A 49,535-nucleotide genomic window follows, 5' to 3' on the forward strand; every position below is an offset into this window, starting at 1 on the left:
GCCCCGTTAAGCTGCTCAAAGCACGTGCGTGTCTGATTGCTCGCCGGAGGGGAAGCCGGCGGCCACGATTCGTGCACCGGAGGTATGAGCAACATGGCACCTGTAGAGAAGGCCGGAACAGTGAGCAGCACGACCTCGGGCTCGCAGTTCCTCACCGTCGCGGAAGTCGCATCCCTGATGCGGGTCTCGAAGATGACCGTCTACCGCCTGGTTCACAGTGGTGAGCTGCCCGCCGTTCGCGTCGGCCGCTCATTCCGTGTTCACGCCAAGGCGGTTCACGACTATCTGGAGACCTCGTACTTCGACGCCGGTTAGCCGGTCACCGATCGCCGATCCGGGTTGGTACCTCGATTTCGCCTGTTCGATTTCGCCTGGAGGTGCGCAGCCGGTAGGCTTGGGGATCGCGTGCTGTGATCCCCGGCGGCTCTCGGTCGGCCTGACCGGCGTTGGCGAGTTGGGTTCTGGCAACTGGGTTCGGTTCTGGCGAGCAATGGCCGGTAGCTCGGACCCCGAATTCGCCGAAAGCACAGAAGGTTAAGCGTCGAGCGTGAGGAAGTAGCCCCATGGGTTCAGTGATCAAGAAGCGCCGCAAGCGCATGTCGAAGAAGAAGCACCGCAAGCTGCTGCGCCGAACCCGCGTTCAGCGTCGTAAACTGGGTAAATAGGCTCATATTCGCCGTAAGGGACCCGCGCGAGAAGTGCGGGTCCCTTAGGTTATGCCCTACCCTCTAGTCATGACAGGGGAGATAACAACGTCGCCATCGGAGCCGCCGCGGTCCGTGCTGGTCACCGGTGCCTCGACGTTCCTCGGCGGATACCTCGTGGCCCGGCTCGCCGCCAACCCCGAGATCGAGACCGTGCTGGCCGTCGACTCACGGGTGCCGCGCAAGGATTTGTTGCGCAGGATGGGACGCGCCGAGTTCCTGCGCCTGGACATCCGCAGGCCGACCATCGCCAAGGCGATCGCCTCCTACAACGTCGACACCGTCGTGCATGCGGCCACCTCGATCATGGAGGCGGCACCGCATTCGACGGCGATCAAGGAGTTCAACCTGATCGGGTCGATGCAGGTGTGCGCGGCATGTCAGCGCAGCCCATCGGTCAAACGCGTGGTGCTGCGGTCCACGGCCATGGTCTACGGGGCGAGTTCGAAGGATCCGTCGCACTTCGACGAGGGCACCACGGCGGTCCGCGAGCCGAAGGTCGGTTACGGCCGCGACCTGCTCGACGTCGAGGGTTACGTCCGCGGCCTGGCCCGACGGCGTCAGGACATCGACATCACCATCGTCCGGCCGCAGGCCATCCTCGGTCCGCGGATCAATACCCGGATGGGGTCGTACCTGTCGTTGCCGGTCGTACCCACCGTCATCGGCATGGAACCGCGCCTGCAGTTCCTGCACGAGGAGGACGCACTCGCGGCGATGGAGCACGCGGTGCTGGCCAACAGGCCCGGCACCTACAACGTGGCGGGCGACGGCGTGGTCACCCTGACCCAGGCGATCCGGCGGCTCGGGCATATCCAGATGCCCGTGCCCAAAGGGCTGCTGGCGCCGATAACGGGCGTGTTCCAGGACTTGCGTTCGGCCAAGCTGCGCTCGAGTCAGACCGACTACCTCACGTACGGCAGGGTCCTGGACACCACCCGGATGCGGACGAAGTTCGGGTTCACGCCGCACTACACGACCGACCAGACGCTGGAGGATTTCATCCGCCGCGGCTCATCGAGTCCGGTCATCGGGGCCGACATCTGGCGCAGCGTCGAACACCGGGTTGTGTCGGCGGCACACAGGCTGGTCGAGGTGTGATTTTGGACGTATGACCCAGTCCGGTCATGCGCAACGCAGTTGCAACGTTTACAATACGATTCAAGCTCGGTTCGGGGGTGCGGTGAGCGGCCCTGACGCGCGAACAGACGACGTGAGGATGGTGAGTATGGTGCCGACTGGTGCTACCGACGCACGCACTGCGAAGGTCATTCAGCTCTATGCCACTCCCAACCCGGTCGGGGCCAATACGGTCGATGTGAGCCCCGGTACCGGCCGCAACCTCGCCGAACGCAGACATCCGAGTCAGCTGACCGGACATCCCAACACCGACAGGTTCGGAATGCCGCCTGCCAGCGTCACACCGATCACCGATGAGATCACGCTCGCCGACGGACTCGGCGCCGAGCACGGCAACGACGTCCGGTCGAGCCCGCTGTTCAGCTTCGGAGGCATCCGCGGGGCTATCGCCGACACCCTCACGTCCACCGCGGGCTTCATCCGTGAACGGATGACCGGCGACTACGACGTCGATGAGTTCGGTTTCGACCCGCACTTCACCGACACGGTGTTCTTCCCCGCCATCCGCCAGGTGTACGAGAAATGGTTCCGGGTCGAGGTCACGGGTATCGAGAACCTGCCCACGGAGGGTGCCGCACTCCTCGTCGCCAACCACGCCGGCGTTCTGCCCATTGATGCGCTGATGTGCTCGATCGCGGTCCGCGACAATCACCCGACCGGACGCTACCTGCGTGCGCTGGCCGCCGACCTGGTGTTCGAGATGCCTGGGATCAGCGAGATGGCCCGGCGGATCGGCGCGACGATGGCCTGCGCCAACGACGCCGACCTGCTGCTGCGCAACGGTGAGCTGACCGCGGTGTGGCCGGAGGGCTTCAAGGGCATCGGCAAGCCCTACAAGGATCGTTACCGCCTGCAGCGGTTCGGGCGTGGTGGCTTCGTCACCACCGCGATCAAGAACTCGGCACCCATCATCCCGATGTCGATCGTCGGCTCGGAGGAGATCTACCCGATGATCGCCGACCTCAAGCCCGTCGCTCGCACGCTCGGCCTGCCGTACTTCCCGATCACGCCGCTGTTCCCGTTGCTCGGGCCCCTCGGCGCGATACCGCTGCCGTCCAAGTGGCACATCCACTTCGGCCGCCCCATCGACACCAGCGGCTACGATGAGTCCGCCGCCGACGACCCGATGGTGGTCTTCGACCTCACCGACCATGTTCGCGAAGAGATCCAGCAGACCCTGTTCCGGATGCTCAGCCGGCGCGGCAGCGTCTACTTCGGCTGACGGAGAGTTTTTCCCAACCTGACTGCCGGTGTGGTGGTGACCCAATGTTGTCACCACCACACCGGCAGTTCGTTAGTGTCCAGAGCAGATTCCGCAACCGAAGGAGTTGAGAGTGCGCGCAGTGGTGTGTCATGAGGGTGAACTGACGGTGCAGGATCTGCCGACGCCGGTCCCCGGTCGCGGCGAGGTGCTGCTGCGAGTCACCCGTGCGGGGATCTGTGGCTCAGATCTGCACGCCCGGGTTCATTGCGATGCCACGGCCGACCTGGTGGCGGACGTGGGCTACCGCGGCTTCATGCGCAAGACCGATTCGGTGGTGCTCGGGCACGAGTTCGCGGGCGAGGTGATCTCGTACGGTCCCGACTGCCAGAAGCGCTGGGTGCCGGGTACCCCCGTCGTCGCGCTGCCGATCGTGTCGCACGGCGGGCAGAGTCATCTGACGGGATTCTCCGAGTCGTCGCCCGGCGCGTACGCCGACTTCGTGGTCGTCAACGAGGACCTGACCTTCGAGGTGCCCGACGGTGTGACGGCCGAGCAGGCCGCGCTCACCGAGCCGATGGCGGTGGCCTACCACGCCGTTCGGCGCGGCGACGTCGGCAAACGTGATGTGGCCGTCGTGATCGGCTGTGGTCCCATCGGTCTCGCGGTGATCGCGGTCCTGAAGGCGACCGGCATCAAATATGTTGTGGCCAGCGATCTTTCGGAGAAGCGACGCATTCTCGCGAAGCGGGTGGGCGCCGATGTCGTCGTCGATCCCCGGGTGGAGTCGCCCTACGACAAGGCCGCCGAACGCCGCGGCTACGTCACCAAGGCGCCCGACATGCTCGCCCTGGCCTTCGACGCCATGCACCGTTTGCGCCGCCTCCCGGTGCTGCCGTGGAAGCCGGTGTTCCACGCCGCCGAACGGCTCGGCGCCGTACCGTCGGGCCCGGTCGTTTTCGAATGTGTCGGTTCCCCGGGCATGATCGAGAACATCGTCTCCGGTGCTCCGTTCCGGTCGCGGATCGTCGTCGTCGGTGTCTGCATGGAACCGGATACCTTCCGGCCGGTGATGGCCGTCAACAAAGAACTGGAACTCCGCTTCACGTTCTATTACGACCCGGCCGAATTCAGCACTGCGTTGCAGATGATCGCCGACGGCCGCCTCGACGTCACCCCACTCATCACCGCCACCATCGGATTCGACAGCGTGGCAAAGGCTTTCGATGCACTCGGCTCAGCCGAACACCACGCCAAGATCCTCATCGACCCCACCAGCAACGCAGCGCTGTGAACGCTAGTAGCAGGACGCGTAGCTGTAGTAGTCGCTGCTGTCATTGGACTTTGACACGACCTGGCCGTTCACGTAGATCTTGCACGATACCGGGCCGCCGTTCTCGTCGACGACGCTGACCGCGACGAACCCACCGTATTCGCCTGACTCGGTGAAGTCGTAGTAGGCGCACTTGCTGCCCGACAGATTCTTGGTGAACTGCTCGGAATTGCCATACACGTTCTGCATGTCGATCGTCACGTCGTCGTTGCCGCACATCACGTAGCGGACCCGGTCGTACTGATCGGTGGACACTGCGCCGGCGGTGGGCGTGCTGACGGCTCCGGCGATACCGGCGACGGCGATGGCGGCGACGGCCGCACGGGTGAAGAACTTCTTCATGGTGACTCCTTCGTATGAATGCGAGCCGAACACTATCGGCGGGCTACGACAATCGGCATGGACATGGCTCTGAACTGCGTATATGCCCGCAATAGCCGGATTGTCGCAACCTGCCGCTACTGTTCTGCGCAGTCAATCCCGCACGGGTGATTGCTGATTTCAGGAGTTCTGCGAGATGTATGTCAGATTGGTGTCGGCCGTTGTGTCGGCAAGTGCAGTGGTGTTTTCGCTCGGCGCATGTTCCGCCGGTGACGAGGCGGCCACACCCACGACGGTGACCGCCACCGAAAAGGTGACCCGGGTGACCGAGACCGAGACGGTGACCGCGACTGAGTCGCCTACGGAAGCGCCGACGGAGTCACCCGAGGAGACGCAGGTGACACGGGAAAAGAAGTCCGTCAGTTCCGGGGGAAGCGGGTCGGCGGCCAGGATGCCCAATGTCGTGTGTATGAATCTGCAAGCGGCGCAGGACAAGATCCAGGAAGCCGGAGTGTTCTACTCGCGCAGTAAAGATGCGAGCGGCCAGGGGCGTATGCAGGTCCTCGACAGGAATTGGATCGTCGTCGCACAAACACCGGATCCCGGTACTCCGATCTCGGAGGGCGACGCGGTGCTGTCGGTGGTGAAGAACGACGAACCGAATTCTTGTTAGTCGTGTGAGGCTTTTCCCGCTCATCGCTTACCCTTGCGCTCACGTTGGCCGGCGAGCTTTGCGAAAGCGGTGAGCGGGAGGCGGCTCAGCGGTTGCGGAGGATGCGGGCGGCGACGGCTGCTCCGCCACCGGCTGCGCCGACGGCCAAAGCTGTTGTGGCGCCGTATTTCGCGGCCTTGCGGGCGGTGCGGAAGTCGTACATCTCCCAGCCGCGGATCTTGGCGACGTCGCGCAGATCCGAGTCCGGGTTGATGGCGACGGCCTTACCGACGAGCGAGAGCATCGGGACGTCGTTGTGTGAGTCGGAATAGGCCATGCACCGCTTGAGGTTCAGGCCCTCGCGAATGGCCAAGGAGCGCACCGCATGTGCCTTGCCGGGGCCGTGCAGGATGTCGCCGACGAGGCGGCCGGTGAACACGCCGTCGACACTCTCGGCGACCGTGCCGAGCGCCCCGGTCAGGCCGAGGCGGCCGGCGATGACCTGCGCGAGTTCCTGCGGAGTGGCGGTGACCAGCCATACCTGCTGGCCGGCGTCGAGGTGGCTTTGTGCCAAAGCCCTTGTGCCGGCCCAGATCTTGTCGGCGATGTACTCGTCGTAGATCTCCTCGCCCAGATCGATCAACTCGGAGGTCCGGCGGCCGGAGATGAACGAGAGCGCCTTCTCGCGGCCCTCTGCGACGTCGTCGGCGTTCTCCTTGCCGGTGATCTGGAACTTGGCCTGCGCCCACACCACATCGAGGATGTCGCTGTACCGAAAGTAGTTGTGCGCCACCAGGCCACGAGTGAAGTGCACGATCGAGGCGCCGTGCACGAGTGTGTTGTCGACGTCGAAGAATGCGGCCGCGGTGAGATCACGGGGGACCGGTGGCGCTTTCGGAACGTCGGCGTCGGTGGTGCGTTCGCCCTCACGGGCCCGCAGCGAGTCGACCGCCGCCTCGGCGCTGGCCTCACCGGCCAGACGCTGACGCAGCTCGGCGGCGGTCTGCCGGAAGCGGCCCGACGCCGCGATCGCACGTTCGGAGATCCACGTGGTGACCCGGCTCGCCTCATCGATCTCGTCGTCGTCCGGGTCGTCAGAGTCGTCCGGATCGTCTGCGGCACCGTCAGGATCGACGACGGCGGCCTGAGCCTCCCAGTCCTCGTCCGCAGCCTCTGCCGACACGTCGGCGTCGTGCACGATCTCGGCCGACACGTCGACGTCATCGGTCACGGCCTCGGGGCCCGTCTGCCCCGCGTCCTGCGTCTCGCCCACCGGACCACCTCCCGCACAGCTTGCATCTACCGAACCACCCTACTTGCCGGGGGCCCGGCGCAACGCGTGTCCGGCGTCGGGCGACACTGGAGCGACCCGCATCCCGGACGTCCACCTGCGGCGTCGGTGCCGGGGAACCGGATCGACCAGGGAGGTAACGAGATGGGTGTCACAGCACCGAGGATCGAATTGCTCGTCCGGGCCGGCTGCGCGGCCTGCGGACGGGCCCGCGACGATCTGGCCAGGATCTGCGGACCTCTGGACGTTCCCGTCATCGAGGTCGACGTCGACGCTGCGGCTGCCGCGGGCCGCGGCGACCTGCGCGCCGAATACGGTGACCGGCTCCCCGTCGTCCTGCTCGACGGTGAGGAGCACAGCTACTGGGAGATCGACGAGCCACGCCTGCGCGACGATCTGCGTTCGGCTACCGGTACGTAAAGAGGCCGGGGCGTGAGCTGGAACACGTCGGCACTACCCTGAGAAGCGCAGCTGATCAGGACCGGATACGAAGGGTGGGCGGGTGATGGGGCAGTCGACGACGATTCCCCGTCCGGCCGTGACCCGCCTGGCGACGTACCTGTACGTGTTGCGGTCGTTCAGCGCTCGCGGCACCGTCGTGGCCTCCAGCGTCGAACTCGCCACCGCCGCCGGGGTGAACCCGTCGATCCTGCGCAAGGACCTGTCCTATGTGGGTGCCGTGGGGGTGCGCGGTGTGGGCTACGATGTATCCCGGCTGACCGCACGCATCAAGCTGGCCCTGCATACCGACCGCACCAACACCGTCGCGCTCGCGGGCGCGGGCAGGCTCGGGCACGCCCTTATCTCGCACGCCGGATTCGGGCGGGGATTCACGGTGGCTGCCCTGTTCGACACGGACCCGGCGGTCATCGGCACCAGATTCGGCGACGACCTGGTGGTCGTCCCGCTCAGCGAGGTCGCGCTCACCTGCGACGGTCTGGAGACCGGTATCGATTTCGGGGTGATCGCCACCAACGACGAGGATGCGCAGGACGCCTGTGATGCGTTCACCTCCAGCGGGATCCGGCAGTTGCTCAACGTGACACCTGTGCACCTGTCCGTCGACTCCGACGTCGTGGTCAGACAGGTTGATTTAGCCTTGGAGTTGCAGGTACTCGGCTTCCAGGCCTTATGCGGTGCGCACCGCCGCCGCACGGAACCGTATTGTGCCTACTACAGAGAGTAATCAGGCTATCGGCGAAGAAGCGGTGACCGCGTGAGTGTTCTGTTGTTCGGAGTATCGCACCGAAGTGCTCCGGTCGAGGTGCTCGAGCGCATCTCCGTGTCCGAATACGACCGGCCCAAACTCGTCCACAAGCTCCTCGCACACCGGTCCATCTCCGAGGCGATGCTCGTCTCCACCTGCAACCGCATCGAAATCTACGCTGTCGTCGACGCCTTCCACCCGGCCCTCGAAGCCGTCGGCGAGGTACTGGGCGAGCACTCGGGCATGGGTGTCAACGAGCTCACCAAACACGCCTACGTGCGCTACTCCGAGGCCGCCGTCGAGCATCTGTTCACCGTCGCCGCCGGGCTCGACTCGATGGTCGTCGGCGAGCAGCAGATCCTCGGGCAGATCCGCAACGCCTACCTGAGCGCCGACGCCGAGAAGGCCGCCGGCCGCACCCTGCACGAGCTGGCCCAGCAGGCGCTGCGCGTCGGTAAGCGCGTCCATACCGAAACCGGCATCGACCGGGCCGGCGCCTCGGTGGTGTCGGTGGCGCTGCACCGCGCCAAGACCCTCATCGCCGGTGATCCCGATGCGGCGCGGCTGCGCTCGGCCGTTGTGATCGGTGCCGGCGCGATGGGTGGGCTGGCCACCGCACACCTGGCGCGTGAGGGCGTCGGGCACATGGTGGTGGTCAACCGGACGCTGGCCAATGCCGAACATCTGGCCGGGAACGTCGCTGCGAACCACGGCATCTCGGTGCGCGGAGCGGGCCTGGACGACCTGGCCTCGGTCATGGCCGACACCGATATCGTCGTCGTGGCCACCGGCAGCGTCGGGGCGGTGGTCGGTGTGGGTGAGGTGCACCAGGCGCTCGCCGCCCGGACCTCGACCACCCCGCTCGTCATCTGTGACCTGGGACTTCCCCGCAACGTCGACCCAGCCGCGGCCCGGCTGCCGGGCGTGCACATTGTCGACATCGCCGGACTGCGCGACGACGAGGCGACGCGGGCGGCCGAGAACGACGCGCTGGCCGCGCGGTCCATCGTCGCCGCCGAACTGACCGACTACCTGACGCTGCAGCGGCAGGCCGAGGTCACTCCCACCGTCGCCGCGCTGCGTCAGCGTGCCGCCGAGGTGGTGGAGGCCGAGATTCTGCGGCTGGAAACCCGGCTGCCCGGCCTCGACGACCCGCAGCGCGACGAGGTCGCCAAGACGGTGCGGCGTGTCGTCGACAAGTTGCTGCACGCACCGACCGTCCGGGTCAAGCAGCTCGCCGCCACCCCGAACGGCGACCACTACGCCGAGGCGTTGCGGGAGTTGTTCGAACTCAAGCCGGGTGCGACCGGACCGGTGTCGGCGCCGGAGACCGGGCTCGACGACCGGCGCCGGTCCCAGCACTGACCGCTGCGGCACGGACATCATCTACGGCACTGATCAGGGGCAATGCAGTGATTCGGATCGGGACTCGTGGCTCTCAGCTGGCCACCACCCAGGCACAGACGATCGCCGATGAGCTCACCGCCGCCGGGCATCCGGCGGAACTGGTGATCATCAAGACCGCCGGCGACCTGTCGGCGGCACCGGTCGCCGAGATCGGTGTCGGGGTGTTCACCACCGCCATCCGGTCGGCGCTGCGCAACCGGGAGGTGGACGTGGCCGTGCACTCGTACAAGGACCTGCCGACCGCATCCGATCCGGACCTGTTCATCGCCGCGATCCCGCCGCGTGCGGATCCGCGGGACGCGCTGGTCAGCAGGGACAACCTGGTGTTCGGGGAGCTGCCTGCGGGGTCGGTGATCGGCACCTCATCCCCACGCAGGGCAGCACAGCTTAGAGCATTGGGTCTCGGTTTGGAAATTCGCCCCCTAAGAGGCAACCTAGATTCTCGGTTGGGCAAAGTCACAGGCGGTGAACTCGACGCGGTCGTGGTCGCCAGGGCCGGACTCGTACGGATCGGACGCACCGAAGTGGTGTCCGAGGCGTTCGATCCGGTGGTCATGCTTCCCGCCCCCGCACAGGGGGCGCTGGCCGTCGAATGTCGCGGTGACGATGCGCAGCTGGTGAGAATACTCGCCGAGTTGGATGACCCATCCACACGGTCGGCCGTGGAGGCCGAGCGGGCGTTGCTAGCGGCTTTGGAGGCCGGGTGCACCGCTCCGGTCGGAGCCATTGCCGAGGTGGTGGAGTCGATCGACGAGGACGGGCGCATCTTCGCCGAACTCTCGCTGCGTGCGGGGGTGGCGGCCGAGGACGGATCGGATGTGATCCGCGCTTCGGTGGTGGGTCCGGTCGATCAGGCCGTCCGGCTGGGCAAGGATCTCGCCGCCGAACTGTTGGAGCTGGGAGCCGCGGAGCTCATCGGCACCGGTTCGCGGGACTGACCCACGTCGTGACGTAGACACGGCGGGTTCGCCCGACGTGCCGGCGCCGGCGGACACCGTCGACTCTCATGCTGGTGACAGCGCAAGTTACCGCAGCCCTGAACGGACAGGGCAGGAGAGTGCGAACGCATGAGCCGTGCAGCGAACAACGTCACACCGGGGAACAGGGCAGGACTGGGGCGACCGGGCCGGATACTTTTCGTGGGTTCGGGTCCCGGTGACCCCGACCTGCTGACAGTGCGGGCGCGCAACGTCGTCGTGCATGCGACGACCGCCTACATCGACCCCGATGTGCCGGCCGGGGTGGTCGAGCTGATCGGTTCGGCTTACCGCGACGACGTGCCGCAGCAGACTCGCAGCCGCGCGGGCCGTAAGTCGGCCGCCGCGAAGGCCGCCGAGGAAGCCGCCAAGGCCGAAGGCACGCAGATCCCCGCACCCGTCGAGGAAGTCCCGGCCGAACCTGCCGAGGAGGAGTCGGTGGTGCGTCCGGCGCTCGGCGACCCCACCGAGGTCGCCCGCACGCTCGTCGCCGCCGCCAAGGCGGGCGAGGACGTCGTGCGCGTTGTCGCCGGTGATCCGCTGACCACCGACTCGGTGCTCGCCGAGGTCAACGCCGTCGCCCGTACCTCGATTCAGTTCGAGGTACTGCCCGGACTGCCCGCCGCCTCCGTCGTGCCCAGTTACGCGGGCATGCCGCTCGGGTCCACCCACACAGCCGCCGACGTGCGCGGCGAGGTCGACTGGCCGGCGCTGGCAGCCGCCCCCGGACCGCTGGTGCTGCACGCGACGTCGGGACATCTGGCCGAGGCCGCCAGCGCGCTCACCGAACACGGCATGGCCGCCCAGACCCCCGTCGCTATCACCATCAACGGCACCACCTGTGCCCAGCGCACCATCGAGGGCACCCTCGCCACCATCAACGAACTGGGCGGCGCGCTGGCCGGGCCGCTGGTGCTGACCGTCGGCAAGGCCGTGAGCCAGCGTTCCAAGCTGTCGTGGTGGGAGTCGCGGTCGCTGTACGGCTGGACCGTGCTGGTGCCGCGTACCAAGGATCAGGCCGCCGACATGAGCGACCGGCTCGTCTCGCACGGCGCCGTCCCCAAGGAGGTGCCGACGATCGCCGTCGAACCGCCGCGTAGCCCCGCCCAGATGGAACGCGCCGTCAAAGGCCTCGTCGACGGCCGCTACCAGTGGGTCGTGTTCACCTCCACCAACGCGGTGCGTGCCGTGTGGGAGAAGTTCGCCGAGTTCGGTCTCGACGCTCGCGCCTTCTCCGGCGTCAAGATCGCCTGCGTGGGCGAGGCCACCGCCGACAAGGTCCGTGCCTTCGGCATCAACCCCGAACTCGTGCCGGAGGGGGAGCAGAGCTCGCTCGGGCTGCTCGACGTGTTCCCGCCCTACGACGACGTCTTCGACCCGGTCAACCGGGTACTGCTGCCGCGCGCCGACATCGCCACCGAAACCCTGTCCGAGGGACTGCGCGATCGTGGCTGGGAGATCGACGACGTCACCGCGTACCGCACGGTGCGGGCCGCTCCGCCGCCGGCCGAGACCCGCGAGATGATCAAGACCGGCGGTTTCGACGCGGTGTGCTTCACCTCGTCGTCGACGGTGCGCAATCTCGTCGGCATCGCGGGCAAGCCGCACGCGCGGACCATCGTCGCGTGCATCGGGCCCAAGACCGCCGAGACGGCCACCGAGTTCGGTCTGCGTGTCGACGTGCAGCCGGAGACGGCGTCGATACCGGATCTGGTGGACGCACTCGCCGAACACGCCGCCCGGTTGCGGGCCGAGGGTGCGTTGCCGCCGCCGCGCAAGAAGCCGCGGCGGTCGCGGAGCTGAGGGGCTGGGTTCGGTGTCACCTGTGATTCGTCCGCGTCGGTTGCGCACTTCTCCGGCGATGCGCCGACTGGTCGCCGAGACCACCTTGGCGCCGCGGCAGCTGGTGTTGCCGATGTTCGTGGCCGACGGCATCGACGCACCGCGGCCGATCTCATCGATGCCGGGCGTGGTGCAGCACACCACCGATTCGCTCAGGAAGGCCGCCGAGGAGGCTGTGACCGCGGGCGTCGGCGGGTTGATGCTGTTCGGGGTGCCCGATGCGGTGTCCAAGGATGCTGCCGGCTCCGGCGCCGATGACCCGGACGGTGTGCTCAACCGGGCATTGCGGCAGCTCGCCGCCGACCTGGGCGACAGCACGGTCCTGATGGCCGACACCTGCCTCGACGAGTTCACCGACCACGGCCACTGCGGCGTCCTCGACGACGCGGGCCGTGTCGACAACGACGCCACGCTCGACCGGTACGTGGCGATGTCGCTGGCGCAGGCCAGTGCCGGGGCACACCTGTTGGGCCCGAGCGGCATGATGGACGGCCAGGTGGCCGCCATCCGTGCCGCCCTGGACGCCGAGGGGTTCACCGACACCGGCATCCTCGCCTACGCCGCCAAATACGCCTCCGCGTTCTACGGACCGTTCCGCGAGGCCGTCGGGTCCTCATTGCAGGGCGACCGCCGCACCTACCAGCAGGATCCGGCGAACCGTCTCGAAGCCTTGCGTGAGGTGCGCCTCGACCTCGACGAGGGCGCCGACATCGTGATGGTGAAACCGGCCATGAGCTACCTCGATCTGGTCCGCGACGTCGCCGAGATGTCGGATGTGCCCGTGGCCGCCTACCAGATCAGCGGCGAGTACTCGATGATCACGGCCGCCGCCGAGCGCGGCTGGATCGACCGCGATGCCGCGATCCTGGAATCGCTGACCTCGATCCGCCGGGCCGGAGCGTCGATCATCCTCAGTTACTGGGCGGCCGAAGTCGCCACGTGGCTGGGCTGATCGCGGCGTAAGTTCTCGTTGAGCCCGGTGTCCTAGGCTAGGTGACATGTCCGTTCCGTTCCCCACGGCGCAACAGCCCGAGCGCCCCGGTGATCTCCCCGCGGGCCGCCCCAAGCTCGTCGAGTCGGTGTCGATCGCCGTCGAACTGTGGGTCGTCGTCATCGTCGGGCAGATCATCGCCTTCGTCGGCCAGTACCCGATGATTCGTGACTACTTCGCCGACGCGGTGGCCGATCTGCCGAAAGACACCCCGCAGGATCAGATCGACCTGCTGTCCGCATCATCGACGATCATCGGGGTGATGGTGGTGGTCGGCGTGGGGATCACCGCGGTCTGTATCGGCGTGGTGCTGTTGACCCGCAGCGGCTACAACGCCGCCCGTATCGCGCTCGGCGGTATCAGCATGTACGTCGCGGTCAGCATGGTGCTGGCGTTCTTCGGCGACATGGCGTCGGGCTGGGTGATGATCCCGACCGTGATCAGCGGTGTCGCCGCCCTCGGAGCGGCGGTGATGATGATGCGCGGTGAGACCTACACGTACTGCCGGGGGGAGGCCCCCTTACCCCCCGACAGGAAAAACCCCGACCACCCCCACCAAACGCCGATCCAGCCCCCGGGCGGCGGCCATCCGCCGTACCCGGGCCCGTCGTATGGTGAACAGCAGCCCAATCAGACCGAAGGACGCAACACCGGTGATCAAACCTGACCCCGCGACCCGACCGAAGTACGTCACTTGGGCATACCGTTGTTGGCTCGGAGGCGGTATCGGCCTGATCGCTCTCGGTGTCCTGGGGGCGATCGCCGGCTTCCTCGTCGACGGTTCGACGCTGGCACCGGTCGGCGTCGGGGTGCTGCTGATCGCGGTGGGTGTGGCGTACGTGCTGATGGGGAGCCGGGCGTTCGTCGGCGATGCGCGGTGGCGGTCGTCGCTGGCCGCGCTCACCCTCGTTGTCGTGGCGATGCTCATGTTCTTCAGCATCGGAGTGGGAGTGGGCTTCGCCTTCCCGCTGCTCGCAGCGATCGCGGGCCTGTTCGGTTCGCTGCTGGCCTACCGGCCCGAATCGGAGGCCTGGTACACGGGCGAGCCCAAGGACAAGCAGCGTCCGGCCAAGGGGCACAAATGAGCGACAGCCCGGCGGCCGACGAGCCCCTGAACGAGGAGAAGCCGGCCGCACCCGTCGATGAGGGTGAAGTGCTGTTCGCCGAACAGGGCGGCAGCTGGTGGGTCGTGGCGATCGGTCCGGTCATGGTCGGCGCCGTCCTCGCGATGGAGATCTCCGGGCCCGGCCAGGTGCACTGGCCGGTGATGTCGATGTTCGGGCTGATCCTGGTGTCGTTCTCGCTGGTCCAGGTGTATGCCGCCCGCCGTCACGTCAGCGTGTGCCTCACCGAGACCACACTGCGGCAGGGCACGCGCACGCTGCCGCTGAGCGAGATCAAGAAGATCTTCCCGCCCAATGAGAGCCCCGAGTCCAAGAAGTGGGAGAGCGCCAAGGCGCTCGGCGAATTACACGGCGTACCCCGCCGCCGCAAAGGTATCGGCGTCAAACTGGCCGACGGCACCCTCGCCCAGGCGTGGGCCCGCGACGTCGAGACCCTGCGCCGCGAACTCACCGAAGCCGTCCACGCCGTCCAGCTCGGCATTCCCCCGCGCGGCCGCAAAGACAACTGACGAACAAAAACCGCCCTCCACAGCGTGCCCGCCGCGTATTTCCGGCAACCGGCCCGTGGAGGGCGGTTTTTTTCGGCTATCCGTGGTCGAGCATGGGGGCGGTGAGGAGTTGTTCGGGGATGCCGAAGGCATCGACCAGAGCGCGCGCGTGGGGGCGTAGGTCGGTGCACAGGTCGTTGACGCCGCGGCGGACGGCTTTGGCGCGTTCGACGGAGACGTGGCGGTGCATCAGGAACCAGGCCAGGTCCGCTTCCAGTACCGAGTAGACGAACAGGTCGCACACCTTCCACAGCAGCTCGCGGACCGGCCCATCCTCGCATTCGGCGATGGTGGCGATCATCGACTCGAGCACGAGCCGTTCGGTGTGTGCGTGGCCCACCTTGAGCAGGTGATCCTGGGCGCTGTTGAACACGTCGAACGCGTCGTCGTCGGACTTGGATTTCTGTAGGCGTTGCGCGCACGTGCGCAGGAGGTGGTCCTCGCGTTTGCGCAGCAACCGGATCTGGGTGCCGCGATTGGTGAGCGACGAGTCGTCGGTGTCCTCGTCGGAGTCGTCGAGGATGGTCTGGATCACCTGACGGACCGCGGTCTTCTCGGCGACGACGTCGCGGGCCATCGTCGCGACGAACCGCACCCAGCCGCGAGCTGACAGCCCGCGGATGTCGTCGGCGTACGCGCCGAGCAGTTCCTTGCCGACGAGCTGGTACAGGACGGTGTTGTCGCCCTCGAAGGTGGTGAACACGTCGATGTCGCCGCGGATGATCGAGAGCTGGTTCTCGGCGAGGTAGCCGGCGCCGCCGCACGCCTCGCGCGCGGTGTTCACCGCGTTCGACGCATGCCAGGTGGAGTACGCCTTGAATCCGGCGACGTCGGCTTCGAGTCTGCGCGCCCCGTCGGGGTCGGCCGCGGCCAGGCGTGCGGTGATGTCGTTCTGCGCCATCGCGATGGCGTACGATTTCGCGATGAGCGGCAACAGTTTTCGCTGATGGCCCAGGTAGTCGAGGATGGTCACTTCACCCTGCTCGTCGGGTGCCTCGAACTGCCTGCGCAGCAGTCCGTATCGCGTCGCGAGGGTAAGTGCCTTGCGGCCGGCCGCCCCGGCGGTGGCGGCCACGCACACCCGGCCCCGGATGAGCGTGCCGAGCATCGTGAAGAAACGTTTGTTGGTGGACTCGATGGGCGAGGAGTAGGTGCCGTCCTCGGCGACGTCGCCGTACCGGTTGAGCAGATTCTCCGCCGGGATGCGCACCTGATCGAACATGATGCGGCCGTTGTCGACACCGGCCAGGCCGCCCTTGTAGCCGCAGTCCGATGTGGTGACTCCGGGCAGGTCGTTGCCGTCGTCGTCGCGGATCGGTACGACGAAGCAGTGCACGCCGCGCCCTTCGGGTTCCTCACCGGGTCCACCGGTGATGAGCTGCGCGAAAACCGCTGCGACCCTGGCATGTTCGGCCGCCCCGCCGATGTAGTCCTTACGTGCCGACGCGGTCGGGGAGTGGACCACGAATTCCTGCGTGGCCGCGTCGTAGGTGGCGGTGGTCTCCACCGCCGCCACATTGGAACCGTGTCCGGTCTCCGTCATCGCGAAACAGCCGAGAACGTCGAGATTGATGATGCCGGGCACATACTTCTCGTGATGCCTTGCGGTGCCCAGATTTTCGACGGCACCACCGAAAAGCCCCCACTGCACACCGGATTTCACCATCAGTGACAGATCGGCATAACCGAGCGTCTCGATGCCGGTGACCGCGGCCCCCACATCGCCGGTGCCACCATGATCGGCTGCGAAACCCGGTGCGGCGAAACCATTCCCGGCTAGTGACCGCATGGTGTCGAGTATCTGGGCGCGGGCCTGATCGAGCGTGCGCGACGGGTCGGGCAGCAGCTCGGCGCGATCGATGTTCTCCCTGACCATCTCCCGGGTCTCGTGCCACGGCCCGTCGAGGATTTCGCGCAGGATTCCGGCAGCGGCGGTGTCGCCGGAAGCGGTTGTGTCGGGTGTTACCGGTGCGGACATGGCCTCCACCGTAGGCGAGCCGGACACGGATCGGTGTGATTCGGGGCACCCGGTGGGGGCTGAGGTTGCGATCAATGCCGGTTTCCGGGACTGGCGGCACACTCGGCACCTGTTTCAAGTCAGGAGTCCTGCCTCTATACGTGATCCGGTTGCAGGTGTACGATCGAGGCGTTCAATTCCGGCAATTCCGGCTGCCCCAGGATGTCTATCGTGAACACCCGACGTCTGGCCGCGACGGCGGTTGCCGCAGTCGCCTCGGTGGCGGCCGTCGCCGGGGTCGTCGCCCCCGCGTCGGCCACGGTCTACCGCAACACGATCGGTGTGGCGTCCTGCGTCAACCAGCCGACCGCGCCACAGGTCTGTGTGACCACCCCGACCGTGGTCGTCTTCACCACGACAGGGTTATTGCGCCTGCGGTTCACCGCGAATGCCGATCACTGCTCGGACATGATCGCGACGCCGGTGGTCGACGGGCGACGATTGCGAGGAGTGCGACTCGGTCCGGGTGAAACCACGCCCTGGTACTTCGCGCGGAAGCTGACGGATGGAAAGGTGACCCCTGGAAAGGTCAGCATCGGTGTGCAGGCCACGGGTGTACCGGGCGGGTGCAACCGCGGCTGGTTGCAGTCATGGAGTGGCACGCTGAACGTCAGGACCGGGACAGACGCACCCATACGTTTTGACTGACGCGGCGGTTCACTGGCGGGGGCGCCCGCTGTGTCGCCTGTCGCATGTAGCGCCATGTAAGCAGTGACTGTCAGCCGTTGAGTGTCGAGGTGTGGACACGATCAGGCCCGCTATGGCGAGGCTGCGGTTGGAGGGTCGGTGCTAGTGACGGTGGATACTGATGCGCATGTCTTCGAGCGAACCTGTGGACCTGCGGCTGCGGGTGGTGGCCGAGTCGATCCGGTTGTTCGCCGCGCAGGGGTACGAGTCGACGACTGTTGATCAGATCGCGGAGGCGGCGGGGGTGTCGCGGCGGACGCTGTTCCGGCAGTTCCGGTCGAAAGAGGATGTGATCTTCGCCGATCACGAGGCTTTGCTGGACTCGGTGGCCGCGCAGCTCGCCGACAGTGTCGGGGATCCCTATGAATCAGTTTGTGCGGCAGCAGAATCGGTATTCGCGCATTTCCGGCCATCGAGTTCGGGATCATCCGCGTCGGCGACGTCGTCGTTGCGCAGCGCCTTGAACACCCTCTGAATGGTGGAGATCGCGACCGATGTGGCGTCGGGCATCGGTCCGCGTCGGATTCGGTTGACGTTGTACAACTCGGTGAACTTACGCCCATCGTCCGGTGTCTGGTACAGCTCGAACTCGGCCATCGTCTGCTTCGCCAGGTTGTTACGGTCGACGAGAAACAGAATCCTGCCGAATCCGCCGTGTTTGAGGAGCCGATACGACAGCATCACCGCCGTGTAAGTCTTGCCCGCACCGGTGGCCATCTGGATCAGGCTCCGGTCGAACTGTTGCTCGCGCAGACTGGCCTCGACGCCCTTCACAGCTCTGATCTGTGCAGGGCGTAGGGGTTTCTCGTCCAGTGGTGGCAGGTGACGTATCTTGCCGCGCCATGTCGGATGGTCCTCACCACGAACTTCGAGAATCGCCGACAGCGTCGCCGGTTTCGGGAAATTGAACAGCCGGCGCGCTCGTGGCTCAGGGTCGTAACCGTTCGTGAAATGTGTTTCGGTACCCGATGCCTCGAATACGAACGGCAACCTGCCGTCGGTGGTGAGCGCGGCAAGCCGCACATCGGCCGGTAACCCATCGGCATAGGTGCTTGACTGCCATTCGACACCGGACAGCGGCGTACCTTCGGGCTTTGCTTCGATGACGCCCACCACAGCCTGATCGACGTACAGCAGGTAGTCGGCGCGGCCGTGACCCGGTTTGAGCGTCACCTCCCGAACCGCGACACCCTGGGCAGCGAACAGGTTCATCGACTTCTTGCCCTGCACCGACCAACCCGCGTCGCCGAGTTGGCGGTCGATGAGGACGCGTGCACGCGCCTCAGCGGCAAGGCGTGCCGCGTTGTCATCTGAAGTCATGATGACGATGACACTAGCGGTAGGAGCTGACAGTGCGACGGTAGATACGGCGCGTATACAGTCACCGGAACGAACTCGCGAACCTGGGGGACACGTCTCGCCGCCGAGCCGGTCTGGCAGGCCGCCGCACGAGGGCTGTTGATGTCGGTGGCGGGGACGGTACCAGAGGCGGGCAGGTTGGTTGAACCTACCGAGGCTGTTCCGCGAGGTAGACACCGAGTGCAGCTCGGACGACTTCGCTGGTGGTCAGGTGATGTTCGGTCGCGTAGCGGGCGAGGGCCTCTCCCATGCCGGACGGAACGCGGACCGTGTAACTCACTGATGCTTCACGGGGAACGCCGTCCCGTGGACGGCCCCGGCGCATGGCGTAGTCGCTCGATACTTCCGCGGTGCCAGGTGCGGGCCGGAGCTCTCCGTGCTCGGCTTCCTCTGCCAGCAGTGCGTAGTCGTCCATGCTGCGGTGTGGACGGTCACTCATGTTCGTTCTCCTTTCGTGCGGGTTCGGACGGTGCGGTCTCGTGGGTGAATTGCGGTCCGACAAATGCTCGTTGCGGTATGTTCTGGTGCTCATTGAACGCGCCACCCGACGCGAGATATGCCTCGGATGCCACGGCCGGACGCATGAGCATGGCGTGGAAGACGTGTTGCACTGTGCCTCCTTCGAACTCTTCGGCCACTACTTCGATCCACGGCTCGTTCTCTGCTCGTCCGATCGAGCGAACGAGATCGGCGTCAGGGCGCGTCGGACTATCGACGCGGTACCGCACCGACGGCGCCTCCACGACCATGCGGATCTCCTCTGGAGTGATGGAGTGCTGTAACGAGTAGGGATTCAATTCGATCCTCACCGGAGTAATTGTAAGGCAATTACTCCGGTGAGGTGTTCACTCGTGGGGGTTGTTGTTGGACGGTGGATACTGGTGCGCATGTCTTCGACCGAACCTGTGGACCTGCGGATGCGTGTGGTGGCCGAGTCGATCCGGTTGTTCGCCGCGCAGGGGTACGAGTCGACGACCGTCGATCAGATCGCGGAGGCGGCGGGGGTGTCGCGGCGGACGCTGTTCCGGCAGTTCCGGTCGAAAGAGGATGTGATCTTCGCCGACCACGAGGCGCTGCTGGACTCGGTGGCCGCGCAGCTCGCCGACGGCGTCGGTGATCCCTATGAATCTATTTGTGCGGCAGCGGAATCGGTGTTCGCACATTTCCGGTCGGCGCCGGATCTGGCGGTCGCGCGCTACCGGGTGGTCGCCGAGGTGCCGGCGCTGCGTGATCGCGAGCTGATCGCCACCTACCGGTATCAGCGGGCGTTCGAGGATCACCTGCGGGCGCGGCTTCCGGGAGAGCATCCCGAGCGGCTCGTCGCGTTCGCGGCGGCGGTGACCGGCTTGCACAACTATGTGCTGCGCACGATGCTGCGGGGCGATGAGTCGGCGACGGCCGCCAGGCTCCATACCGAACTGGCGCTGCTGCGTGACGCGCTGGCACCGCGTGCCACCGATGGGTCGGGGGTGGCCGGCGATCAAGGAGACCGGGAGGTCACCGTCGTGACCTATCCGGCGGGAATGTCGCCCGATGAAGTGGCTCGGCAGGTCGCCGACCGGTTGAGGCAGCGCTGAACCGGTTCGGCGCGCACAATGTGAGCAGGCCCTTTCGCGTTGACATGGCACTCGGTGCCGTGTTCAACTAGAAAAGTTGACGTGATGGCACCCAGTGTCATCGGGTCTCGACGAATCGCAGCCCCGACGAGGAGTGATCATGGGTACCGGAAATCCCGACTTCGACCTGTTCCAGCTACCCGAGGAGCACGTCGCCCTCCGCGAGGCCATCCGCGCGCTCGCCGAGAAGGACATCGAACCCCACGCCGCCGACGTCGACGAGAACGCACGCTTCCCGCGTGAGGCGCTCACCTCCCTCGTCGCCAACGGCTTCAACGCCGTCCACGTCCCCGAGGAATACGACGGTCAGGGCGCCGACTCGGTCGCCACCTGCATCGTCATCGAAGAAGTCTCCCGCGTGTGCGCGTCGTCGTCGCTGATCCCGGCCGTCAACAAGCTCGGCACGATGGGCCTGATCCTCAACGGCTCCGACGACCTCAAGCGGCAGGTCCTACCGGCCATCGCCGCGGGTGAGGCGATGGCCTCCTACGCGCTTTCCGAACGTGAAGCAGGCTCCGATGCCGCGTCGATGAAGACCCGCGCCCGCCTCGACGGCAACGACTGGGTGATCAACGGCAGCAAGTGCTGGATCACCAACGGCGGCGAATCCACCTGGTACACCGTCATGGCTGTCACCGACCCCGAGAAGGGCGCCAACGGCATCTCCGCGTTCATGGTCCACAAGGACGATCCCGGCTTCACCGTCGGACCGCTGGAGAAGAAGCTCGGCATCAAGGGCTCGCCGACCGCCGAACTCTACTTCGAGAACTGCACCATCCCCGCCGACCGCATCATCGGCGACGAGGGCACCGGCTTCAAGACCGCACTGCAGACCCTCGACCACACCCGCCCCACCATCGGCGCGCAGGCCGTCGGCATCGCGCAGGGCGCACTCGACAAGGCCATCGAATACGTCAAGGACCGCAAGCAGTTCGGCAAGTCCATCAGCAGCTTCCAGGGCATCGAATTCATGATCGCCGACATGGCGATGAAGATCGAAGCCGCCCGCCTGATGGTGTACACGTCGGCCGCCCGCGCCGAACGCGGCGAGAAGAACCTCAGCTTCATCTCGTCGGCGTCCAAGTGCTTCGCCTCCGACGTCGCGATGGAGGTCACCGTCGACGCGGTTCAGCTCCTCGGTGGCGCCGGCTACACCCGCGACTTCCCCCTCGAACGCATGATGCGCGACGCCAAGATCACCCAGATCTACGAGGGCACCAACCAGATCCAGCGAGTAGTCATGAGCCGTGCGCTGCTGAAGTGACCTTTCTGCGCCGGCTGATCGTCGTGCTGTCCGCGGTGCTGCTCATCGCGGCGTGCGGCAGCGATCCCGAACCTCCCCGGCCGCCGGATCAGGCGGCCGGGCAGGTGTATGTCAATCTGGGCGACAGCTATGCCTCGGGTACCGGTGTGCTTCCGCTGCAAGAGGGTTCGCCGTTTCTGTGTTTTCGGTCGCAACACAACTTCGCCCGAATCGTGGCGGAGCGGACCGGCCGGGCACTGACCGACGTCAGTTGCGCCGGGGCCACCACCGACAACATGACGACCGCCCAGTACGACGGTGTGCCACCGCAACTGGACGCACTATCGGACCGGACCGAACTGGTCACGATGATGCTCGGCGGCAACGACAACGGGACGTTCGGGCGATCGATCAGCGTGTGCGGCGATGTCGGCCGGCTCGTCCCGAAGGGATCGCCGTGCACCGACGGTCCCGGCGCCGAGTTGCTCGACCCGATCGAGAAACGTACCTATCCCGCGCTCGTCGACGCCCTGCGGTCGATCCGTGAACATGCCCCGCGCGCAAGGGTTCTCATCGTCGGGTACCCGTGGATCATGCCGCCGGAGAAGGGCTGCTTCCCGGACATTCCGATCGCGGTGGAGGATGTGCCGCTGCTGCGCGAAATACAGACCAGCCTCAACGCGGTGGTGGAGCGGGCCGCGAAACGTACCGGCGTCACCTTTGTCGACATGTCGCGGGTTTCGGCCGGACACGATGCCTGCAAACCTGAGCGAGTGCGCTGGATCGAACCGCAGGACAATCGGTCGGCGGCGGCGAGTCTCGTCGGCGGTCTGCACCCCAACGCGGCCGGGCAGCGGGCCATCGCCGAACAGGTCCTCGCTGCATTAAACTGAAAGTTCGCCATACTGTTCGGTTCGGTTTCCGGGGGTCGCCGGGTTATGGTGTGACCGCCGTGGCAGGGGGCCACCAGCAAGCACCCATCGGTGACATGCGTGTTAGGAGCCCGACTATGCGTCCGACAGTCCGGAAGGCGATCTTGCCGCTTGTGGCCGTGGCCACGATACTCGCGGCGGGCGCGTGCGGCGACGACGGCGACAGCGCCGGGGACGTTACGGCGTCGACATCAACGGTCGCCGCGGCGGGTGAGTCTGCCGCCGGTTCCGCGTCAGGTGAACCGACCGCCGGTTCGGCTGCGGGTGAGTCGACCGCGGGTTCCGCTGCGGGGGAGTCGACCGCGGGTTCCGCTGCGGGTGAGTCGACCGCGGGTTCCACTGCCGAGGACTCCACCTTCTTCGAGATGCTCGACATCGCGGGCGTGACGGTCACCGACAAACCGCGCTTCGTGGCCGCGGCGGCCAAGCTGTGCGCGGCGTTGAAGTCGGGTACCTCGTACACCGACGCCACGTCGGCCGTCGACGTGGGACTCGCCGCCGACGGCAAGGCGAAGGTCGCCAGTTCGGCGATCGCCGCCTATTGTCCCGACCAGCAGATCAAGATGGCGACCGGCTGACTCCGGTGATCAGCCTGTCGGTTGACCAGCCGACGAGCCGTGTTCAGCGGGTATCGTCTGCTACTACCCGCAAGCAGCCCGGCGGTCGCAATCGAAGGAAGGCACAGCCCATGACCCCAAGTAGCATCCGCCTCGGCCTGCTGTCGGCGGTCTTCGGTGCCGCGCTGGTACTCGGGGCCTGCTCCACCGACGGTACACCCGTCGCCGGCGACGACACCCGGACACCGACCCGGACTTCGGGCCCAGAAACGTCCAGCCCAGAAACGTCCAGCCCAGAAACGTCCAGCCCAGAAACGTCGAGCCCAGAAACGTCGAGCCCAGAAACGTCCAGCCCGGAATCTTCAAGTCCGGAGCCGCCGACCGACTCGGGATCCGGCGGTAGCGGGCTCTCCACGGAGAAGGAGAACGAGGTCTTCCTGCAAACACTTGAGCAACTCAACGTGGACGTGCCCGACAAGGACAAGTACATCAAGGTGGGCAGACAGGCCTGTACCGATATCCGCGGCGGAAAGTCATTCATCGATATCGCGCTGAACTCGCCGCTCGGTCTCGGTCCGGTGCAGAGCGGCTCGGTCGTCGGGGCCGCGATCGGTGTCTTCTGTCCCGACCAGCAGTCCAAGATTTCCGCGGGAGGTTGAGTCGGGCGCCGGGAGATCAACAATGTTCCGGCACAGCGTTGTCCGGCCGTAGTACATGAAAAATATTCGGCCACAAGAACTTTCAATGCAATAGGGTGATCCGGCACGGCAGTGCCGGACAGGGAAGATCAGGGGAGATAGATGGCGCTGCAACCGGGTTCAGAGTTCGCCGGGTACACCGTCCTGTCCAAGCTCGGCCAGGGTGGCATGGGGCAGGTGTACGTGGTCGAACACCCGCACCTGGGCCGCCGCGAGGCGATGAAGGTGATCTCCGTCAGCGGCGACCCCGAATTCGAGCGGCGCTTCACCGCGGAGGCCAAGACCGCCGCCGCCCTCAATCACCCCAACATCATCACCGTCCACGGTTACGGCATCGTCGACGGTTCGCCGTGGTTCACGATGTCGTACATCGACGGTCGCGATCTGGCCACCGAGCGGCTCACCCTCCCCGAGATCGGGACAGTGGCCGGTAAGGTCGCCGACGCCCTCGACTACGCGCACCGCAAGAACGTCATCCACCGCGACATCAAGCCGGCCAACATCGTCGTCACCCGCGACCCGGACACCCGGCAGCTCGACGACGTGGTGGTCCTCGACTTCGGCATCGCCAAGCTGGTCACCGACGCCACCGCGATGACCGCGGCCAACATGGTCGTCGGGACGATGGCGTACCTGGCTCCCGAGGTGGTCGCCGGCAAGCCGGCCGGGCCGCGTTCGGATCAGTACGCACTGGCCTGCACCACCTACCAGCTGATCACCGGCACCACCCCGTTCTCGGGCGATACCGCGCCGGCGATGATGATGGCGCACGCCACCGCGCCCGTACCCCGCATCAGTTCGGTGCGGCCGGATCTCGCCGCACTCGACTCGGTGTTCGACACCGCGCTGGCCAAGGATCCGGCACGCCGCTATGCCGACTGCCGTACCTTCGCCGTCGCGCTGAACCGGGCGCTGCAGGCTGCCCAGGGCGGTGCGCAGGGTGGTCCACGACCCGGATTCACCCCCGTACCGGCACCGTTCCCCACCCCGACGCCCACGCCGGCCCCGCAGCCCGGGTCGTGGCCGTCCGGTCCTTCCAACCCGGTGCCCTCCAACCCGGCACAGGCCAATCCCGGATATCCGGGGCAAGTCAACTCCGCACCCAACAACGCCGTCCCGTCCGGCACGATGCCGCTCGGGGCCTTCGGATCACCCCAGCAGGGCGGTCCGCACCAGCAGAGTGGTCCGCAGCAGACCCCGTACGGGGCCTTCGGCGCGGCCCAGTCGGGGCCGCAGGGCCGACCGCCGCAGGGTGGCAACTCCAACAACCTGGTGAAGATCCTGGCCGGTATCGCCGCCGCGGCGGTCCTGGTCATCATCATCGCGATCGTGGTGATGGTCGCCAAGTCCGGCGGCGACGACAACACCACCACGACCGCGGGTACCACTACCAGCACCACCACGACCACCAGCACCACCGACGAGACGACCACGACGACCGAGCCGACCACCAGCCCCCCGCCGACAGCCTCGTCGACGACGCTCAACCTGCCCGCCGACCAGATGGACAGCATCTTCATCAAGACGCTCGAATCGTCGGGCATCAATGTCGCCGGTAACGACGCCAAGTACATCGCCACCGCCAAGCAGGCCTGCACCGACATCCGGGGCGGAAAGACGTTCCTCGACGTCGCGCTCAACCTCAGCATGGGCGACGACCCGACTCAGAAGGGCACCATCGTCGGCGCCGGCATCGCCATCTACTGCCCCGACCAGGAGTCCAAGATCTCGGCAGGAGAGTAGTCAAGCGGTCGGGATTGGCACGGGAGGCCATGGGTTTGGAACACTGGTCAGCGTGACCCGCCCCGCAGCCTCTTCAGCCGCCGCTTCCGCAGCTCTTTTCGACCGTGCGGCCCGGGCCATTCCCGGTGGGGTGAACTCACCGGTGCGCGCGTTCTCGGCGGTCGGCGGCACCCCGCGTTTCATCACGAGTGCCTCGGGCTGCACCCTGCACGACGCCGACGGCAACAGCTACGTCGACCTGGTGTCCTCGTGGGGGCCGATGATCCTGGGGCACGCGCATCCGGCGGTCGTGGAGGCCGTGCAGCGGGCGGCGAGCACCGGATTGTCGTTCGGGGCGCCGACCGAGGCCGAGATCGAGCTTGCCGAGGAACTCATCGCCCGTGTCGACCCCGTCGAGCAGGTGCGGCTGGTCAACTCGGGCACCGAGGCCACCATGTCGGCGATCCGGCTGGCGCGCGGCTTCACCGGCCGCGGCAAGGTCATCAAGTTCTCCGGCTGCTACCACGGCCACGTCGATGCCCTGCTCGCCGATGCCGGATCGGGGGTCGCCACCCTCGGACTGCCCACCTCACCCGGCGTGACCGGCGCGTCCGCTCACGACACGGTGGTGCTCCCGTACAACGACCTGGCCGCCGTCGCAGCCGCGTTCGACGAGTACGATGGTCAGATCGCCGCGGTCATCACCGAGGCAGCCGCCGGCAACATGGGCGCGGTGGCACCTCTCGACGGCTTCAATGCCGGCCTGCGCGAACTCACCCGGCGCCACGGCGCACTGCTGATCATGGACGAGGTGATGACCGGATTCCGGGTCAGCCCGGCCGGCTGGTACGGCCTCGAAGGCGTCGCCGGCGACCTGTACACGTTCGGCAAGGTGATGAGCGGTGGCCTGCCCGCGGCGGCGTTCGGTGGCCGCCGCGAGATCATGGGTCATTTGGCGCCGTCGGGGCCGGTATATCAGGCGGGCACGCTGTCGGGGAACCCGGTGGCCGTCGCTTCGGGTCTGGCGACGCTGCGCAACGCCGACGCCTCGGTGTATCAGGCCCTCGACGCCAACGCCGACCGGCTCGCTGTGCTGCTGGCCGAGTCGCTGACGGTGGCGGGCGTCGCGCACAGGGTCCAGAAGGCGGGTAACCTGCTCAGCGTCTTCTTCACCGGGTCGAGCGAGCCGGTGACCGACTACGAGACCGTCAAGGCCACCGAGACGTTCCGGTTCGCCCCGTTCTTCCACGCGCTGCTCGACGCGGGAGTCTATCCGCCGCCGAGCGCGTTCGAGGCGTGGTTCGTGTCCGCGGCCCTCGACGACGACGCGTTCGCCACCATCGCCGCCGCACTGCCGGCGGCCGCCGCCGCAGCCGCCGCGGCCACCGACCCCAGGGGGAACTAGAGCATGCACACCGTTGTCCACATGATGCGTCACGGCGAGGTGTACAACCCCGACGGTGTCCTGTACGGCAGGCTGCCCGGTTTCCGGCTGTCCGACACCGGCCGCACCCAGGCCCGTACGGTCGCGGCCGCGCTCGCCGACCACGACATCGCCGCCGTGTTCGCCTCACCGTTGCAGCGGGCGCAGGAGACCGCTGCACCGATTGCAGCGGCGCACGGTCTGACGATCACCACCAATGACGAACTCATCGAGGCCGACAACGTCTTCGAGGGTCTCAAGGTGTCGGTGACCGGCGGGGCACTGTCCAAACCCCGGCACTGGCCCAAGCTGCGCGACCCGTTCACCCCGTCGTGGGGCGAACCCTACATCCAGCTCGCGCACCGGATGCTGGCCGCGGCCAGCACCGCTCGCGATGCCGCCCGCGGCCACGAGGTGGTGTGCGTGAGCCATCAGCTGCCCGTGTACACGCTGCGCAGGTTCCTCGAAGGCAGCAGGCTGTGGCACGATCCGCGCCGCCGGCAGTGTTCGCTGGCCTCGCTGACCAGCCTGATCTACGACGACGACGCGCTCGTCGACATCGTCTACTCCGAGCCCGCCGGGGCCTCGGATCCGACGGTGACGGGAGCCTGAGAGAGTTTCATGCACGTTCAGTCTCGCCGGACCGGCAGGGTCGCCGCGCTGGTGGCGGCGCTGCTGCTGGCCGTCGGTGCGGTAGCCGGATGCGGCACCGGCGACGACGCTGTCGCACAGGGCAATACCTTCCAGTTCGTCTCCCCGGGCGGCAAGACGGTCATCACCTACCCGGCCGCCGACCGTAGGCCGGTGTCCGGGATGTCCGGTTCCGACGTGATGACCGACGCCACGTTGTCACTGTCCGATGCCCGGTTCGCGGGCAAGGTGGTGGTGGTCAACGTGTGGGGTCAGTGGTGCGGCCCCTGCCGCGGCGAGGCCGATGCGCTCGAAAAGTCTTATGCCGCAACGAAAGACAAGGGTGTTGCGTTTCTCGGGATCAATCTGCGCGACGACCGGCAGTCGGCGCGGGACTTCATTGCCGACCGCGAGGTGGCCTACCCGTCGATCTATGACTTCGCGGGCGCGACGCTGGCCGCCTGGAAGGTACCGACGGCGGTACTGCCCACCACGATCATCCTCGACCGCAAGCACCGGCCCGCAGTCGTGTTCCTCAAGGCGCTCACCACCGACGAACTGATCCCGGCGATCGAACGGGTCGCGGCCGAAGAACCCGCGGGCACCCCATGATCGAATTCGCACCGCAGGCGGCCGTCGGCGACACCTTCGCCGACGTCGTGTCGAGCGGTCCGCTGCTGCTGGCGCTCGGCGCCTGCGTGCTGGCCGGGCTGGTGTCGTTCGCCTCGCCGTGCGTGGTGCCGCTGGTGCCGGGCTATCTGTCGTATCTGGCCGGGCTGGTCGGGGCCGAGGCGCCTGCGGTGAAAGTCGGCGAAGCGGCCAAACAGGGCCGTACCCGGGTGGCGATCGCGGCCGGGCTGTTCGTCGCCGGATTCACCGTCGTGTTCGTGGCGGCCACCGCCACCGTATTGGGCGTGACCAGCACATTCGTACTCAATCATGATCTGCTGCAACGGATCGGCGGCGTAGTCACCATCGTGATGGGGCTGGTGTTCATCGGCCTGATCCCGATGATGCAGCACGAGGTACGGTTCGCACCGCGACGGCTGCCCAATCTCGTCGGCGCACCGCTGCTCGGCGCGGTGTTCGCCCTCGGCTGGACGCCGTGCCTGGGCCCGACGCTGGCCGCGGTGATCGCCACCGCCAGCGGTACCCAGGGCGCCACCGCCGCCAAAGGCGTGCTGCTCATCGTCGCCTACTGTGCCGGGCTGGGCATCCCGTTCGTGGTGCTGGCCTTCTCGTCGGCGTGGGCGCTGCGCAGTCTCGGCTGGCTGCGCAGTCACGCCCGGGCCATTCAGGTCTTCGGCGGCATCATGCTGCTGGCCGTCGGTGTCGCGCTGGTCACGGGGGTGTGGGATCACTTCATCGTGTGGGTGCGCGACGCGTTCGTCTCCAATACGGAGTTGCCGATATGAGCACGTCCACAGTCACCCCGCCCGCTCGTCCCGCGGGGAAACCGGCCGCGCCGCATTGGTTCCTGCGTAGGATCCTCTGGCCGCTGCGTAATCTGTGGCGGTCACTGACGTCGATGCGAACCGCGCTGGTGCTGCTGTTTCTGCTGGCTCTGGCCGCGATCCCCGGCGCGTTGCTGCCGCAGCGCGAGCTGAACGAACAGAAGACGCTCCAATACATCGACAGCCGCGGGACGGTCGGCGAATGGATGGACCGGCTGCAGCTGTTCGACGTGTTCAGCTCGGTGTGGTTCACCGCGATCTACGTGCTGCTGTTCGTCTCGCTGGTGGGCTGCCTCACCCCGCGGATGATCGAGCACGCCAAGAGCCTGCGCGCCAAGCCTGTCGCCGCACCGCGCAACCTCGGCCGGCTGCCGCGGCATGAGACGTTCACCGTCGACGGTGCGCCCGATGAGATCGCCGAACGCATCACCGGGCGGCTCGGCGGTTGGCGGCGGGTCGCCGCCGAACGCACGCTCCCCGACGGCACGAGGGTCGTCGAGGTGTCGGCGGAGAAGGGCTACCTGCGCGAATTCGGCAACCTCGTGTTCCACGTCGCGCTGCTCGGCATCCTCGTCGCGATCGCACTGGGCAAGGTGTATGGCTACGAGGGCACCCGCAGTCTCGTCGCCGACGGCGAGCAGGGGCTGTGCAACACCTCGACCGCGGTGTACGACTCGTTCCGGGCCGGAAGCCTCGTCGACGGCACCGATCTGTCGCCGTTCTGCTTCAAGGTCGACGACTTCTCGGCCACCTTCCTGCCCAACGGGCAGCCGTCGATGTACAACGCCGAGGTGTCCTACACCGACAGCGTCGGTGCCGGCGTGCCGACGGACTGGAAGCACACGTCGATCAAGGTCAACGAGCCGCTGCGGCTGGCCGGTGACCGTGTGTACGTGCTCGGCAACGGCTACGCGCCCACATTCACGGTCACCTTCCCGAACGGGCAGAAACGCACCCAGACGGTGCTGTTCATCCCCGAGGAGATGGCGACGATGCTGTCCTCGGGTGCGGCACGCTTCGACACCCCCGCCGGCATGTACCCGGACGAGGACGAACGCCGCAACAACCAGATCGCGCTGCAGGGCATCTTCGCGCCGACCGCCGAGTTCACCGGCAGTGGCGGCAAGCTGCTGCAATCGGCGTCGCCGGTCCCGAAGAAGCCGGCCGTCGCCATTGACGTCTACAAGGGCGATACCGGCCTGGACACCGGCAGACCGCAGAACGTCTACCAGCTCGATTCCGATCTGATGCATCAGGGCCGGCTCAAGCGCGAGGCCCGCGTCAACCTGGAACAGGGGCAGTCGCACACCCTCGCCGACGGCACCGTCGTCACCTTCGACGGTTACAAACGCTGGGTGTCGGTGCAGGTCTCGCACGACCCCACGCAGAAGTGGGTACTCGTGTTCGCCGTCTCGATGCTGGTGGGTCTGCTCGTCTCGCTGCTGGTGCGGCGCAGGCGGTTGTGGGCCAGGCTGGTGGAGATGGACGTGGTCGAGGATGTGCCCGGCGTCGACAACCCCGGGAAACGACGTACTGTAGTAGAGATCGCCGGACTGGCCCGTACCGACCAGGCCGGCTGGGGTGAAGGATTCAGCGACCAGGCCGCGGCACTCGTCGGCAACGACGCCGGCCGCCGCGTCCGCGGACTGTAACGCGACCCGGTCGCGGTTCCACCGACCCGGTCACGGTTCCACCGACCCCGGTCACGGTTCCACAAGGAGAGCAGATGGACAACAACGAGGTCGTCGCGCACGTCGACGAGACGCTCGCCCGATACTCCGACCTACTGTTCGGCACCGCCATCACGGTGTACGTGCTGGCGATGTTCCTGTTCCTCTGGGCGCTGGGCAGCGCCCGGATCCGGCGCATCCAATCAGCCGAGGCACGCGAACTCGTCGGGGCATCGGCCTCGGGTGCTCCCGCCGACCTGCGCACACCCGGCAAACTCGAGACCGTGCCGGCGCGGCCGTTCGGCGAGAAACTCGCCTCGATGGCCTACCCGGTGGTCATCGTCGGCGTCCTGGCGCACCTCGCGTCCATCGTGACCCGCGGTATCGCCACCGACCGTGCCCCCTGGGGCAACATGTACGAGTTCATCTCGCTCACCTGCGTGGCCTGCGTCATCGCGGGTCTGGTCGTGCTGCGTAAACGCGAACATCGGCCGCTGCTGTCGTTCGTGTTGCTGCCGGTGGCGCTGCTCATGTTCATCGCCGGCAAATGGCTCTACACCCAGGCCGCGCCCGTCGTGCCCGCGCTCAAGTCGTACTGGCTCGCCATCCACGTGTCGGTGATCTCGATCGCCTCCGGCGTGCTGCTCGTCGCCGGTGTCGCCAGCATCCTGTACCTGGTGAAAGTGCGCTGGGGTGCCTCATCCGAGCAGCCCGGCACCGGCAAGACCGCAGCCCTGCGACGCATTGTCGACGCCATCCCGAACGCCGAAACCCTCGACCGGCTCGCCTACAAGTCCGTCGTCTTCGGCTTCCCACTGTTCGGTCTCGGCGTCATCCTCGGCGCCGTGTGGGCAGAATCGGCGTGGGGCCGGTTCTGGGGCTGGGACCCCAAGGAGACGGTGTCGTTCATCGCGTGGGTGATCTACGCCGCCTACCTGCACGCCCGGGCCACCGCGGGCTGGAAGCACACCGCCGCGGCCTGGATCAACGTTGCCGGATTTGTCGCCCTGCTGTTCAACCTGTTCATCATCAACCTGGTGGTTTCAGGTCTGCACAGCTACGCGGGCTTGTGAGCGACCGACAGCGTGGCGGTGTCCGAATCGCGCGTACCCTTGTTAAGGAACAGGGAGGTCGGCAGTGACGTACATTTTCGCGTTCATCGGCATCATCGCCATCGCGTACCTGCTGTGGCGTGCCTTCGGTCCGGCCGCCGGATCAGCCGGCCCGGACGGTCACCAGGGTTCCGGGCGTAACCCCGTCGGCCCTGACGACGACCCGGACTTCCTGCGCGATCTGGACCGCCGCAAGCACGACTGAGTGCCTATTTCGAGAACGGACCACCCGTCGGTTGAGTACCCGGGGCTTACTGCTCGTCGCTTGCGCTCCTCACACCTCAACCGCGAAGGGGTCGGCTCTACTTGAGTGTGTTCAGTTTCGCCGGTTGAGGAGGGCGACGACGTCGGCCTCGCGGAAGCGGCGGTGGCCGCCGGGGGTGCGGATGGAGCTGAGAACCCCGGAGCTGGCCCAGCGGGCGACGGTCTTGGGGTTGACGTTGAACATTGCGGCTACCTGACCGGGGGTCAAGGTGTGCTGCGCCGCGACGCCGGGGGTGATGAAGTCGCTGGGCGCGGTTTCGAGTGTGGTCACGGGGGTCCTCCCGACTGGGTGATCGGTCCGCACCGGTGGCGCGGAACCGAAGCGGCTGGGGTGGCAGTCCGCCCGCCGTGACCTCGCCGTTGAATCGGCCGGTCCCGGACAAATGAACTGTGCGCTTCATGAATACACGCAAATCGCCCGGGTACTCGAACAGTCAGCTAATGGTAAAGAAACGGCAAAATGGACTGGCGTACCCTGAACGCCGTGCCAAACGACAGTCAGCAGCAAAACGGGGGCAGTGAATTGACGGGCGGGGAACCGGCGGGAGCGTCCACGGGTGCGCTGATCCGTGCGGTTGTCCTGTACGCGGTGGCCAGGCTCGCGCTCGTCGCAGTGTTCACCCTGCTCATCCTGCTCATCCCCAGGCTGTTCAGTGTGACCGTCCCGTTCATCGCGGCGCTGGCCTTCGGTGTCCTCATCGCCCTGCCGCTGGGCATGTTCCTGTTCAAGGGCCTGCGGACCGACGTCAACGACAACATCGCCGCGGTCGACGCCGAACGTCAACGCAAGCACGACGACCTCCAGGCCCGGTTGCGGGGCAAGTGAGCCAACAGTGACGCCGGAGTGGGCCGCGTCGGCCCTCGACATCGACCATCGCGGCGACACCACCTGGCAGCGCAACGCCGTCCGGCTCATCGAGGCCGATGCCCGGCGCAGCGCCGACACCCACCTGCTGCGGGTGGAGTTGCCGACGTGGTCGCGCTGGACGGCCACCGACGGCACTGAGACCGGGGTCGAGCTGTACCTGAAGGACGAGAGCACCCATCCGACGGGATCTCTCAAGCACCGGCTCGCGCGGTCGCTGTTCCTGTACGCGATCTGCAACGGTTGGGTCACCGAGAACACGACCGTTATCGAGGCGTCGTCCGGGTCCACTGCTGTAAGTGAGGCGTATTTCGCCAAGCTGATCGGGGTGCCATTCGTGGCGGTGATGACCAAGGGCACCTCGCCGACCAAGACCGCCCTCATCGAACGCCAGGGCGGCCGCTGCCACTTCGTCGACAAACCGGGCCAGGTGTACGACGCGGCGCACCGGCTCGCCGACGAGCTGGGCGGCCACTTCATCGACCAGTTCACGATGGCCGAACGGGCCACCGACTGGCGCGGCAACAACAACATCGCCGAGTCGATCTTCGCGCAACTCGAATGCGAACAGCATCCGGTGCCGACGTGGATCGTCGTCGGCGCCGGAACCGGCGGCACGTCGGCCACGCTCGGCCGCTACCTGCGCTACCGTCGGCACCCCACCTGGCTGTGCGTGGTGGACCCGGAGAACTCGGTGTTCACCCCGGCCTACGAAGCCGGCGACGGCACGCTCATCTCCGACGCCGGATCGCGCATCGAGGGCATCGGCCGGCCACGCGTCGAGCCGTCGTTCGTCTCGCAGGTCATCGACCGGATGATCCGGGTGCCCGACGCCGCGTCCGTGGCGACGGCCCGCCTGGTGTCAGACCGCCTCGGCAGGCTGGTCGGCGGGTCGACGGGCACCAACATGTGGGGCGCGCTGAAACTGGTCGCCGAGATGGTCGCCGAGCGCCGCCCCGGCAGCGTCGTCACCCTCCTGTGCGACCCGGGCGACCGCTACACCCACACCTACTTCGACGACGCCTGGGTCGCCGCCCAGGGCCTGGACCTGACTGGCCCCCACAACGTCCTCGATGAGTTCTTCGCCACCGGCCGCTGGTCGATGCCCCGCCCCTGACGTTTGCCAGTGGAAGTTCCGTGTGTCATCGGAGCACAGGTCTTCCCGGGGTAGTCGGTCAAGCATGATCTGTGTCGCTGCGCGGCCCGCCGTAACTGACGCCGAGTGCCTTGGAACCGCTGCATGGCGTCGGCCTGGATGGTGCTGCGATTGATGTCCGGCTCCTCATCGAAAGAGGTTGTCCCTGCGAGACTTCGCCGCAGGGTACGCAGTCTCGCCGACCGCCCGGTCCCTCGACGCACCCTGACATCGTGGATGACCGGGCGGGGGACACCGGTTCGGCTGGCCGGTGGACTCGGCGTCGTTCTCCGCATGCAGGTAGACGTTCGGCTTGTACTGTCCGGTGACCGCGCAGTACGGGGTGTCGCCCCTCGACGACCCCTCGTCGCCTACATCGGGCACGACGACCTTGCCCGTGTAGTGGACGAGTACCGCCTGCAGATCCAACCGGATCACCTGCTGCCCGATGTGGTTCTGTGGGAGGTGGAGGATCTGTCCGCAATACCCCGAAATCCCGCCGACCCCCACTGCGCCGCCGCGTTGGTCGCGGCATTGGATCTCGCCGGTTCTGATGCCGATGACGCCATCGCGGCCTCGGAACGGATTCTGGCGGCAGCCATCGACGCGTCGGCCACACTTGATCGCCCGAAAGCGAGCGGCCCGAGATCGACGTACGCCGATCGACGCCCCCGCGTCGTCGTGAACGACCTGGCCACCCTCCGGGGAGCCTCAACCGGGATAGTGGAACTGCCGGTACGGCTAGATTGGTGCCACCGTGGTACATGAGGCTCCTTGGCGGGATCGCTGTTTCCGTGGCCGGCGCGGCACACGCGCCTAAGGTGTGCCTAAGGGCGCTGGGTTACGATCCGCAGCATGAGTGAATCGGCACAAACCGGGCCCGACGCGGCAAGGTCCGGCGTTCCGCTGGTTCAGGCGCGGAATCTGGTGCGTGAGTACCGGATGGGTGATCAGACGGTGCGGGCGCTCGACGGACTCGACCTGACGCTGGACGGTGGGCAGTTCGCGTCGGTTGTTGGGCCGTCGGGGGCCGGGAAGTCGACGCTGCTGCATGTGCTCGGTGCGCTCGACACCCCTACGTCCGGGACCATCACGGTCGATGGAGTGGATCTCGGGTCGCTCGATGACGCGGCGGCGTCGGCGTTCCGGCGGACGCGTGTCGGGTTCATCTTCCAGTTCTTCAATCTGGTGCCGACGATGTCGGCGTGGGAGAACGTGGCCCTGCCCCGGCTGCTCGACAGTCAGTCGTTGCGCAAGGCGAAGCCGCGGGCCGTCGAACTGCTCGAACGGGTCGGCCTGGGCGCGCGGATCGATCACCGGCCGAGCGAACTGTCGGGTGGACAGATGCAGCGGGTGGCGATCGCGCGTTCGCTCATCATGGACCCGGCGATCCTGCTGGCCGACGAACCGACCGGCAACCTCGACTCCAAGACCGGGCAGTCGGTGCTCGAACTGCTCGGCGAGGTGGCGCACGACCCCGACAGGGCGGCGGGCCGGCTGGTGGTGATGGTCACCCACGATTCGGGAGCGGCGGCGTTCGCCGACACCACCATCACCGTGCGCGACGGCCGGGTCGCCTGACCCATGATCTCGTCTCTGCTCGCGGGTCTGACCCGGATCCGCCTGATCAACCTGCGTGAACTGCGCACCCACCGGCTGCGGGTGCTGACCTCGCTGTCGGTGGTCGTGGTGTCCTCGGCGCTGCTGATCGCGGTGCTCGGCACCTATGGCTCGATGACCGAGTCTGTGCGGCAATTCAATTCGGCGATCAGCGGGGCGGCGAAGCTGGAGGTCACCGCGATCGGCGACGCCGGTCTCGACGCCGCGATCGCCGGACAGATCCGCGGTGAGGTGCCCGGGGCCAAGGCCGTCGTGCCGATGATTCGAGGTACCGCCAGAATCGGTTCGGGGACAACCGAAACCGATCTGGAGAAGCCGGATAAGACTGTGCCGCTGCTCGGTTCGGATTTTCGGGTGTCATCGCTGTCGGGTGACCTTCGAAAAGCCATGGACCAGAACGAAAACCAGAAAGAAGAAACGCAGAGCCGCTTCAGCACGGAGCAGTTGGCCTCCGGGGTGATCGCCGGCCCGGGCACCGGACTGGTCAAGGACCAGAAGACCACCATCAACGGGATACCCGTCACCGTGCTCGACGTCGCCGGCGGTGACGCGCTCAACGGCGGCGGCTTCGTGTTCGCCTATCTGAATCTGGCGCAACGGCTCACGGCCAAGGTGGGCAGGCTCGATTCGATCCTCATCGTTCCGCGCGACGGTGTCCCCACCGCACAGCTGCGCAGCGAGATCAACCGGATCGTCGACGGCCGCGCCGTCGTCGTAGACCCCGCATTCCGGGCCAAACAGATGGAGACGGCCACGTCGGTGACCCGCGACGCGACGCTGCTGGTGTCGCTGATCTCGCTGGTGATCGCCGCGTTCCTGGTGTTCAACACGATGAACATGGCCGTCGCCTCGCGGCGCCAGTCGATGGCGATGCTGCGGGCGCTCGGCGCCAAACGCGGGCATCTGGTGATCGACCTGCTCGGCGAGTCCGCGGTGTACGGCCTGGTCGGCGGACTCATCGGGGTACCGCTCGGCATCCTGGGCGGCCGTGCGGCCGTGTCGGCCGGCTCCGGCGAGTCTCACGGCGGCATGGTGACGCAGTACCACCTGCCGGTGAGTGCGCCGGTCATCGCGGTCCTGGCGTGCGTGGTGGCGTGCGTGGCGGCGACGATGCTGGCCGCGCGGTCGGTGTTCGCGGTCTCGCCCGTCGAGGCGATGTCGCAGGGCGAGGTCGCCGAATCGGCGGCGCCGCGCAGTATTCTGCGGCAGGTTGCGGGGGTCACCGGGATCGGCGTCATCGCCGGATCGTTCGCGGTGGCATTGCAGGTTCCGGGACGCCCGGCGATCATCGCGGGCGCGGTGTACGCGGTGGGGGTGCTGCTGCTGTGCTTTGCGCTCACCGGGCCGCTGGTGTGGCTGGTGGTGCGGTGTGCGCGCCTGTTCTCCGGCCCCGGGCAGCTCGCCGCCGTCAACACCGAACGCGCGCCGCGCCGGGCGTGGGCGACCCTGATGACCGTCGCGGTGGCGATCGCCGTGGGGATGGGCACCTCCGGGGCGCTGGCCAACATGGTCTCGTCGATGTCCGACTCACTCGACGGGCTCGCCGACCCGGACTTCTACGTGGCATCGCAGCCGCTCGGGCAACTGCCCACCGACCCGCTGCTCTCGCCCGTGATCGCCAAGCAGATCCGGAAGGTGCCGGGCGTGGACGAGGTGACCGACGGCCAGTGGGCCACGGTCAACGTCGGCGAGGCCCGGATCATCGTGCAGGGTCTGACAGCCGGCTCGCTTGCCCCGTTCATGAAGAAGGCGCCGGCCGACGCCCGCCGCGACATGCTGGCCGGGAAGGGGATGGTGTTCTCGAAGGTGCTGGCCCGCACGCTCGATGTCGGCACCGGCGACCGCGTACGGTTGGCCACCCCGACCGGCTACCGCGAGACGACGGTGCTCGCGACCGTCGACTACGTGTCGCTGGACTCGGGAACGGCCGCGATGTCACTGGATCTACTACGCAAGTGGTTCGACCGAGACGGCGCCACCTACCTCCAGGTGACTCTCAAGCCCGGCGCCGACGCCGAACAGGTGCGGACCGAACTCGAGCGGATCGCCGAACAGAATCCGTCGGCGTCCGGTGAGCCCGTCGACGTGCACAGCGGCACCCAGGCGATCGAGTCGTCGAAACAGATCGTCGAGCAGTCGGGGGCGTTCACCGTGGCGATCCAGTGGATCGTGTCGGGCGCGGCGGCGATCGCGCTGCTCAACACGCTGCTGCTGTCGGTGATCGAGCGGCGCCGCGAACTCGGGGTGTTGCGGGCCATGGGCGCCTCCCGCAGGTTCATCTCCCGGATGGTGCTGGCCGAGGCGGCGGCCGTCGCGATCGTCGGCTCGGTAGCGGGACTGCTGTTCGGCGGCGTGCTGCACTGGCTGGCCGACAAGATCCTGTCGGCCACCACCTCCGTCGGTGTCGAGTACTCACCGCAGCCGTCGACGCTGCTGTTCGTGACGATCGCGATGGCGCTGTGTCTGCTCGGCGCCCTGGTGCCGGCGATGCGGGCAGCCAGACTCAACATCAGCGAGTCGATAGCTCAGGAGTGAACTTACCCCCTGCCGGTTTCAAACGATCGCACTGAAAACCGGCAGGGTGGTCAGACCGACTTGCGGCGGGGCTCGGGAGGCTGCTGCGACGGATACACCGGGCCGGTGTGTAGGCGCCGGACGAACGGCAGCGGCGCGGCGGTGGGCCGGACGCGGCGCCTCCGCTGCCACCAGCGTGGCCTCGTGAATTGGGGGCAGCCGCACTGCGCACAGTCAAGACCCGCACGGTGATGTTCGTGCGCGTGGCGCGGATGGCCACAACCGGAACATTCCTCACGGCCTCGCATACCGGCGAGTGTAGTCAGTGAGCACGGTTTATGGTCCGAAGTCTCAGCGTTCTCCCAGGTTGTCGCCCGGACGGTCGACACGCTCGCCGTCGGCGGAAAACTCCAGCCGGACCGGTTCGGAACCCGGCACCTGCGGGTCGATGACGACGGTGGCCACCAGTGCCCGGTCCGGTGGCAACACACGCACCACCACGGACCCCGTCGTCGTGGAGTCGAGCGCGTCGGCGACCGCGGCGAGTACCGAGCTGCGCACCGCGGGGGCGGAGTCGTCGAGTCCGTGCGCGTCGACCAGGACGACTTCGATGCCGCGGCCCCGGGCGCGGGCGGCCGCACCGGCGGTTCCGGGATCGGCGGCGATGATCGGGGCCCGCAGCCGGTCGCGCAGTGACTCCTCCAGGCGTCGGCACCGGTCGCGTTCGGCGTCGGTGAGCGGCTGCGGCCGGGCGATCCGGTTGAGGGTGGGCCGCACCTCCGCGTCGAGATACCGCATCTGTTCGCGGTTCTCCTCGAGGACGGCGAGCGCGGCCACCTGATCGGTGTTCGATTGCATCGAGCGGTTGCGCAGCTCGTAGATGTTCTCGACGGCCGGCCGGATCGTCAGCGAGAACAGGGTGGCCGCCACGAGTGCGGCGATGGTGGTGGACATGAGCCCGATGGCCGCACCGACCCCACGGTCCGTGTCGACCGTCCACATCGCGCACGCCGTGGTGCAGCCGATCATCAACACCCACGCCCCGGCGGTGCGCCCACGGATGCTCAGGTAGATGCAGATCGCCGTCACCATTCCCAGCGGCCAGGTCTGCTGGGGTGCGGTGGTCGGCGACGGTGTGGTGGTGAATACCAGGTAGAGAAGTACCGGCACGACCATCGCCATCGCCACGGTCAGCGACCAGGGCAGCGGGTCGGCGGACACTGCCAGCAGCGCCAGGCAGGACAGGGCCAGCACGATCAGCAGCAGCACGCTGGGCCATTGCGGATGCACGTCGCCGGCCACCATGACCACCTGCACCGTCTTGGAGACCAGGAACAGACCCACGATCAGCCATGCCGCCCGGGTCGTCATCCCGAGAAGTCCGCGCACGTTGCCGCCGGCCGCGGTATCCACCGGATACTCGCCGGCCGGTACGCCGAGGCGCCGGCCGATCATCGCGGCGCCGACCAGGCCAGATGGACCGCGGTGCCTGCGCCGGGCCGGGACACGACCTGCGCCGATCCGCCTTCGAGCGCGCGTACGCGCCGGATGATGCTGACCGCCACCCCGAGGCGGTGCGGGGGCACGGCGCCGGGATCGAATCCGCATCCGTCGTCGAGGATGTCGACCGTGAGCGAGTCCACATCGGCGCGGATCGACACGTGCCGGGCGGCGTCGGTACCCGCATGCAGCATCGAGTTGCGGACGGCCTCGCTGACGGCGGCGTCGAGCACGTCCACCACATCCGCGGGGATGGTCAGCGCCGCGGATTCGGGGGAGGCGGTGGCATCCACCCGCGGCGAGAGGTCGACGGCGTGGACGCCGGCGCGCAGCTGGGTCAGGGCCGCGCGGAGCGGGACCATGGTGGCGGGCACCGGCTGCGTGTCGAGCTTGTCCAGGGTGAGCAGCGCCTGCTGGCGCACGGCGTCGTTGTTGCCCTGCCGACCGGCCGCCAGCAAAGTCGAAATCACCGAATCATGAAGCAGCGCATCAATTTTGGTTCGATGAGACTTGCGGGCGAGGGTGGCCGCGGTCCGTGCCGCCGCCGCGTAGGTGCCGGCCCTGGTCTCGTCGAGCAGGCGTGCGGTGCGCAACGTCATCACGCCGGCCGCCACGAACAGCAGGCTGAAGCTCAGCGTGAACATGATCGACAGCGGCAGGATTCCGGCCTTGTCGTCCGGGCGGGCGAGGTACTCGGTGGTGCACGAGAGCACGACGGCCGCGCACAGGTAGGCGATCGTCGTCCGGGCGGGCATCACGACGGCCGCCGCCAGTGCCGCGAACGCCGGGAGCATCGAATACCACAGGGGTACGGACGAGGACTCGTGGTTCCACGCGATCAGCCAGGTCAGCCCGGCTGCGAGATAGCCGATGGCCGACGTCACCGCTGCCATGCGCGCGAGGTCGCGGCGCCGGACGATCGAGGCGGCCAGCAGGACGACCGGCGGCCCGAACACCGCAGCGACCGCCGGAACCGTCCACCACCCGGCGACGAGATCGGTGTTCGACACGATCGACGGGCTCAGGATCGCCAGATACACCAGGTAGGAGCTGCCGACGAAGATCCCGAACAACCGGACGATGCGGGTCTGGGCCTCGTTGTCCGGGATCGGGTCGTCGGCGATCGTGGAGTCGGCGCCGGTGGTATTGGCGGTGGTGGTATCGGCGGTGGTGGTCATGGCAGCGCGAATTCGAGTCGGGTGGCGTGGGAGGCGGATTCGGTGCCGCCTGCGTCGGGGTCGATGACGGCGGTCGCGACGAGGTCGCGTCCTGGGGGCAGGACCCGGATGATGATGGATCCTCCGGTCACCGTGTCGAGGGCACAGGCCAGGCGTCCGAGTACGTATTCGCGGTCGGCGGCCGCGGTGTCGTCGAGGCCGTGTCCGTCGACCATCACCACGGTCACTCCGCGTCCGCGGGCGCGGGCGGCGGCTTGCGCGGTGCATTCGTGGCCGGCCAGGATCGGGGCTCGCAGGGCGTCGCGCAGTTGTGCCTCCAGAGCGAGGCATTCGGCGCGTTCGCTGTCGGTCAGCGGGGTCGGATCGGTGATCCGCTCGAGCATCGGCCGGACCCGGTGGTTGAGTGCGCGCATCTGTTTGTCGTGTTCGGCGACGGCCGCCAGCGAGGCCACCTGGGCCGCGTTGCGTTCGACGGCGCGTTTGCGCAGTTGGTAGATGCTGGCCGCGGCCGGGCGGATCGTGACGGCGAACAGCGTCGCCATGAACAGTGGCCCGAAGGTGGCCGCGCTCAGTGCCAAGCCCTGGGTGGCACCGTCGCCGTACAACTGGGTCCACAGCACGGTGGCGCATACCACCAGACATTGCAGCAGCCAGGCTGACCCTGCCCTGCCACGGACGCACATGTAGGTGGCGACGGCGGTGATCGCCCCGAACTGCCACGTCTGCTCGGGACCCGTCGGTGGCAGCGGCGTGCCGATGAAGGACACGTACACCCCGATCGGCACGCAGGCGAGCACCGCTACCACAAAGCGGACTGGAAGTGGGTCGTCGGGGATGGTGAGGAGCCCGACTGCGCTCAGTGCCACCAAGACCAGAACCGTGATGCCGGGCAGCAGCGCGCTGCCGTTGCCGACCGACACCACGAGTTGCGCGATCAGTGACACCAGGAACAAACCGGCTACCAGAGACGCGGCGCGGGTGTTCATTCCGAGCAGGTCACGAACATCGCCGGTGATGGACGGGCTCGTGGTGTCCGGCGTTTGGAGCCGGTTCCGTGTACTCATCCCGATGTCGACCCGATCACCCCGCCGGCCACGCTTTCGGTCCAGTGCAGATCGACTCTTGTGCCTTCGCCGGGCACGGTGGTGACCTCGGCCGATCCGCCGGGCAGCGCGCGCAGGCGGCCCAGGATGCTGACCGCCAGCCCGAGCCGGTGCGGTGCGACGTAGGCGGGGTCGAAACCGTCCCCGTCGTCGATAACAGTGGCGTCGACGCCGTCGGCGGTGATGTTCATCGTCACCGTCCGGCGTGCGCCCGGGCCGGCGTGCCGAATGCTGTTTCGCACAGCCTCGCAGGTCGCGGCGTCGATGATGTCGACGACGTCGGCCGGGACGTCGATCGCTGCTTCGTCGATGTGGGCGTCAATGGGTTGGGTCAGGTCGACGTCGAGAACGCCCGCGCGCAGCTGGGCCATCGCGGTGGCAGCCGGAACCCGGGTCAGCACGATCGGACCGGAGTCGAGTTTGCCGAGGGTGAGCGCGGCCTGCCTGCGGACGGACTCGGTGTTGCCCTGCCGTCCGGCCGCCAGCATCGTCGAGATCACCCAGTCGTGCAGCAGCGCGTCGATATGACTGCGTTGGCTGCGGCGAGCGGTTGCTGCCGCGGCCGCCTCGGCTTCGGCGTGGGTATTGGCGCGAGTGGCGTCCAGGACGCGCCCGGTGCGCATCGCCATGATCGCCGCGGACAGGAACAGCAGGATGAACGAGAACGAGAACAGCATGGTGACCAGCAGGTTGTGTGTGGTCGATGAATCCCGCGCGAGGTACTGGCATACGTTGGCGGGTACCGTGGCCGCGACGAGAGTGATGAACGCCCAGCGCGGTGAGATCGTGACCGCCGCGGCCAACGCTGCGATGCCCGGGATGATCGCGAACCACAGGTAGTCGGGTATCGGGTGCCCGTCCCAGGCCGGGCCGAAGGACACCGTCGCCACCACGAAGCCGCCGGCCGCCGTGCGTCCCGCCCAGCGCGCCACCGTCCGGTGGCGGGTGAGGGCGGCCACCAGCAGCACCACGGCGGGACCGAAGACCAGAAGCAGCGCCGACGGTGTCCACCATGCGGCGGTGTGCTCGGCTGCATTGCCGATGGCAGCGGCCATCAGCGGCAGATAGCCCAGGTAGCCAGCGCCGACGAAGATGGAGAACAGTCGTTCGATGCGGATTTCGGCCGCCTGATCTGGCGGCCCGGGCGCTACTTGCGCCGACGCCGCGGAAAGGGTAGCCATCCGTCTTCCAGGGCTCGCCGGTACAGGTCGGTCTTGGTGGATGCGGGCCTGCCGACTTCGGCGTACTTCTGCCGGATGCGGCCGAGGTAGTCGTTGACCGTGTCCGTGGACAGGTTTGTCAGGGATGCCACCCGGGCGGCGGATTCGCCGGACGCGTAGAGACTGAGCACCTCCCGCTGCCGGGGGCTGAGCGCCGCGGCGGTGAACTCGCCGTCGCTGTCGACGGCCATGGCCCAGTCGAGCGATCCGACCATCTCCCCGCGGCAGGCGGTGCGGATGGCGTCGATGATGACGGAATCGCGTTCGGCCTTGTTGATGACGCCGAGCACACCCGCCCGCGCGGCGGTCCGGACCAGATAGGGCTCCTCGCCGGAGGTGAACACGAGGACCTTGGTGATGCCGGCGGCGTGCAGGTCGGCGACATTGGCGGCCGGTGACGATCCGTCGGGCAGGCGAAGATCCAGGATGGCCATGTCGACGCCCACGCCCGAGTCCAGTAGTTCGCCGACGGTGGGGGCGGCCGCGACGATGTCGAGGTCGGGTTCGCCGTCGAGCAACTGGCGCAGTCCCGTGATCACGACTGTGTGGTCCTCCACGATGCCTATGCGGCATGCGGTCATCCATGCGGTCATCGTCGTCCCCTCCGTTTTCCGGCGTTGTGCCCCGGCGCCGCCTCGCAGTTGTTCGTCAGACTTAGAGATTAGGGCAGAACTACGACATTCCTCTCTGGACTCGGCACAGGGATTTTGCTCGTCAATAATTATTGACATCAGCGGTCGCGTCAATATAACCTGACAGTCATGCACGACGAACCAGTTGACAACGCAATGCGGGCGGAGTCACCCGACACCGAATCCCCTGACAGCAGTTCTTCGGACAATCTGGCCCGGTTGGCCGCCGACGACGACCCGAACCGCGGGCTCGGCGCGGTACGCGCCCTGCGCACCCTCGCCGACCGACTCGAAGAGGTTCAGGTGGCCAACGCCCGGAAAGCGGGCTGGAGCTGGCAACAGATCGCAGACATTCTGCAGGTCAGCCGGCAGGCCGTGCATCAGAAACACGCAAACGAACGCCGGCCCCGAGGGCCGGAAGGAGAAGAAGAACCATGATCGAACGATTCACGCGAGAAGATCGCATGATGCTTGCCTTCGCCGAACAGGAGGCCCGTGACCTCGGGCATCCGGCACTCGGCAACGACCATCTCGTTCTCGGGATGCTCTGCAACGCCCGCGGCCCGCTGTTCGGGCTGCTCGGCGAACGCGGCCTGGCGCTGCCCGGTGCCCGGGCCGTCGTGTCGGCCCACCGAGCCGCCCATCCCGCTGCCGACGCCGACCGCGACGCCGCCGCCGCACGCTACGACGAGGACCGGGACGCACTGCGCGCCATCGGTATCGACCTCGACAAGGTGCGCGAGGCGGTGCGTGGGAAGTTCGGCGACGACCTGTCCGAGGGCTGGGGCGGACGCCCCGGTGGCCGCGGCGACAAGCGCCGGGGCCGTGGCCCCAGGGGCCGTGGCCGACCAGGACCGGGCTTCGGTCCGGGCTGTGGCCCCGAAGGCCCTGATGGTCCCGAGGGCTTCGGTCCGGGTGGTCATGGGCCCGGTGCACACGGGCCCGGTGGTCACGGACCGGGAGGTTTCGGACCCGGCGGATTCGGACCGGGCGGGCCCGGGCCGCGCGGCTTCGGAGGAGCTGAGGGACCCGGCGGTCCCGGTCCCTGGGGGGCCGGCCGGGGACGCCGCGGACCACGCGGCCGCAGCGGCCGTCCGCGTTTCGACGCCGACGCCCGCGCCGCACTGCGTCAGGCGGCCGTCATCGCCCGGGACCGCGGCGACCGATCGATCACCGCGCAGCACCTGCTGCTCGGCATTATCGACGTCGCCGACGACGCCTCCCGCGCGGTGCTGGCGACGGCGACGGTCACCGTCGAGGAGCTGCGCCAGGCGGTCGTCGACTCGATGCCCCCCGTCGGTGCCGACGCCTGACCGGCTCTCAGCCCAGGTCGATCTGGACGGCGTGGGCCCGTTTGCGGGGGATCTGCACGGTGCCCACGCCGCGCAGCGAATAGCCGGTGCAGGTCGTGGTGATCGCGACCGTCGCCCCGGGCACGATGCAGGCGCCGACGAGTTCGGCCATGAACGCGTCGTCGGCCTGCGTGTCCTCGGACACCCAACGCACCCGTCCCGACACCGGTCTGCTCGCGCGGGGTACGTCCGGCAGCCGGGTGGCCGACGGTGTGGGCATCCGGCTGCTGCCGGGCTCCGGGATCGGATTGCCCCAGGGCGAGACCTGCGGTCCGGCAAGTGCCGACGCCGCGCCCTCGGCCGCGTCGTCGCTCATCACCTGGGCCCAGCGGCACGCCTCGGCGTGCGCCGCGAGCACCGGTAGCCCGAGCATGTCGACGAGTATCCGCTCGGCCAGCCGATGTTTGCGGGTCGAGGAAACGGCCAGCGCCAGTCCGTCGGAGGTGAGTTCCACCTGCCGGTCGGGGCCCACCCGCACCAGCCCGTCGGCCTGCAGTCGCCCGACCATCTGCGAGACCGTCGGACTCGACAGCCCGAGCCTGTCGCACAGCCTGGCGCGGCGCGCGGGCACACCGTCCTCGCCGAGGTTGTAGATGGTCCGCAGGTAGGCGACCGCCGTTTCCGACACCGCGTCGGCGGTCCGGGGCCTGGCTCTGGGGCTGCCGGGCGTCACCGCGTGTCCGGGTGCGGCGGTTAGGGTTGAGTGCTGGTACATACTCACCTGCCGTGTGAAGGGGACTTGGTCGGGACATGCGCATCCTGCTGGTGGAAGACGACCGCAACGTGGCCGAGACCGTCCGGCGGACGCTCGTGTCGCAGGGCTGGGTCGTGGAGGTCGCCGGTGACGGGGTATCGGGCCTGAACAGCGCCGTGGGTTCGCAGTTCGACGTGATCGTGCTCGACATCATGCTGCCGGGCCTCAACGGCTACGAGGTGGTTCGCCGGATGCGCGCCGCGAAGGTGTGGACGCCGGTGCTCATGCTGACCGCCAAGAGCGGGGAGTACGACCTGGCCGACGCGCTCGATCTCGGCGCCGACGACTATCTCACCAAACCGTTCTCGGTCGTCGTGCTGATCGCACGGCTGCGTGCTCTGGCCCGCAGGGGGGCGCCCGAACGTCCGGCGGTCCTGTCCGCCGGCGACCTCCATCTCGACCCGGCCGCACATACCGTCCATCGCGGCGATACCGAATTGGGTTTGACACCAAGGGAATTCGCGGTCCTGGAGGATCTCATGCGACACAAGGGGCAGGTCCGGTCCAAAGCCGACATCCTCGCCTCCGTATGGGACGCGGAAGTCGGTGGCGACGACAACCTGGTCGAGGTCTACATCAGTTACCTCCGCAGGCGCGTCGATGCGCCGTTCGGCCGCAAGGCGATAGAGACAGTCCGTGGGCACGGCTATCGGCTGGCCGCCGACGGTGGCGCGCACACCTCCTGAAAGGTATTCCAGTGCAACTAGATTCGCCGAGTTAGTCATTCAGGCACCCTTGTGGTTTCCGCAACCGCCCCGGTGTCAGGGAATTCCGGGGCGGGGAATTTCGGGGCAGGGGATTCCGGTTCGGGGGATTCCGGTTCGGCCCGGCCGTCGTCGTCCGGGGTCTGCGGTGCCAGCGGCAGCGTGATCGTGAAAGCGGCACCGCCGCCCGGATTGTCGGCGACGGACACGGTTCCGCCGTGGGCGCGCACGATCTCGGTCACGATCGCCAGGCCGAGGCCCGAACCGCCCTGCCCGCGGTCGCGCGAGTCGTCGAGGCGGACGAACCGGTCGAACACCCGGGCCTTGTCGGCGTCGGCGATGCCCGGACCGTCGTCGGCCACGGTGACCGTCACCCGGTGCTGGTGCTCGTCACGGGACATGCTGAACGACAACTGGTTTCGCGTGTGCCGGGCCGCATTGTCTGCGATGTTGCGGATGGCCCGGGTGAGCGTGCCGGGGTCGCCGTCGACGCGGGCCGCCACGATCGCCGACGACACTGCGGCCGGGGACAGCGCCCGCATCCGGGCCACCTCGGCACGCACCAGGTCATCGAGGTCGACCGGCTGCGTCCTGGCGCGCATACCGTGCTCGTCGGTACGGGCCAGGGTCAGCATGTCCTCGACGAGCCGTCCGAGCCGCTGTGCGTCCGGCAGCATGATCGTCTCTACGGTGTCGACGTCGATTGGTTGCCCGGTGGCGCGGGACAGGTCGAGCAGGCCGACGAGGGTGGTGAGCGGGCTGTTCAATTCGTGCGAGGCATCGTTGACGAACTGCAATTGCCGTGCCCGGGAATGCTCGATGCGTTCGAGCATCGCGTTCATGGTGCCCGCCAGTTCGGCGATCTCGTCACCGGTGTCCGGCACGGTCAGCCGCCTGCTGGTGTCTCCGCCGGAGATCGCATCGGCCTGCCTGCGGATGGATTCGACGGGCCGCAGCGCCCTGCCGACCAGGAAGTAGGTGAGCAGCGCGACCCCGATGATGATGCCGGGGAACACCAGACAGATGGTGTACCCGACCGTGAGGACCGAGGTGGTTATCGGCCCCTGGTCGGTGGTCACGAGCACGGTGAGCGGGCCGTCGGGGGTCTGCACCCCCACCGCGTTGACGGTGTACCGGTAGTCGTACCGGCCGATCACCTCGATATTGCGGACGACCTTGGTACGTCCTGGCGGCAGGCTCGCCAGCAGCGGCCGGACCCCCACCACGCTGGACTTCTGAACCTCGCCGGCGGCATCGATGATGACCACGTCGGCGACGTTGGGTGCCCTGGCCAGCATCATCGGCGTCATCGCGTTCAGGCCGTCGGCCTCGAGCGCCTCGGCGAGCTGATGCGCCCTGGTCGCACCCGCCGATTCGGCGTCGCGGATCAGGATGCGGTGCATCGTCAGCAACATGCCGGCCGCGGCCAGTGCCATCGCGACGGTCACCACGGCCGTGGCCACCAGCGTGAGCCGGGTGCGGACAGGACTGAGCCACCTGCGGGCGCCGGGCCCGCTGCTGTCGGTGGTGGACGGCACGTCGCCGACAGTAGGTCGGCCTCCGGTCCGGCCGCCACCGGTTCTCAGGATTCGCTAAGAACCGTCACTGCCGGCCATCTGGGCCCCGAGGCCGAACTCCTTGATCCCTGAGGCCGAAGCGACGAAGGCGCGAGGGACGCGTTAGGGCCGGTGAGGTTCACCCCTGACACCACCACGGCCACGAACAACACTCACCCCACGAGCAGCGCCACCGCCGTCGCCACCGACCACAGCAGCATCGCCCTGCCGGTGGTGGCCAGCGACACGATCAGCGCCGGCCCGATGCCGCCGGTGCGCACCGGCCCGGAGGCGACCCAGATCAGAGGTGCGGCGAACAGACCGATGAGCGCCCACCACGTCACCCCGGCCAGGGCCACGGACACGACCAGCGGCAAAGTCAGCAACGCGCCGAACAGGATGCGGGTGCGCGCGTCACCGAGCCGCACGGCCAGGGTGATCTTGCCCGATTCGGTGTCCGAGGGGATGTCGCGCAGGTTGTTGACCACCAGCACGGCGCTGGAGAAGCAGCCGACGGCGATCGCGCACACCAGCCCCACCCAGTCGACGGTGTCGGCGGTGACGAACTGCGTGCCCAGCACCGCGACGAGGCCGAAGAACACGAACACCGCTACCTCGCCGAAGCCGAGGTAACCGTACGGGGTGCTGCCGCCGGTGTAGAACCAGGCCCCCGCGATACATACCGCGCCGACCGCGACCAGCCACCACGCGGTACTGATCGCCAGCACCAGCCCGCACACCGCGGCCACCCCGAAGCACACGAAGGCGGCGCGTTTGACCGCCGCGGGCGCGGCCGCACCCGATCCGACCAGCCGCATCGGGCCGACCCTGTCGTCGTCGGTGCCGCGGATCCCGTCGGAGTAGTCGTTGGCGTAGTTGACGCCGACGATCAGCGACAGCGCCACCAGCAGCGCGAGCCCCGCCCGCCACCAGGACAGATCGCCCGCCGAGAGCTCACCCGCGGCATGTGCGGCGGCGCCGACGCCCGCGACGACGGGTGCGATCGCGTTGGGAAGGGTGTGCGGGCGTGCGCCCTGGATCCACTGCTGTGCGGTAGCCACGAACCGATCCTTACACGCGCCTGGCCACCTCACGACACCGGGAGACACGGCCCGGGGAGAAATGGCACAGGGAGAAATGGCACAGGGAAAAATTGCACCGGGAGACACGAGACACGCCGCGACACGCGGAACGGGTGAATCGGGTAGCGCTTTCGCGGCGGGCATGGCACACTATGTGAAGTCTCTTCCCGGAGACTTGCGCCCTGCCTGCATCCCCCC

Annotated in this window: 52 protein-coding genes and 1 pseudogene; 38 read left to right on the plus strand and 15 right to left on the minus strand. The window is 67.6% G+C overall.

Annotation, left to right across the window (positions count from 1 at the left end):
- Positions 1-84: 84 nt before the first annotated feature.
- The 5 genes from Q0627_RS19420 (at position 85) to Q0627_RS19440 (ending at position 4,339) form a co-directional block, all read left to right on the plus strand.
- Positions 85-315 (plus strand): helix-turn-helix domain-containing protein, encoded by a 231-nt coding sequence (locus tag Q0627_RS19420; protein ID WP_291016342.1) that lies wholly within the window; start codon positions 85-87, stop codon positions 313-315.
- A 248-nt stretch (positions 316-563) separates the two neighbouring features.
- Positions 564-665, plus strand: a complete 102-nt coding sequence (locus tag Q0627_RS19425; protein WP_003402602.1) for a 30S ribosomal protein bS22 — start codon at positions 564-566, stop codon at positions 663-665.
- 69 nt (positions 666-734) lie between these two features.
- On the plus strand, positions 735-1,805 hold the full coding sequence (locus Q0627_RS19430) for an NAD-dependent epimerase/dehydratase family protein (protein ID WP_298812010.1): 1,071 nt from the start codon (positions 735-737) through the stop codon (positions 1,803-1,805).
- Between the two features lie 118 nt (positions 1,806-1,923).
- Positions 1,924-3,066, plus strand: coding sequence for a lysophospholipid acyltransferase family protein (locus tag Q0627_RS19435; protein WP_291016339.1), 1,143 nt, complete (start codon positions 1,924-1,926; stop codon positions 3,064-3,066).
- Between the two features lie 112 nt (positions 3,067-3,178).
- Complete coding sequence (locus tag Q0627_RS19440; RefSeq protein WP_298812012.1) at positions 3,179-4,339, plus strand: zinc-binding dehydrogenase; 1,161 nt, start codon at positions 3,179-3,181, stop codon at positions 4,337-4,339.
- Positions 4,340-4,342: 3 nt separating this feature from the next.
- Here the strand turns inward: Q0627_RS19440 and Q0627_RS19445 are convergent, their stop codons facing one another.
- On the minus strand, positions 4,343-4,720 hold the full coding sequence (locus Q0627_RS19445) for a hypothetical protein (protein ID WP_291016336.1): 378 nt from the start codon (positions 4,718-4,720) through the stop codon (positions 4,343-4,345).
- 175 nt (positions 4,721-4,895) lie between these two features.
- Between Q0627_RS19445 and Q0627_RS19450 the strand changes: the two genes are divergently transcribed.
- Positions 4,896-5,372 carry a PASTA domain-containing protein gene (locus Q0627_RS19450; RefSeq protein ID WP_291016334.1) on the plus strand — a complete coding sequence of 159 codons (477 nt, stop codon included), beginning with the start codon at positions 4,896-4,898 and terminating at the stop codon, positions 5,370-5,372.
- A gap of 85 nt (positions 5,373-5,457) precedes the next feature.
- Here the strand turns inward: Q0627_RS19450 and Q0627_RS19455 are convergent, their stop codons facing one another.
- On the minus strand, positions 5,458-6,564 hold the full coding sequence (locus Q0627_RS19455; protein ID WP_298812086.1) for an HAD family phosphatase: 1,107 nt from the start codon (positions 6,562-6,564) through the stop codon (positions 5,458-5,460).
- A gap of 222 nt (positions 6,565-6,786) precedes the next feature.
- On the opposite strand from Q0627_RS19455, the gene Q0627_RS19460 reads away from it, so the two are divergent.
- From Q0627_RS19460 to Q0627_RS19500, 9 genes are all read left to right on the plus strand, one after another.
- A complete protein-coding gene (locus Q0627_RS19460; protein WP_298812018.1) occupies positions 6,787-7,062 on the plus strand; it encodes a glutaredoxin family protein in 276 nt (91 codons plus the stop codon).
- A gap of 85 nt (positions 7,063-7,147) precedes the next feature.
- Positions 7,148-7,828 carry a redox-sensing transcriptional repressor Rex gene (locus tag Q0627_RS19465; RefSeq protein WP_298812019.1) on the plus strand — a complete coding sequence of 227 codons (681 nt, stop codon included), beginning with the start codon at positions 7,148-7,150 and terminating at the stop codon, positions 7,826-7,828.
- Between the two features lie 30 nt (positions 7,829-7,858).
- The gene (locus tag Q0627_RS19470; protein WP_298812020.1) at positions 7,859-9,214 is read left to right on the plus strand and encodes a glutamyl-tRNA reductase; all 1,356 of its coding nucleotides are present in this window, start codon (positions 7,859-7,861) and stop codon (positions 9,212-9,214) included.
- Positions 9,215-9,261: 47 nt separating this feature from the next.
- The gene (hemC, locus tag Q0627_RS19475; RefSeq protein WP_298812022.1) at positions 9,262-10,194 is read left to right on the plus strand and encodes a hydroxymethylbilane synthase; all 933 of its coding nucleotides are present in this window, start codon (positions 9,262-9,264) and stop codon (positions 10,192-10,194) included.
- Positions 10,195-10,323: 129 nt separating this feature from the next.
- Positions 10,324-12,036: a bifunctional uroporphyrinogen-III C-methyltransferase/uroporphyrinogen-III synthase gene (locus Q0627_RS19480; RefSeq protein WP_291019693.1), complete on the plus strand. Its 1,713-nt coding sequence runs from the start codon at positions 10,324-10,326 to the stop codon at positions 12,034-12,036.
- A gap of 13 nt (positions 12,037-12,049) precedes the next feature.
- On the plus strand, positions 12,050-13,027 hold the full coding sequence (gene hemB / locus Q0627_RS19485; RefSeq protein WP_291019695.1) for a porphobilinogen synthase: 978 nt from the start codon (positions 12,050-12,052) through the stop codon (positions 13,025-13,027).
- 46 nt (positions 13,028-13,073) lie between these two features.
- The gene (locus tag Q0627_RS19490) at positions 13,074-13,733 is read left to right on the plus strand and encodes a hypothetical protein (protein WP_298812026.1); all 660 of its coding nucleotides are present in this window, start codon (positions 13,074-13,076) and stop codon (positions 13,731-13,733) included.
- Positions 13,720-14,151: a hypothetical protein gene (locus tag Q0627_RS19495; RefSeq protein ID WP_291019699.1), complete on the plus strand. Its 432-nt coding sequence runs from the start codon at positions 13,720-13,722 to the stop codon at positions 14,149-14,151. The genes Q0627_RS19490 and Q0627_RS19495 overlap by 14 nt, the downstream gene beginning before the upstream one ends.
- Positions 14,148-14,699: a DUF3093 domain-containing protein gene (locus Q0627_RS19500; protein ID WP_291019701.1), complete on the plus strand. Its 552-nt coding sequence runs from the start codon at positions 14,148-14,150 to the stop codon at positions 14,697-14,699. Before Q0627_RS19495 ends, Q0627_RS19500 begins: the two co-directional genes overlap by 4 nt.
- Positions 14,700-14,775: 76 nt before the next feature.
- On the opposite strand, the gene Q0627_RS19505 is transcribed toward Q0627_RS19500, so the two are convergent.
- Entirely contained in the window at positions 14,776-16,716 is a 1,941-nt protein-coding gene (locus tag Q0627_RS19505; protein WP_298812028.1) for an acyl-CoA dehydrogenase, read from the minus strand.
- Between the two features lie 258 nt (positions 16,717-16,974).
- Between Q0627_RS19505 and Q0627_RS19510 the strand changes: the two genes are divergently transcribed.
- Both Q0627_RS19510 and Q0627_RS19515 read left to right on the plus strand, forming a co-directional pair.
- Entirely contained in the window at positions 16,975-17,403 is a 429-nt protein-coding gene (locus Q0627_RS19510; RefSeq protein WP_291020726.1) for a hypothetical protein, read from the plus strand.
- 166 nt (positions 17,404-17,569) lie between these two features.
- Positions 17,570-17,848, plus strand: a pseudogene (locus Q0627_RS19515) (TetR/AcrR family transcriptional regulator); the annotation flags it as partial.
- On the opposite strand, the gene Q0627_RS19520 reads toward Q0627_RS19515, so the two are convergent.
- From Q0627_RS19520 to Q0627_RS19530, 3 genes are all read right to left on the minus strand, one after another.
- A complete protein-coding gene (locus Q0627_RS19520; RefSeq protein ID WP_367180777.1) occupies positions 17,803-18,762 on the minus strand; it encodes a DEAD/DEAH box helicase family protein in 960 nt (319 codons plus the stop codon). The pseudogene Q0627_RS19515 and the gene Q0627_RS19520 sit on opposite strands and share 46 nt — an antisense overlap.
- A 187-nt stretch (positions 18,763-18,949) precedes the next feature.
- The gene (locus tag Q0627_RS19525) at positions 18,950-19,240 is read right to left on the minus strand and encodes a hypothetical protein (protein WP_291015365.1); all 291 of its coding nucleotides are present in this window, start codon (positions 19,238-19,240) and stop codon (positions 18,950-18,952) included.
- On the minus strand, positions 19,233-19,610 hold the full coding sequence (locus Q0627_RS19530) for a hypothetical protein (RefSeq protein WP_298812031.1): 378 nt from the start codon (positions 19,608-19,610) through the stop codon (positions 19,233-19,235). Before Q0627_RS19530 ends, Q0627_RS19525 begins: the two co-directional genes overlap by 8 nt.
- Before the next feature lie 78 nt (positions 19,611-19,688).
- Here Q0627_RS19530 and Q0627_RS19535 point away from each other — a divergent pair, with 78 nt between their 5' ends.
- From Q0627_RS19535 to Q0627_RS19595, 13 genes are all read left to right on the plus strand, one after another.
- Positions 19,689-20,378, plus strand: coding sequence for a helix-turn-helix domain-containing protein (locus Q0627_RS19535; protein WP_291015362.1), 690 nt, complete (start codon positions 19,689-19,691; stop codon positions 20,376-20,378).
- Between the two features lie 139 nt (positions 20,379-20,517).
- The gene (locus Q0627_RS19540; protein ID WP_291015360.1) at positions 20,518-21,681 is read left to right on the plus strand and encodes an acyl-CoA dehydrogenase; all 1,164 of its coding nucleotides are present in this window, start codon (positions 20,518-20,520) and stop codon (positions 21,679-21,681) included.
- A complete protein-coding gene (locus Q0627_RS19545; RefSeq protein ID WP_298812033.1) occupies positions 21,678-22,553 on the plus strand; it encodes an SGNH/GDSL hydrolase family protein in 876 nt (291 codons plus the stop codon). The genes Q0627_RS19540 and Q0627_RS19545 overlap by 4 nt, the downstream gene beginning before the upstream one ends.
- Before the next feature lie 116 nt (positions 22,554-22,669).
- Positions 22,670-23,170, plus strand: coding sequence for a DUF732 domain-containing protein (locus Q0627_RS19550; RefSeq protein WP_298812034.1), 501 nt, complete (start codon positions 22,670-22,672; stop codon positions 23,168-23,170).
- Between the two features lie 110 nt (positions 23,171-23,280).
- Complete coding sequence (locus Q0627_RS19555) at positions 23,281-23,808, plus strand: DUF732 domain-containing protein (protein ID WP_298812035.1); 528 nt, start codon at positions 23,281-23,283, stop codon at positions 23,806-23,808.
- Positions 23,809-23,949: 141 nt separating this feature from the next.
- The gene (locus Q0627_RS19560; protein ID WP_298812036.1) at positions 23,950-25,590 is read left to right on the plus strand and encodes a protein kinase domain-containing protein; all 1,641 of its coding nucleotides are present in this window, start codon (positions 23,950-23,952) and stop codon (positions 25,588-25,590) included.
- A 52-nt stretch (positions 25,591-25,642) separates the two neighbouring features.
- Positions 25,643-26,974 (plus strand): glutamate-1-semialdehyde 2,1-aminomutase, encoded by a 1,332-nt coding sequence (gene hemL, locus Q0627_RS19565; protein ID WP_298812037.1) that lies wholly within the window; start codon positions 25,643-25,645, stop codon positions 26,972-26,974.
- A 3-nt stretch (positions 26,975-26,977) separates the two neighbouring features.
- A complete protein-coding gene (locus tag Q0627_RS19570) occupies positions 26,978-27,604 on the plus strand; it encodes a histidine phosphatase family protein (RefSeq protein ID WP_291012799.1) in 627 nt (208 codons plus the stop codon).
- A 9-nt stretch (positions 27,605-27,613) separates the two neighbouring features.
- Positions 27,614-28,234, plus strand: coding sequence for a TlpA disulfide reductase family protein (locus tag Q0627_RS19575; RefSeq protein ID WP_298812042.1), 621 nt, complete (start codon positions 27,614-27,616; stop codon positions 28,232-28,234).
- Positions 28,231-29,037 carry a cytochrome c biogenesis CcdA family protein gene (locus tag Q0627_RS19580; RefSeq protein ID WP_298812046.1) on the plus strand — a complete coding sequence of 269 codons (807 nt, stop codon included), beginning with the start codon at positions 28,231-28,233 and terminating at the stop codon, positions 29,035-29,037. Before Q0627_RS19575 ends, Q0627_RS19580 begins: the two co-directional genes overlap by 4 nt.
- Complete coding sequence (locus tag Q0627_RS19585; protein ID WP_298812048.1) at positions 29,034-30,728, plus strand: cytochrome c biogenesis protein ResB; 1,695 nt, start codon at positions 29,034-29,036, stop codon at positions 30,726-30,728. The genes Q0627_RS19580 and Q0627_RS19585 overlap by 4 nt, the downstream gene beginning before the upstream one ends.
- Before the next feature lie 74 nt (positions 30,729-30,802).
- Positions 30,803-31,819: a c-type cytochrome biogenesis protein CcsB gene (gene ccsB / locus Q0627_RS19590; protein ID WP_291012810.1), complete on the plus strand. Its 1,017-nt coding sequence runs from the start codon at positions 30,803-30,805 to the stop codon at positions 31,817-31,819.
- 64 nt (positions 31,820-31,883) lie between these two features.
- Positions 31,884-32,063, plus strand: coding sequence for a hypothetical protein (locus Q0627_RS19595; RefSeq protein ID WP_298812050.1), 180 nt, complete (start codon positions 31,884-31,886; stop codon positions 32,061-32,063).
- Between the two features lie 111 nt (positions 32,064-32,174).
- On the opposite strand, the gene Q0627_RS19600 is transcribed toward Q0627_RS19595, so the two are convergent.
- Positions 32,175-32,393, minus strand: a complete 219-nt coding sequence (locus Q0627_RS19600) for a BldC family transcriptional regulator (protein WP_298812052.1) — start codon at positions 32,391-32,393, stop codon at positions 32,175-32,177.
- 213 nt (positions 32,394-32,606) lie between these two features.
- Between Q0627_RS19600 and Q0627_RS19605 the strand changes: the two genes are divergently transcribed.
- The 5 genes from Q0627_RS19605 (at position 32,607) to Q0627_RS19625 (ending at position 38,277) form a co-directional block, all read left to right on the plus strand.
- A complete protein-coding gene (locus Q0627_RS19605; protein ID WP_298812054.1) occupies positions 32,607-32,948 on the plus strand; it encodes a DUF4229 domain-containing protein in 342 nt (113 codons plus the stop codon).
- 7 nt (positions 32,949-32,955) lie between these two features.
- Entirely contained in the window at positions 32,956-34,104 is a 1,149-nt protein-coding gene (locus Q0627_RS19610; protein ID WP_298812057.1) for a PLP-dependent cysteine synthase family protein, read from the plus strand.
- Positions 34,105-34,416: 312 nt separating this feature from the next.
- Positions 34,417-34,890: a hypothetical protein gene (locus Q0627_RS19615; protein WP_298812061.1), complete on the plus strand. Its 474-nt coding sequence runs from the start codon at positions 34,417-34,419 to the stop codon at positions 34,888-34,890.
- Between the two features lie 87 nt (positions 34,891-34,977).
- Positions 34,978-35,703 carry an ABC transporter ATP-binding protein gene (locus Q0627_RS19620; protein ID WP_298812063.1) on the plus strand — a complete coding sequence of 242 codons (726 nt, stop codon included), beginning with the start codon at positions 34,978-34,980 and terminating at the stop codon, positions 35,701-35,703.
- Between the two features lie 3 nt (positions 35,704-35,706).
- The gene (locus Q0627_RS19625) at positions 35,707-38,277 is read left to right on the plus strand and encodes an FtsX-like permease family protein (protein ID WP_298812064.1); all 2,571 of its coding nucleotides are present in this window, start codon (positions 35,707-35,709) and stop codon (positions 38,275-38,277) included.
- A gap of 330 nt (positions 38,278-38,607) precedes the next feature.
- Here Q0627_RS19625 and Q0627_RS19630 read toward each other — a convergent pair whose 3' ends face one another.
- Genes Q0627_RS19630 through Q0627_RS19650 form a run of 5 tightly spaced genes read right to left on the minus strand, consistent with a single transcriptional unit; the run spans position 38,608 to position 43,850 of the window.
- Complete coding sequence (locus Q0627_RS19630; protein ID WP_298812066.1) at positions 38,608-39,711, minus strand: hypothetical protein; 1,104 nt, start codon at positions 39,709-39,711, stop codon at positions 38,608-38,610.
- Entirely contained in the window at positions 39,708-40,934 is a 1,227-nt protein-coding gene (locus Q0627_RS19635; protein WP_298812068.1) for a sensor histidine kinase, read from the minus strand. The genes Q0627_RS19630 and Q0627_RS19635 overlap by 4 nt, the downstream gene beginning before the upstream one ends.
- Complete coding sequence (locus Q0627_RS19640; RefSeq protein ID WP_298812070.1) at positions 40,931-41,998, minus strand: hypothetical protein; 1,068 nt, start codon at positions 41,996-41,998, stop codon at positions 40,931-40,933. The genes Q0627_RS19635 and Q0627_RS19640 overlap by 4 nt, the downstream gene beginning before the upstream one ends.
- Positions 41,995-43,218 (minus strand): sensor histidine kinase, encoded by a 1,224-nt coding sequence (locus tag Q0627_RS19645; RefSeq protein WP_298812072.1) that lies wholly within the window; start codon positions 43,216-43,218, stop codon positions 41,995-41,997. Before Q0627_RS19645 ends, Q0627_RS19640 begins: the two co-directional genes overlap by 4 nt.
- Complete coding sequence (locus tag Q0627_RS19650) at positions 43,185-43,850, minus strand: response regulator transcription factor (RefSeq protein ID WP_298812074.1); 666 nt, start codon at positions 43,848-43,850, stop codon at positions 43,185-43,187. The genes Q0627_RS19645 and Q0627_RS19650 overlap by 34 nt, the downstream gene beginning before the upstream one ends.
- Positions 43,851-44,045: 195 nt before the next feature.
- On the opposite strand from Q0627_RS19650, the gene Q0627_RS19655 reads away from it, so the two are divergent.
- Both Q0627_RS19655 and Q0627_RS19660 read left to right on the plus strand, forming a co-directional pair.
- Positions 44,046-44,327, plus strand: a complete 282-nt coding sequence (locus tag Q0627_RS19655; RefSeq protein WP_298812090.1) for a helix-turn-helix domain-containing protein — start codon at positions 44,046-44,048, stop codon at positions 44,325-44,327.
- Entirely contained in the window at positions 44,324-45,202 is an 879-nt protein-coding gene (locus Q0627_RS19660) for a Clp protease N-terminal domain-containing protein (protein WP_298812076.1), read from the plus strand. Before Q0627_RS19655 ends, Q0627_RS19660 begins: the two co-directional genes overlap by 4 nt.
- A gap of 7 nt (positions 45,203-45,209) precedes the next feature.
- On the opposite strand, the gene Q0627_RS19665 is transcribed toward Q0627_RS19660, so the two are convergent.
- Positions 45,210-45,956 (minus strand): metal-dependent transcriptional regulator, encoded by a 747-nt coding sequence (locus tag Q0627_RS19665; RefSeq protein ID WP_298812078.1) that lies wholly within the window; start codon positions 45,954-45,956, stop codon positions 45,210-45,212.
- A gap of 35 nt (positions 45,957-45,991) precedes the next feature.
- On the opposite strand from Q0627_RS19665, the gene Q0627_RS19670 reads away from it, so the two are divergent.
- Entirely contained in the window at positions 45,992-46,681 is a 690-nt protein-coding gene (locus Q0627_RS19670; protein ID WP_298812080.1) for a response regulator transcription factor, read from the plus strand.
- A 35-nt stretch (positions 46,682-46,716) separates the two neighbouring features.
- Here Q0627_RS19670 and Q0627_RS19675 read toward each other — a convergent pair whose 3' ends face one another.
- Both Q0627_RS19675 and Q0627_RS19680 read right to left on the minus strand, forming a co-directional pair.
- Entirely contained in the window at positions 46,717-48,237 is a 1,521-nt protein-coding gene (locus tag Q0627_RS19675; RefSeq protein ID WP_298812082.1) for a cell wall metabolism sensor histidine kinase WalK, read from the minus strand.
- Positions 48,238-48,428: 191 nt separating this feature from the next.
- A complete protein-coding gene (locus tag Q0627_RS19680) occupies positions 48,429-49,316 on the minus strand; it encodes a 1,4-dihydroxy-2-naphthoate polyprenyltransferase (RefSeq protein ID WP_298812084.1) in 888 nt (295 codons plus the stop codon).
- Positions 49,317-49,535: the final 219 nt, after the last annotated feature.

Origin of the sequence: uncultured Gordonia sp. (assembly GCF_937858515.1) — a bacterium.
GTDB lineage: Bacteria > Actinomycetota > Actinomycetes > Mycobacteriales > Mycobacteriaceae > Gordonia.

Bases quoted from the DNA above. Each gene is read 5' to 3' on its own strand.
- Q0627_RS19670 (WP_298812080.1), top strand. From the start codon at position 45,992: ATGCGCATCCTGCTGGTGGAAGACGACCGCAACGTGGCCGAGACCGTC.
- Q0627_RS19655 (WP_298812090.1), top strand. From the start codon at position 44,046: ATGCGGGCGGAGTCACCCGACACCGAATCCCCTGACAGCAGTTCTTCG.
- Q0627_RS19560 (WP_298812036.1), top strand. From the start codon at position 23,950: ATGGCGCTGCAACCGGGTTCAGAGTTCGCCGGGTACACCGTCCTGTCC.
- Q0627_RS19420 (WP_291016342.1), top strand. From the start codon at position 85: ATGAGCAACATGGCACCTGTAGAGAAGGCCGGAACAGTGAGCAGCACG.
- Q0627_RS19620 (WP_298812063.1), top strand. From the start codon at position 34,978: ATGAGTGAATCGGCACAAACCGGGCCCGACGCGGCAAGGTCCGGCGTT.
- Q0627_RS19630 (WP_298812066.1), bottom strand. From the start codon at position 39,711: ATGATCGGCCGGCGCCTCGGCGTACCGGCCGGCGAGTATCCGGTGGAT.
- Q0627_RS19650 (WP_298812074.1), bottom strand. From the start codon at position 43,850: ATGACCGCATGGATGACCGCATGCCGCATAGGCATCGTGGAGGACCAC.
- Q0627_RS19645 (WP_298812072.1), bottom strand. From the start codon at position 43,218: ATGGCTACCCTTTCCGCGGCGTCGGCGCAAGTAGCGCCCGGGCCGCCA.
- Q0627_RS19435 (WP_291016339.1), top strand. From the start codon at position 1,924: ATGGTGAGTATGGTGCCGACTGGTGCTACCGACGCACGCACTGCGAAG.
- Q0627_RS19540 (WP_291015360.1), top strand. From the start codon at position 20,518: ATGGGTACCGGAAATCCCGACTTCGACCTGTTCCAGCTACCCGAGGAG.
- Q0627_RS19555 (WP_298812035.1), top strand. From the start codon at position 23,281: ATGACCCCAAGTAGCATCCGCCTCGGCCTGCTGTCGGCGGTCTTCGGT.
- Q0627_RS19625 (WP_298812064.1), top strand. From the start codon at position 35,707: ATGATCTCGTCTCTGCTCGCGGGTCTGACCCGGATCCGCCTGATCAAC.
- ccsB (WP_291012810.1), top strand. From the start codon at position 30,803: ATGGACAACAACGAGGTCGTCGCGCACGTCGACGAGACGCTCGCCCGA.
- Q0627_RS19575 (WP_298812042.1), top strand. From the start codon at position 27,614: ATGCACGTTCAGTCTCGCCGGACCGGCAGGGTCGCCGCGCTGGTGGCG.
- Q0627_RS19425 (WP_003402602.1), top strand. From the start codon at position 564: ATGGGTTCAGTGATCAAGAAGCGCCGCAAGCGCATGTCGAAGAAGAAG.
- Q0627_RS19445 (WP_291016336.1), bottom strand. From the start codon at position 4,720: ATGAAGAAGTTCTTCACCCGTGCGGCCGTCGCCGCCATCGCCGTCGCC.
- Q0627_RS19500 (WP_291019701.1), top strand. From the start codon at position 14,148: ATGAGCGACAGCCCGGCGGCCGACGAGCCCCTGAACGAGGAGAAGCCG.
- Q0627_RS19525 (WP_291015365.1), bottom strand. From the start codon at position 19,240: ATGAGTGACCGTCCACACCGCAGCATGGACGACTACGCACTGCTGGCA.
- Q0627_RS19585 (WP_298812048.1), top strand. From the start codon at position 29,034: ATGAGCACGTCCACAGTCACCCCGCCCGCTCGTCCCGCGGGGAAACCG.
- Q0627_RS19450 (WP_291016334.1), top strand. From the start codon at position 4,896: ATGTATGTCAGATTGGTGTCGGCCGTTGTGTCGGCAAGTGCAGTGGTG.
- Q0627_RS19570 (WP_291012799.1), top strand. From the start codon at position 26,978: ATGCACACCGTTGTCCACATGATGCGTCACGGCGAGGTGTACAACCCC.
- Q0627_RS19460 (WP_298812018.1), top strand. From the start codon at position 6,787: ATGGGTGTCACAGCACCGAGGATCGAATTGCTCGTCCGGGCCGGCTGC.
- Q0627_RS19465 (WP_298812019.1), top strand. From the start codon at position 7,148: ATGGGGCAGTCGACGACGATTCCCCGTCCGGCCGTGACCCGCCTGGCG.
- Q0627_RS19505 (WP_298812028.1), bottom strand. From the start codon at position 16,716: ATGTCCGCACCGGTAACACCCGACACAACCGCTTCCGGCGACACCGCC.
- Q0627_RS19490 (WP_298812026.1), top strand. From the start codon at position 13,074: ATGTCCGTTCCGTTCCCCACGGCGCAACAGCCCGAGCGCCCCGGTGAT.
- Q0627_RS19580 (WP_298812046.1), top strand. From the start codon at position 28,231: ATGATCGAATTCGCACCGCAGGCGGCCGTCGGCGACACCTTCGCCGAC.
- Q0627_RS19480 (WP_291019693.1), top strand. From the start codon at position 10,324: ATGAGCCGTGCAGCGAACAACGTCACACCGGGGAACAGGGCAGGACTG.
- Q0627_RS19640 (WP_298812070.1), bottom strand. From the start codon at position 41,998: ATGAGTACACGGAACCGGCTCCAAACGCCGGACACCACGAGCCCGTCC.
- Q0627_RS19550 (WP_298812034.1), top strand. From the start codon at position 22,670: ATGCGTCCGACAGTCCGGAAGGCGATCTTGCCGCTTGTGGCCGTGGCC.
- Q0627_RS19430 (WP_298812010.1), top strand. From the start codon at position 735: ATGACAGGGGAGATAACAACGTCGCCATCGGAGCCGCCGCGGTCCGTG.
- Q0627_RS19635 (WP_298812068.1), bottom strand. From the start codon at position 40,934: ATGACCACCACCGCCGATACCACCACCGCCAATACCACCGGCGCCGAC.
- Q0627_RS19665 (WP_298812078.1), bottom strand. From the start codon at position 45,956: ATGTACCAGCACTCAACCCTAACCGCCGCACCCGGACACGCGGTGACG.
- Q0627_RS19615 (WP_298812061.1), top strand. From the start codon at position 34,417: ATGCAGGTAGACGTTCGGCTTGTACTGTCCGGTGACCGCGCAGTACGG.
- Q0627_RS19520 (WP_367180777.1), bottom strand. From the start codon at position 18,762: ATGACTTCAGATGACAACGCGGCACGCCTTGCCGCTGAGGCGCGTGCA.
- Q0627_RS19660 (WP_298812076.1), top strand. From the start codon at position 44,324: ATGATCGAACGATTCACGCGAGAAGATCGCATGATGCTTGCCTTCGCC.
- Q0627_RS19535 (WP_291015362.1), top strand. From the start codon at position 19,689: ATGTCTTCGACCGAACCTGTGGACCTGCGGATGCGTGTGGTGGCCGAG.